The 56,565-nt window shown below is 53.9% G+C and carries 62 protein-coding genes and 3 pseudogenes (2 of these 65 running past the window's edge); 55 read left to right on the top strand and 10 right to left on the bottom strand.

From position 1 onward, the window contains the following. The 7 genes from KI367_RS09710 to KI367_RS09680 all read left to right on the top strand — a co-directional run. A protein-coding gene (locus KI367_RS09710; protein WP_212949244.1) for a hypothetical protein crosses the window boundary here: on the top strand, positions 1-198 show its 3' portion. The gene continues 12 nt to the left of window position 1, outside the view; 198 of the gene's 210 nt are visible here — the last part of the coding sequence; its start codon lies beyond the left edge, outside the window; it ends in the stop codon at positions 196-198. A gap of 2 nt (positions 199-200) precedes the next feature. Beyond that, positions 201-473 (top strand): PolC-type DNA polymerase III domain-containing protein, encoded by a 273-nt coding sequence (locus KI367_RS09705; protein WP_036714129.1) that lies wholly within the window; start codon positions 201-203, stop codon positions 471-473. 119 nt (positions 474-592) lie between these two features. After that, positions 593-1,171, top strand: coding sequence for a YdcF family protein (locus KI367_RS09700; RefSeq protein ID WP_212949243.1), 579 nt, complete (start codon positions 593-595; stop codon positions 1,169-1,171). Between the two features lie 21 nt (positions 1,172-1,192). Next, positions 1,193-1,633, top strand: coding sequence for a hypothetical protein (locus KI367_RS09695; protein ID WP_052147301.1), 441 nt, complete (start codon positions 1,193-1,195; stop codon positions 1,631-1,633). A gap of 246 nt (positions 1,634-1,879) precedes the next feature. Continuing rightward, the gene (locus KI367_RS09690; RefSeq protein WP_212949241.1) at positions 1,880-2,140 is read left to right on the top strand and encodes a hypothetical protein; all 261 of its coding nucleotides are present in this window, start codon (positions 1,880-1,882) and stop codon (positions 2,138-2,140) included. Positions 2,141-2,236: 96 nt separating this feature from the next. Further along, on the top strand, positions 2,237-2,410 hold the full coding sequence (locus KI367_RS09685; protein ID WP_212949239.1) for a hypothetical protein: 174 nt from the start codon (positions 2,237-2,239) through the stop codon (positions 2,408-2,410). 50 nt (positions 2,411-2,460) lie between these two features. Further along, a complete protein-coding gene (locus KI367_RS09680) occupies positions 2,461-2,814 on the top strand; it encodes a DUF3139 domain-containing protein (protein WP_212949237.1) in 354 nt (117 codons plus the stop codon). Between the two features lie 290 nt (positions 2,815-3,104). On the opposite strand, the gene KI367_RS09675 is transcribed toward KI367_RS09680, so the two are convergent. The 3 genes from KI367_RS09675 to KI367_RS09665 are packed head-to-tail and all read right to left on the bottom strand — an operon-like array spanning position 3,105 to position 5,944. Then, positions 3,105-3,833, bottom strand: coding sequence for a hypothetical protein (locus KI367_RS09675; protein ID WP_212949235.1), 729 nt, complete (start codon positions 3,831-3,833; stop codon positions 3,105-3,107). A gap of 27 nt (positions 3,834-3,860) precedes the next feature. Next, positions 3,861-4,622 carry a hypothetical protein gene (locus KI367_RS09670; protein WP_212949233.1) on the bottom strand — a complete coding sequence of 254 codons (762 nt, stop codon included), beginning with the start codon at positions 4,620-4,622 and terminating at the stop codon, positions 3,861-3,863. Between the two features lie 17 nt (positions 4,623-4,639). Further along, positions 4,640-5,944: an SPFH domain-containing protein gene (locus KI367_RS09665; protein ID WP_212949231.1), complete on the bottom strand. Its 1,305-nt coding sequence runs from the start codon at positions 5,942-5,944 to the stop codon at positions 4,640-4,642. Positions 5,945-6,112: 168 nt separating this feature from the next. On the opposite strand from KI367_RS09665, the gene KI367_RS09660 reads away from it, so the two are divergent. Together KI367_RS09660 and KI367_RS27570 are read left to right on the top strand one after the other, a co-directional pair. Further along, the gene (locus tag KI367_RS09660) at positions 6,113-6,661 is read left to right on the top strand and encodes a GrpB family protein (protein ID WP_212949229.1); all 549 of its coding nucleotides are present in this window, start codon (positions 6,113-6,115) and stop codon (positions 6,659-6,661) included. A gap of 50 nt (positions 6,662-6,711) precedes the next feature. Next, positions 6,712-6,933 (top strand): annotated as a pseudogene (locus tag KI367_RS27570) (aminoglycoside 6-adenylyltransferase); the annotation flags it as partial. Between the two features lie 51 nt (positions 6,934-6,984). Here KI367_RS27570 and KI367_RS09650 read toward each other — a convergent pair. Continuing rightward, a complete protein-coding gene (locus KI367_RS09650) occupies positions 6,985-7,200 on the bottom strand; it encodes an excalibur calcium-binding domain-containing protein (RefSeq protein WP_246536814.1) in 216 nt (71 codons plus the stop codon). A gap of 145 nt (positions 7,201-7,345) precedes the next feature. Here KI367_RS09650 and KI367_RS09645 point away from each other — a divergent pair, with 145 nt between their 5' ends. The 6 genes from KI367_RS09645 to KI367_RS09620 all read left to right on the top strand — a co-directional run bounded on the left by KI367_RS09645 (position 7,346) and on the right by KI367_RS09620 (position 13,253). Further along, positions 7,346-7,990 carry a zinc dependent phospholipase C family protein gene (locus tag KI367_RS09645; protein ID WP_212949227.1) on the top strand — a complete coding sequence of 215 codons (645 nt, stop codon included), beginning with the start codon at positions 7,346-7,348 and terminating at the stop codon, positions 7,988-7,990. A gap of 6 nt (positions 7,991-7,996) precedes the next feature. After that, positions 7,997-8,503: a GNAT family N-acetyltransferase gene (locus tag KI367_RS09640; protein ID WP_306433228.1), complete on the top strand. Its 507-nt coding sequence runs from the start codon at positions 7,997-7,999 to the stop codon at positions 8,501-8,503. 4 nt (positions 8,504-8,507) lie between these two features. Next, positions 8,508-9,245 carry a DUF4184 family protein gene (locus KI367_RS09635; RefSeq protein WP_212949225.1) on the top strand — a complete coding sequence of 246 codons (738 nt, stop codon included), beginning with the start codon at positions 8,508-8,510 and terminating at the stop codon, positions 9,243-9,245. A 485-nt stretch (positions 9,246-9,730) separates the two neighbouring features. Then, on the top strand, positions 9,731-10,663 hold the full coding sequence (locus KI367_RS09630; RefSeq protein WP_052147303.1) for an ABC transporter permease: 933 nt from the start codon (positions 9,731-9,733) through the stop codon (positions 10,661-10,663). Positions 10,664-10,679: 16 nt separating this feature from the next. After that, complete coding sequence (locus KI367_RS09625; protein ID WP_036714159.1) at positions 10,680-11,588, top strand: carbohydrate ABC transporter permease; 909 nt, start codon at positions 10,680-10,682, stop codon at positions 11,586-11,588. A 54-nt stretch (positions 11,589-11,642) separates the two neighbouring features. Then, positions 11,643-13,253 (top strand): type 2 periplasmic-binding domain-containing protein, encoded by a 1,611-nt coding sequence (locus tag KI367_RS09620; protein ID WP_212949223.1) that lies wholly within the window; start codon positions 11,643-11,645, stop codon positions 13,251-13,253. Between the two features lie 69 nt (positions 13,254-13,322). Here KI367_RS09620 and KI367_RS09615 read toward each other — a convergent pair whose 3' ends face one another. Continuing rightward, entirely contained in the window at positions 13,323-15,620 is a 2,298-nt protein-coding gene (locus KI367_RS09615; RefSeq protein WP_212949221.1) for a helix-turn-helix domain-containing protein, read from the bottom strand. A 281-nt stretch (positions 15,621-15,901) separates the two neighbouring features. Between KI367_RS09615 and KI367_RS09610 the strand changes: the two genes are divergently transcribed. The 19 genes and pseudogenes from KI367_RS09610 to KI367_RS09520 all read left to right on the top strand — a co-directional run bounded on the left by KI367_RS09610 (position 15,902) and on the right by KI367_RS09520 (position 37,595). Continuing rightward, complete coding sequence (locus tag KI367_RS09610) at positions 15,902-17,290, top strand: alpha-L-fucosidase (protein WP_212949219.1); 1,389 nt, start codon at positions 15,902-15,904, stop codon at positions 17,288-17,290. Between the two features lie 92 nt (positions 17,291-17,382). Next, complete coding sequence (locus KI367_RS09605; protein ID WP_212949217.1) at positions 17,383-18,669, top strand: alpha-L-fucosidase; 1,287 nt, start codon at positions 17,383-17,385, stop codon at positions 18,667-18,669. A 106-nt stretch (positions 18,670-18,775) separates the two neighbouring features. After that, positions 18,776-20,092 (top strand): glycoside hydrolase family 125 protein, encoded by a 1,317-nt coding sequence (locus KI367_RS09600; RefSeq protein WP_212949215.1) that lies wholly within the window; start codon positions 18,776-18,778, stop codon positions 20,090-20,092. Beyond that, positions 20,089-23,220, top strand: coding sequence for a beta-galactosidase (locus KI367_RS09595; RefSeq protein WP_212949213.1), 3,132 nt, complete (start codon positions 20,089-20,091; stop codon positions 23,218-23,220). Before KI367_RS09600 ends, KI367_RS09595 begins: the two co-directional genes overlap by 4 nt. 19 nt (positions 23,221-23,239) lie before the next feature. Continuing rightward, positions 23,240-24,271: a carbohydrate-binding family 9-like protein gene (locus tag KI367_RS09590; protein WP_212949211.1), complete on the top strand. Its 1,032-nt coding sequence runs from the start codon at positions 23,240-23,242 to the stop codon at positions 24,269-24,271. Further along, the gene (locus KI367_RS09585; RefSeq protein WP_212949209.1) at positions 24,268-26,880 is read left to right on the top strand and encodes a transglutaminase domain-containing protein; all 2,613 of its coding nucleotides are present in this window, start codon (positions 24,268-24,270) and stop codon (positions 26,878-26,880) included. The genes KI367_RS09590 and KI367_RS09585 overlap by 4 nt, the downstream gene beginning before the upstream one ends. 23 nt (positions 26,881-26,903) lie before the next feature. After that, the gene (locus KI367_RS09580; RefSeq protein ID WP_212949207.1) at positions 26,904-27,938 is read left to right on the top strand and encodes a glycoside hydrolase family 18 protein; all 1,035 of its coding nucleotides are present in this window, start codon (positions 26,904-26,906) and stop codon (positions 27,936-27,938) included. A 255-nt stretch (positions 27,939-28,193) separates the two neighbouring features. Next, on the top strand, positions 28,194-28,352 hold the full coding sequence (locus KI367_RS09575; protein ID WP_156124707.1) for a hypothetical protein: 159 nt from the start codon (positions 28,194-28,196) through the stop codon (positions 28,350-28,352). A gap of 50 nt (positions 28,353-28,402) precedes the next feature. Beyond that, positions 28,403-28,927 (top strand): GNAT family N-acetyltransferase, encoded by a 525-nt coding sequence (locus KI367_RS09570; RefSeq protein ID WP_212949205.1) that lies wholly within the window; start codon positions 28,403-28,405, stop codon positions 28,925-28,927. 343 nt (positions 28,928-29,270) lie between these two features. Then, the gene (locus KI367_RS09565; protein WP_212949203.1) at positions 29,271-29,774 is read left to right on the top strand and encodes a GNAT family N-acetyltransferase; all 504 of its coding nucleotides are present in this window, start codon (positions 29,271-29,273) and stop codon (positions 29,772-29,774) included. Between the two features lie 200 nt (positions 29,775-29,974). Beyond that, positions 29,975-30,571, top strand: a complete 597-nt coding sequence (locus tag KI367_RS09560) for an ATP-binding protein (protein ID WP_212949201.1) — start codon at positions 29,975-29,977, stop codon at positions 30,569-30,571. A 20-nt stretch (positions 30,572-30,591) separates the two neighbouring features. Next, positions 30,592-31,834 (top strand): annotated as a pseudogene (locus tag KI367_RS09555) (aminopeptidase). A gap of 55 nt (positions 31,835-31,889) precedes the next feature. Further along, positions 31,890-32,645, top strand: a complete 756-nt coding sequence (locus KI367_RS09550; protein ID WP_246536812.1) for a GNAT family N-acetyltransferase — start codon at positions 31,890-31,892, stop codon at positions 32,643-32,645. Positions 32,646-32,660: 15 nt separating this feature from the next. Continuing rightward, entirely contained in the window at positions 32,661-33,221 is a 561-nt protein-coding gene (locus tag KI367_RS09545; protein ID WP_212949198.1) for a DEAD/DEAH box helicase family protein, read from the top strand. A 117-nt stretch (positions 33,222-33,338) separates the two neighbouring features. Next, complete coding sequence (locus KI367_RS09540; RefSeq protein ID WP_212949196.1) at positions 33,339-33,521, top strand: hypothetical protein; 183 nt, start codon at positions 33,339-33,341, stop codon at positions 33,519-33,521. A 16-nt stretch (positions 33,522-33,537) separates the two neighbouring features. Beyond that, positions 33,538-34,350 (top strand): class I SAM-dependent methyltransferase, encoded by an 813-nt coding sequence (locus tag KI367_RS09535; protein ID WP_036714188.1) that lies wholly within the window; start codon positions 33,538-33,540, stop codon positions 34,348-34,350. 122 nt (positions 34,351-34,472) lie between these two features. Further along, on the top strand, positions 34,473-35,054 hold the full coding sequence (locus tag KI367_RS09530) for a DJ-1/PfpI family protein (protein ID WP_212949332.1): 582 nt from the start codon (positions 34,473-34,475) through the stop codon (positions 35,052-35,054). Between the two features lie 168 nt (positions 35,055-35,222). Then, positions 35,223-36,770: a methyl-accepting chemotaxis protein gene (locus KI367_RS09525; RefSeq protein WP_212949194.1), complete on the top strand. Its 1,548-nt coding sequence runs from the start codon at positions 35,223-35,225 to the stop codon at positions 36,768-36,770. A gap of 162 nt (positions 36,771-36,932) precedes the next feature. Further along, complete coding sequence (locus tag KI367_RS09520; RefSeq protein ID WP_246536810.1) at positions 36,933-37,595, top strand: HAD family hydrolase; 663 nt, start codon at positions 36,933-36,935, stop codon at positions 37,593-37,595. A 508-nt stretch (positions 37,596-38,103) separates the two neighbouring features. Here KI367_RS09520 and KI367_RS09510 read toward each other — a convergent pair. Further along, complete coding sequence (locus KI367_RS09510) at positions 38,104-38,517, bottom strand: hypothetical protein (RefSeq protein ID WP_156124537.1); 414 nt, start codon at positions 38,515-38,517, stop codon at positions 38,104-38,106. 155 nt (positions 38,518-38,672) lie between these two features. Beyond that, positions 38,673-38,996, bottom strand: a complete 324-nt coding sequence (locus tag KI367_RS09505) for a hypothetical protein (RefSeq protein ID WP_036708355.1) — start codon at positions 38,994-38,996, stop codon at positions 38,673-38,675. Positions 38,997-39,054: 58 nt separating this feature from the next. Between KI367_RS09505 and KI367_RS09500 the strand changes: the two genes are divergently transcribed. The 16 genes from KI367_RS09500 (at position 39,055) to KI367_RS09425 (ending at position 47,845) form a co-directional block, all read left to right on the top strand. After that, on the top strand, positions 39,055-39,351 hold the full coding sequence (locus KI367_RS09500; RefSeq protein ID WP_212949192.1) for a hypothetical protein: 297 nt from the start codon (positions 39,055-39,057) through the stop codon (positions 39,349-39,351). Between the two features lie 134 nt (positions 39,352-39,485). Further along, entirely contained in the window at positions 39,486-39,875 is a 390-nt protein-coding gene (locus KI367_RS09495; RefSeq protein WP_246536808.1) for a hypothetical protein, read from the top strand. Beyond that, positions 39,872-40,174: a hypothetical protein gene (locus KI367_RS09490; protein WP_036708358.1), complete on the top strand. Its 303-nt coding sequence runs from the start codon at positions 39,872-39,874 to the stop codon at positions 40,172-40,174. Before KI367_RS09495 ends, KI367_RS09490 begins: the two co-directional genes overlap by 4 nt. Before the next feature lie 12 nt (positions 40,175-40,186). Then, a complete protein-coding gene (locus tag KI367_RS09485) occupies positions 40,187-40,657 on the top strand; it encodes a GNAT family N-acetyltransferase (protein WP_081992205.1) in 471 nt (156 codons plus the stop codon). 46 nt (positions 40,658-40,703) lie between these two features. After that, positions 40,704-41,042: an HIT family protein gene (locus KI367_RS09480; RefSeq protein ID WP_212949190.1), complete on the top strand. Its 339-nt coding sequence runs from the start codon at positions 40,704-40,706 to the stop codon at positions 41,040-41,042. Between the two features lie 21 nt (positions 41,043-41,063). Beyond that, positions 41,064-41,537 (top strand): NUDIX hydrolase, encoded by a 474-nt coding sequence (locus KI367_RS09475; protein ID WP_212949188.1) that lies wholly within the window; start codon positions 41,064-41,066, stop codon positions 41,535-41,537. A gap of 36 nt (positions 41,538-41,573) precedes the next feature. Then, the gene (locus KI367_RS09470; RefSeq protein WP_052146885.1) at positions 41,574-41,993 is read left to right on the top strand and encodes a GNAT family N-acetyltransferase; all 420 of its coding nucleotides are present in this window, start codon (positions 41,574-41,576) and stop codon (positions 41,991-41,993) included. A gap of 69 nt (positions 41,994-42,062) precedes the next feature. Continuing rightward, positions 42,063-42,719 (top strand): HD domain-containing protein, encoded by a 657-nt coding sequence (locus tag KI367_RS09465; RefSeq protein WP_212949186.1) that lies wholly within the window; start codon positions 42,063-42,065, stop codon positions 42,717-42,719. Between the two features lie 113 nt (positions 42,720-42,832). Next, entirely contained in the window at positions 42,833-43,327 is a 495-nt protein-coding gene (gene pgsA / locus KI367_RS09460) for a CDP-diacylglycerol--glycerol-3-phosphate 3-phosphatidyltransferase (RefSeq protein WP_246536806.1), read from the top strand. Positions 43,328-43,370: 43 nt separating this feature from the next. Continuing rightward, positions 43,371-43,805 (top strand): VOC family protein, encoded by a 435-nt coding sequence (locus KI367_RS09455; RefSeq protein WP_036708370.1) that lies wholly within the window; start codon positions 43,371-43,373, stop codon positions 43,803-43,805. Continuing rightward, positions 43,777-44,136 (top strand): hypothetical protein, encoded by a 360-nt coding sequence (locus KI367_RS09450; RefSeq protein WP_212949184.1) that lies wholly within the window; start codon positions 43,777-43,779, stop codon positions 44,134-44,136. Before KI367_RS09455 ends, KI367_RS09450 begins: the two co-directional genes overlap by 29 nt. A gap of 20 nt (positions 44,137-44,156) precedes the next feature. Further along, the gene (locus KI367_RS09445; protein WP_212949182.1) at positions 44,157-45,044 is read left to right on the top strand and encodes a TIGR01777 family oxidoreductase; all 888 of its coding nucleotides are present in this window, start codon (positions 44,157-44,159) and stop codon (positions 45,042-45,044) included. A gap of 99 nt (positions 45,045-45,143) precedes the next feature. Further along, on the top strand, positions 45,144-45,896 hold the full coding sequence (locus tag KI367_RS09440) for an enhanced serine sensitivity protein SseB C-terminal domain-containing protein (protein WP_036708379.1): 753 nt from the start codon (positions 45,144-45,146) through the stop codon (positions 45,894-45,896). A 105-nt stretch (positions 45,897-46,001) separates the two neighbouring features. Then, positions 46,002-46,196, top strand: a complete 195-nt coding sequence (locus tag KI367_RS09435; RefSeq protein WP_036708384.1) for a DUF4177 domain-containing protein — start codon at positions 46,002-46,004, stop codon at positions 46,194-46,196. A 197-nt stretch (positions 46,197-46,393) separates the two neighbouring features. Then, complete coding sequence (locus KI367_RS09430) at positions 46,394-47,107, top strand: YjjG family noncanonical pyrimidine nucleotidase (RefSeq protein WP_036708389.1); 714 nt, start codon at positions 46,394-46,396, stop codon at positions 47,105-47,107. Positions 47,108-47,320: 213 nt separating this feature from the next. Beyond that, complete coding sequence (locus KI367_RS09425; RefSeq protein WP_212949180.1) at positions 47,321-47,845, top strand: hypothetical protein; 525 nt, start codon at positions 47,321-47,323, stop codon at positions 47,843-47,845. A 78-nt stretch (positions 47,846-47,923) separates the two neighbouring features. Here KI367_RS09425 and KI367_RS09420 read toward each other — a convergent pair. The 3 genes and pseudogenes from KI367_RS09420 to KI367_RS09410 form a co-directional block, all read right to left on the bottom strand. Further along, positions 47,924-48,025, bottom strand: a pseudogene (locus KI367_RS09420) (short-chain dehydrogenase); the annotation flags it as partial. A 95-nt stretch (positions 48,026-48,120) separates the two neighbouring features. Further along, positions 48,121-49,044, bottom strand: a complete 924-nt coding sequence (gene cysK / locus KI367_RS09415; protein ID WP_212949179.1) for a cysteine synthase A — start codon at positions 49,042-49,044, stop codon at positions 48,121-48,123. Positions 49,045-49,270: 226 nt separating this feature from the next. After that, on the bottom strand, positions 49,271-49,999 hold the full coding sequence (locus tag KI367_RS09410; RefSeq protein WP_212949177.1) for a YwaF family protein: 729 nt from the start codon (positions 49,997-49,999) through the stop codon (positions 49,271-49,273). A 216-nt stretch (positions 50,000-50,215) separates the two neighbouring features. Here KI367_RS09410 and araA point away from each other — a divergent pair, with 216 nt between their 5' ends. The 5 genes from araA to KI367_RS09385 form a co-directional block, all read left to right on the top strand. After that, positions 50,216-51,703, top strand: coding sequence for an L-arabinose isomerase (gene araA, locus KI367_RS09405; protein ID WP_212949176.1), 1,488 nt, complete (start codon positions 50,216-50,218; stop codon positions 51,701-51,703). Between the two features lie 131 nt (positions 51,704-51,834). Further along, the gene (locus KI367_RS09400) at positions 51,835-52,923 is read left to right on the top strand and encodes a GntR family transcriptional regulator (protein ID WP_212949174.1); all 1,089 of its coding nucleotides are present in this window, start codon (positions 51,835-51,837) and stop codon (positions 52,921-52,923) included. Positions 52,924-53,010: 87 nt separating this feature from the next. Then, positions 53,011-53,706, top strand: a complete 696-nt coding sequence (gene araD / locus KI367_RS09395; RefSeq protein ID WP_212949172.1) for an L-ribulose-5-phosphate 4-epimerase — start codon at positions 53,011-53,013, stop codon at positions 53,704-53,706. Between the two features lie 181 nt (positions 53,707-53,887). Continuing rightward, positions 53,888-55,558: a ribulokinase gene (locus tag KI367_RS09390; protein ID WP_036708401.1), complete on the top strand. Its 1,671-nt coding sequence runs from the start codon at positions 53,888-53,890 to the stop codon at positions 55,556-55,558. A gap of 126 nt (positions 55,559-55,684) precedes the next feature. Continuing rightward, on the top strand, positions 55,685-56,565 hold the 5' portion of the coding sequence (locus KI367_RS09385; RefSeq protein ID WP_212949170.1) for a sn-glycerol-1-phosphate dehydrogenase. Its footprint extends 244 nt past the window's final position; the window shows 881 of its 1,125 coding nt (coding positions 1-881); it begins with the start codon at positions 55,685-55,687; the stop codon falls past the right edge of the window.

The following is a 56,565-nucleotide window of genomic DNA, read 5'->3' as shown; positions in this document are numbered from 1 at the left end:
TTGATTTCCGATGAGGCATATGCCTTATCCGGAATTCGCGTGGAACATATAGCCGGCCGGAAGTTTTGCGTCTTCGACGTTGAGGCGACGGGACCCGACGAGAAAGAGGACTGCATCACTCAAATCGGTGCGGTGCTGCTTGATCCCTTATCGAAGAATGGCCCCTGCTCTACCATGAATGCCGAAGAAATGGGCTGAACATGCTTTCCAATCCGATTTTGGACACGAAAGCGTTATTTTCATATCTGTTTCCCGAAATAGATGAAATCATATCAACCGATTTTCTGCTTTCATTTTTCAGCATCGATGCCTCCGACCTGAAGCGCCACACAGCACTTGACGACAGCTTCCTCATCAAAAGAATTTTCGACGAACTTTTAAAAGAGCTGGAACAAAGGAATATTGACGACATCATCATCGACCAGCCGATCACGATCAAACGGGTAAAACTTCCAAAGCTTGCTTCGCCGTAAGCATAAATGGATAGATTCCTGTGATGGACCCTTTGGACGCCCCTTACATATGCTATATTGGAAGGCAGTCACAGCTAGATTGATAGAATATCCGAAGGAAACGGCAGGAGGTGATGGATATGAAATATCCTTTTGATTGTCTGACGGATCTGGTTTTTGTCGAAGAAGAAAAACAAATCTTTCCGGCGGATGTCATCCTTGTTCCCGGGGGAAGCCACACGGAACCGATGAGCATGGCTGCAAGATTGTTCCGTGCCGGGATCGCGCCTTATATTTTGCCGTCGGGCGGATACAACCGAAAGCTTGGGACAACCGAGTGGGAACATTTTAAGGAAATTGGCCTGTCGCTGGGCGTTCCCGAGTCCCGAATTTTGAAAGAAGATCAGGCCAGACATACATTCGATAACGCCAGAAATTCCTGGAAAGTTCTGCAGGAGCAGCATATAGAAGTGAAACGTGCCATTCTTGTGTGCAAGTCTTATTTTTCGAGAAGAGCGCTTATGACCTATCAGACGGTTTTTCCGCCGAGCGTTGCCTTTCAAGTTCTTCAGGATGATCGCCGGATCAGCCGGCAAAACTGGTTTTTGGACGAGGAAGGCATTCGATGGGTTCTGACGGAAGCCCAGAAAATATCGACTTATTTTGCCGAGCATATCCCGAACTGGGTGAAACAAAGCCAAAATGACGCCAAGGATTAAAGAGTTCATAAAGGAGAACGTATGATTCAAATATTGGAGGAGCCGATCGGCGTAACCTATGCTTCGCTAATCTCGCTCGCGTTTGACGTTTGCGATGAATTTATTTTAGTCAAAAGGGATCAGATTGGGCTGCACCCGAACGCGGAAGCGCTGCTCGACCGGCTTCAGCCTTACGTCAAAGAAATGAAACGGCAGGATGAATGGCCGGGAACGAGGTTGTTGGGTCATTATGCCGACGTTTATTATTTTGGTTGTACCGAAGAGTTAAAAGCATTGCTGCTGCATATTTCAAATCGATTGTATCAATGGATGCAGCCTGAAATGCCGGAAGACTTGTGTTTCTTGAAAAACGGAAAAGCGTGGTTGATCAATTCGGCTCATGAACGCATGAGTATGATCGATACGACAGATCGAAGCGAAATTTTAAAAATTCGAGAGATCGAGGGAATCATGATTTATTAGGGGGCGGGCGCCCAAACCTCTCTGTATCGGGAATCGGCTCCATAAACCTCCTTTTTGATCCGAATCGTCATGCAAGCCCGTGAGCTTAACAAGGGTTCTGCCCCCTTATTCTTTCCAACGGATTCGTTCTGCTCCCAAAGATGGCTTTGTTCCGCACGCATCGATCCAGTTACGACGTGAATAGAATTCATCAAACCATTTATTCTTGATATTTGCATAAGGAATCAATGATTTCCGGGGGGACTTATGTATAAACAAACGGTACGGAATGTGGTTGTTTTTGCATTGGTCGTTATATTCAGCGGCTGGATCGGCGTGTCGGTGGATTCCGTGCTGACGGATCAGCCGGAGTGGAACTCGATTGGGATGGGCGTCTGGCTGGTGCTGCCGATGCTGGCGGCGTTGTGCCTTTGTTTTACGAAATCGGGCTTCAGGGAAGTCGGGTTTCGGCCGAACATCAAAGGAAACATCAAGTGGTACCTGGCGGCGATATCGTTTCGTTTGTAACGATGGTTTGCTGGTCCGTTATGTTTATCGAGCTTTACCGGGTAACCCAATCGATTTGACCTTGCGTCATTTTACATATGATCAGCGGATTCGCTCGTGAATCCGCTGATCATTTCAGGATTTATCCATATTGCCGCCGGGAAGGAAATCGTTATTTCCCCGATCAGCGGGATCGTCGCGACATTGCTGTATTTGGCAGGGGGATGCGGAATCCGGGCCTACCGGAAGTTCAAGGAGACGATAATCCATCGGCCAACGTTCAAATACTAAGGTGAAGGGTTTGGTCAAGAAACCGAGGTGATCAGGTGAAAAAAGTAGGGATGGTTGCGACGATTGCAATAGCTGCATTCATTGGATTTGGCGCTGGGAGGTTGTACACGGACTATATCAAAGTGAATGCGGCGGTAAAAGAATCGTTGGAACGGCGAACGGTCGAATACTTGAAGCAAAAAGGATATACTCCGGACCAGTATACGATGACAACGATAAAAGCTGTAAAATTCGACGGAATGAACGACTACTCCGTTGATGTTCAATTTAAGGATGAAGCGTCGCGACATTACTACTACAGTGAGGATCCTGAAGGGAATATTCAGCAATATGGTTTTAACGGAACAAAACATATTGAGAACGAAAGCCGTGCCAAAGGGGAAAAGGACAACGTCGATGATTGAGGTTTTGGATAAGAGTGGAGCATGACGCTCAAAAAGAAACTCAGGATTATGCCAAAGCGATTTTGGAGCTTAGCAAACCGCTGTATTCCGTTTCGGTTGAAGAAATGTTAGGAAGAGCGGAAAAAGCAGAGATATAAAGCCAGAGGTGAAAAGAACAGCGAGATGTTGCAGGAATTTATGGATGAAAATTTAAAGTAAGATTCCCAGAGAAATATTTAGCCTGCCTTGCTCGACGCCAAACGTTAGCAGGGCAGGCCGATTTGTATCCATAGGGGCTCAGGGTCCAACCATTACGCGCAGATGATGACGTTGCCGCAATATTCGCATTCCTTCTGCTCGTGTGGAGCGACAACGACCCTGACGCCGCAGCCCGGGCATTCCAACGCTCGCGGGCCTTGCATATCAGGATTTTCATGGTTACCTATGTCGGGTTGCGGATGAGCTTCTTCGCTAGCCTCGGCTTGCTGCTCAAACGGATAACTTCCAGGCATAAATTTAAGCATGCCATTTTCGATGACGCCCAGCGGCAGCATCCGATGATTGATCATAAAATTGAGGTCCCTTTCCGCAGGGATCGGGGATTGTCTGGTTTCCAACGCTATTTGCCGAACGCTGGTGATCCCCCTTTCCATGACCAACCAGTGGTATTGCGAAAGCAGCCGATTGAAATTTCGATCCGATGGACCGATCAATGAGAAAAATATGAAAGCAGGCAGCAGGAGGAACGCCCCATAGACGACCGCATTGGCAATCGATTCCGCGGCTTCCGCAGGCCCGAATTCATCATATGTGATAAGAAAGATAAACATCGTAACAAGATAGGTGAGAGTAAACGCCCAACCTAACAACCTGTGATTTCTTCCTTTGCAACTGCGGTGAAAGTGAGTAGAAAACACACGAATAAGAGCGATGACCAAGCCGAGGGGAAATATCACGTAGCCGGCAGGAAAGATCAGCACCGTAGTGCAAAGAATGACCCGGTCAAAAGCCGTTAGTTGGGATTTATATTTAAAGTCCATTGCTGCAGCATACCTCCCGAATATCTTCTATACCGAATTGGACTTGAATGGGGAAGCAAGATTGTTCCGCTCAAGAATAAGTTCGCGTATTTTCCGGACGAGCAAGACCGTTTCGGCCGTTAACGCTTCTTTTTTGGAACCGTCGACTGCCTGAATCAGTTGAATCTGGTCCTCCAGAAGCGAAAGATGCTGTTCGAACACGCCGGTCAGACCGGCCCGGGCGGCAATGACCCCCGGATCGCCATAAGCGATGGTTTCTTCGAATCGGGCAAGTTCCTCCATTAAATCGCTTTGGCCCGGCGTGTCCGGCATGCCCCGTACGCGGGCGCGCATGGATGTCAATCGTTTGAGCAAATCGTTTCTGATATTCCGTTGATCGCGCTGCTTTTGATCCTGAGCCCCGGCAAATTTGCCGCTAAATCTCAGAAGGGCAGCAACGACTGCATACCCGGCCAAAAGAATAAGATGAACCGTAAAATACGCGGCGGCTGAGACGTCGAACACATAACCGAGCAGCAGGACGCATGCCAACACGGCGATCAAATAGGCTCCGTCAAGAAATCCTAAAGCGATGCGAAAAGGAGCAGGCGCCGCTTCATGTCCTTGGCCTCTGCCGCCGGACCGCAGCCAACCGATAAGCAGGGCGGCCTCGGCACAGGCGACGGCGACCCCCGAAATCCAGGCATGCGCCCGAATCCATCCGCCGCTTAGTCCAAACAACAATAGGGTAATCAAAGGCAGCAGGAAGATCAGGGATCTGATCCAGCCTCTGCGAACGATTCCGGTCATCAATGTGATCCCCCGCTTTATGTTAATTTAGCGCCGCACTCCATGCAGAATTTCTGTCCGGGCAATATTTCGTGATTGCAGCTGCCGCATTTCAGGGCGCAACTCGCGCCGCAGCTCGGGCAGAACTTCGCTTTGGCATCCACCCATTCGCCGCACTCCCTGCAGACCTTCGGAAGCGATGTTCCGCATTTCGGGCAGGAGGACATGCCTATGGCGAAATCATACCCGCAAGACGGGCAAGGATTGTAGGGATCTCCGCAATTCTCGCAAAACTTGGCGTTGGGAAGAAGCGGATTCCCGCAATCGCTGCAAGTTCGCTGCTGCTGCCGGTTCGCCGCAGGGGCCGTCAAAGCTTGACCGCAATCGGAACAAAACCGGGCCATTTCCGAATTGAGGCTTCCGCAGTTTAAGCAGCTTCTCTGTTTGGTGCTTGCGACGGCAGCAGCTTGCATGGTCAGATTTCCGGCCATTTGATGGGCGGCTTCGTACATCGGTGCGGCCATGCCGAACCCTAAACCAAGTCCCGAACCGATGACGGCGGCGCTGCTGCCGGGGTTTTTGGCGGCATCTTCCATCGTGTCGAAAGAACGTTCTTCCTGGTATGTATACCCGATGATGTCCATTTCGGCTTTTTTGGCCAAGGCCGCTTTGATCCGCTGGGCGGCTGGATCGTCCGTCGGCGTGTTGATCGAATCGACATAGAAGTTCAGCAAAGAAATCCCCATTTCCTCGAATGCCGGCGCGATGGCCTCCTCGATATGTTTGGAAATTTCAGCGGCATACGCGTTGATTTCGACCACGCTGATCTTTTTATGGACGATATAGGAGGATATGATTTCGTTAATGTTTGACATAAGCACGCCGCGATAATATTTAATGAGCGTATCCTGATCAAAGGTTGGAAGCGTTCCTACAAGTTTTAGCAGAAACTTGCGGGCATCGACGATTTGAATGCCGAATTGGCCGTAAGCCCTTACAGATACGATAATATTGAACTTTGGGTCCTGCAGCTCGAGAGGAGAGCTGGTGCCCCATTTGACGTCCAACGAACTGAGCTTGTTAACGAACCAGACCTCGGCCGTAAAAGGGGACTCCCCTCCAAATGGCAGGTTTACGAAGTTGGACAAAATTGGTATATTAGCGGTACTTAGCGTATAACGTCCCGCAGAAAAGGAATCCAGCGCTTGACCTTCTTTGAACAAAATCGCTTCCTGCGTTTCATGAACGATCAGTTGGGACCATGTGCTTAATTCCTGGTTGGGATGGCGCCATGCATAAACATCTGGCGGACCTTCAAATTTGACGACATCAATGATTGCCATTCGTTGCACTCCTTTAACACCATTCGTTTCATTCATATGGAAAAAGGTACTTATCTACTATTGTATACGATTTAAGGCCTATGCGGATGCGAATATTTGGAAAAATTCGAAAGATTCTGCGGGAAGGGAAGTTTCTAAGGACAACAACCAAGAACCAAGGAGAATATGATGACGGACCATACCTTTTACCTCGTCCCATACGACCCGGACTGGAAAAGAGAGTTCGCGGAGCTTGGAGCACGCATCAAACATGCGTTGGGAGATACGGCCCTGCGGGTCGACCATATCGGTTCGACCTCCGTGGCGGGGCTTGCGGCGAAGCCGATCATCGACGTTCAGGTTTCGGTGGCCTCCCTAGAACCGGTTGAGCTGTACAAACCGCAAATGGAAGCCATCGGCTTCATCCATCGGGCGGACAACGAGGAGTTGACCAAACGGTATTTCAGGGAGTCGCCCGGCGAAAAAAGGGTGCATATCCATATCCGGGAGAAGGGGAGCTTCGGCGAACAGTTTGCGTTATTGTTCAGGGACTATTTGAGAGAACACCCGGATGAAGGCCAAATATACGCCGCCGAAAAACAAAGACTCATGCTTTTGTATCCGAACGAGCGGCAAAAGTACGTGGAGGAAAAAGAACCGGTCATCTGGGAGATCATGCGCAGGGCAAGCCGATGGAGCCAGCGGGTCGGATGGAAGCCGGGGCCTGCGGATTATTGAGCTGGAGGATAAGATGAGAGGTTATCATGGTGGATTGGGACCCGGCATGATTGCCGGGTTTCTGGCAGGCAAGACGGGGAAATATTTCAAGCGAATATCTCCCCGGGCCTTACTGGGATATGTATAAAGCAACTTTTTCGGACGGCAGCTATGAAAACATGCGGGACGCCGTTTTTGCGGCGTGCCGGTTGTTCCGAAAGTTAGCCTGCGAAATGGCACAAGAGCTCTCCTATACATACCCGCTGCAGGACGATGCCAACATGACCCAATACCTTAAGCATGTCCGGCTGCTGCCTGCCGATGCGAAAGCGATTTTGCCGGGATTATTTTTCGCAGGCGATCCGGTCTTTGTCGCGATCCAGCTTTTTGTTGGCATCGTACAGGGCTTTGGATACAAACGGCGCGTATTTCGTTTTTCCGCCTTTGTTTTTGACTCCCGGAGCTTGGGCGACGCCGCCCTTGTAAACGCGGTTGAGCTCGGAGCAGTTTCTGAATTTTTTCGCCTGGGACGCGGCGCTGGCATCCGATGCGGAAAACATCACGCCTCCGAGCAGAACGATGCTCATACTCCATAGGAAAGTTTTTCGGAACATATGCATTCTCCTTTACAATGATGATGCCATTATCGTAAACGATGATTATTTTTTAGACAATACCAAAGGAATCCCGAAGGAGGTTTACGCCATGCCGTGGCCGATGGTCCATTTTGCGGTTGCCCAAAAACTGTCTTTGCCCCATCCCATGCCCGCTTTTTTGCTCGGCAGCATCTCGCCGGACGCCATCCATGCCAGAGAACATGTTACCCGAAGCGAAAAGGGCGCCACTCACCTCGTTCAGGAGGGACGTTTTCCGAGCATCGCTACACTGCAGGCAGCCTGCAATTCCTATCTGGAACAAGACCGGAATTCGGAATGGCTGGCCTTCGTGTTAGGCTATTTTGCGCACATTTATACGGATATCCGGTGGACGGAGACGGTTTATGCGGATTTTGAGCGAGCATACGACGGAGACCCGGGCGGGATCAGGGAGACGTATAACAGGGAAGTCAGCCAATTGGAATTCCATTTGTTAAGACAGGAGCCGTGGGCGCAGGATGCGCTCGAACAATTGCGGCGGGCGCGGGCGTTTGCGGTCGAACCGTTCCTCACGCAAGACGAAGTCGGGCGGTACAGGGACATGAAGCTGGCCTGGCTGGAAGATGAACGTCACGAGCCGGGAGTTCAAAATAAGTATTTCCATGCGCAAAACGTGAGCGATTTTACCGAAAATACGGCACGCGAATTAATCGAGTTATTCCAAGCGTGGAAGATCCCCCAGAGAGGAGTTTAACGAATCATGCACATTCAAAACCTACGACGGGAACAAGCGGAGCAATTCTGGAAGCTGCGGCTTGAGGCGCTGAAAACGCAGCCCGAGGCTTTTGGTTCCTCCTACGAGGAACAGGTCCATACCCCAATGAACGAAGTCGAATCAAGGATTAACGATGAACCGGACAATTATATACTGGGCGCGTTTACGGAGGAAGGCGAACTCATCGGGATGGCCGGGTTCCGGAGGGAGCAGGGACGAAAGATGAGGCATAAAGGCATGGTATGGGGAGTGTACGTCACTTCGGCGCATCGCGGGAAAGGGATCGCCAAGGCCCTTATGCAGGAAATTCTGCGCCGGGGACAAGCCATCGAAGGTTTGCGGCAGATCCAGCTGGCGGTGGTTACGGCCAATACGGCTGCAGCCTCATTGTATAAGGGACTGGGGTTCGTAAGTTACGGTTTGGAAAAAGAAGCTTTGATGGTAGACGGACGCCTGTATGACGAAGAGTTTATGGCGTATTTTTTAGGATAGCGATATGCCGTTCACCTTCGCGCATCCATTATACATTGCTCCTGCCAAGTGGATCCGCCCCGGTTACATGAGCCTGGCAGGGCTTGTCCTTGGCAGCATGGCCCCGGATTTCGAGTATTTTTTGGCGATGGAGCCTTACCAGTGGATCGGGCATACACACGCAGGATTGCTGCAAGCCTTCGTGCTGTGCACCCTCCTTTTGTTTTTGCTTCAGGTCGTCCTGAAGCCGCTGGCCCTGCATTTGCCTTCTGTTTTCGATTTGGATCTGCGGGTCTCCGCGCTGATTCGACCCTTCGATTTCCGCCGCATGCGAAGCTGGGTCGTGTTTATCGTCTCGGTTGCGATCGGATTTTACAGCCATATTTTGATCGATGGGTTGACGCACGCCTCCGGCTTTTTTGTGATGAGGTATCCCGCTTTGCGCAGCGTCGTTGTTGCCGATTTGCCTGTTTATAAGCTGCTGCAGCATGCCTTGTCCATTTTCGGTTTGACGCTGGAATTGGCGATCCTGCTCTACGTATTGGCCAACGTCCCATATTCGGCCGTAAGCGCGGCCAGGGTCGCGGGAAAACGAAAGCGGAGGTATTGGATCACGGTGGCGATCATGATGATCGTTGTCGTTTGTGCCAAGCTTCTATTTACTTCCAGTTCGAACCTATTGGGAATTCTCGTCGTGTCGCCGATATCCGGATGTTTTGCAGGGCTCGTTGCGGCGGGAGCGTTGTTTGGAAAAGCGCGTTAGACTTGATGGGAAGATGACATTTTAAGCATCAAGACCATTCGGTTGTGCCGTTTATAGTTTGCCATATATCCATGTGTAGGCCCGGGGGAGAGAGTCCCTTGGGTCTGTTTTCGTATGTCCATTTTTTCGCAAACGCTATCATGCGAACTGAAAATTCTGCGGGAGAAATGCCAAAGGCATATGAAAAGGTTGTCATTTGGTGTCGATTGGTCATATTTGATGTCGTTCTGAAAGCCTTTTCCGGCAAGCAAAAACGACATATTGTCAGCATGTCAGCCGCGATTGTCAGCGTCCAAAAACCTTGATGCCGCGCGGGTTTCCGGCGCACCTAAAATGACATATTTACGACGTTTGCCAGGTTGTCTATCGTTAAACATGTAAGCGCTAGCAACCCTGCATAACTTCGAGAGAAAACAAACAGAAAGAAATCATATGAAAGGGGTGATCCTATGCAGGATACAAAAGCTGCTGTTCCGGGCAATGCAATGTTGAAACCGGGAAAGGCCGGCACCGGCAAGGGCGTCTGGAAGAGAATCGTCACGAACTGGGAATTGTACATCTTTATTGCGCCAGCGTTTCTGTACTTTCTCATTTTCTCTTACGGACCGATGTATGGCATTCAGATCGCGTTCAAAAACTTTATTCCGACAAAAGGGATTAGCGGAAGCCCGTGGGTCGGCTTCGACCACTTCGAGCGCTTCTTCCATTCCTATTACTTTTGGGATTTGTTATGGAACACGCTGAGCATCAGCTTGTACGAACTCGCCATCGGATTTCCGATTCCGATCATTCTGGCACTGGCGTTTAATGAGGTTAGAAACGGATTCTTCAAGAAGCTGGCCCAGACCGTGACGTATGCGCCTCACTTTATTTCCGTCGTCGTGATGGCCGGGATGATCATTTCCTTCCTGTCCCCGTCGACCGGGATCGTGACGCACATCATTGAAGGTCTTGGATTCCAGGCGCCGGACTTTTTGACGGATCCGAGATGGTTTAAAACGATGTATGTATTGTCTGGCGTGTGGCAAAGCGCAGGCTGGGGCACCATCATTTACTTGGCAGCGCTTTCCGGGGTGGATCCGGGACTTCACGAAGCGGCGATCATCGACGGGGCCTCGCGGTTCCAGCGCATTCGCCACATTAACATCCCGACGCTGATCCCTACGATGACCATCCTGCTCATCCTGAACATGGGTAGCTTGCTGGGAGTAGGCTTTGAAAAGATTCTCCTGCTGCAAAACCCGCTGAACATGGGATCTTCGGACGTCATTTCGACGTTCGTGTACCGCTCCGGGCTCGTGGATGCCCAGTACAGTTTCTCGACAGCGATCGGCTTGTTTAACTCCGTGATCAACTGCGTGATGCTGATCGTCGTGAACCAGATTGTGCGCCGGACGAGCGAGAATAGTTTGTGGTAGAAAAGGAGGGGCACGGATGTTAACAGGCGTAAAAGAAACCAAACGCGACAAGATCTTTGTAATTTGCAACTACATTTACGTGCTTCTGGCTTTCCTGATCGTATTTTATCCGCTCATCTATATGATCAGCGCATCGATCAGCAATCCGAAGTTCGTAGGCTCCGGGGAAATGTGGCTGTGGCCGAAAGGCATTACCTTCGACGGCTACAAGCGCGTGTTCGAAAATTCAAGCATTTGGATCGGCTACGGCAATACGATTTTGTACACGGTCGTGGGAACCGCGATCAACCTGATCGTAACGCTGCCTGCAGCGTATGCGCTGAGCCGCAAGGACTTCGTCGGACGCAACTTTTTTATGGGGATGTTCATGGTGACCATGTTCTTTGGCGGCGGTCTGGTACCGACTTACCTGCTCGTCAAGCAGCTTGGCATGATCAACTCGATGTGGGCGATCGTGATTCCGTCCGCCGCATCGATCTGGAACATTATCGTCTCCCGCACGTTTTTCCAAAGCTCGATTCCGAAGGAGCTGCAGGAAGCGGCCCAAATCGACGGTTGTACCAATATGCGGCTGTTCGTCAAAATCATTCTGCCGCTGTCGATGCCGATTATCGCGGTCATGGCCTTGTTTTACGGGGTCGGCAACTGGAACAGCTACTTCTCGGCGCTCATTTATTTGAATGATTCCGCCAAATATCCGCTGCAGCTCGTCTTGCGCCAAATTCTCGTCTTGCAGGAGATGGCGGCCCAGGGCGGAGGGGCGATTGATGCCTCGACGGCCGCGGCGATGAACAGCAAAGCCGAAATTGCGGCACTGGTCAAATATGCGGTCATCATCGTCGCAACACTTCCAGTTATTGTGATTTATCCTTTCTTACAGCGTTATTTCGTGCAAGGTGTTATGATTGGTTCCGTAAAGGGCTGATCTTGCTAAATGGGGATTTTGCCATCCCGAATACAACAAAGGGGAGTTATACAGATGAAAAACATTCGCAAGGCTTCATCCATTTTACTTTGCCTTACCCTTTCCGCGTCCTTGCTTGCAGCATGCGGCTCGTCGAAAGGCGGCGAAGGAGCTTCTTCTTCGGCGCAAACCGAAGCTGCGGGCGTGAAAAAAGACGGCTTTCCGATCGTGGACAAGCAGCTGACGCTGACCATGATGTCGCAGGACGCCGGCGTGGCGGACTGGAACCAAATGCCCGTGCTTAAAGAAATGGAAAAACTGACGAACATTAAATTCAACTACCAGCTTTCGCCGATCGACAGCTTCGCCACGAAGAAAAACCTGGTGTTCGCGAGCGGCGACTTGCCGGACGTATTCTACGGCGCGGACCTCAAGCCTGCCGAGCAGGTCACTTACGGAACGCAAGGCGTGCTGATTCCTCTGGAGAAATACATCGACGGAGGTTACGCGCCGAACATCAAAAAAATCTTCGACGAGCATCCGGATATCCGCAAATCGTTTACGACGCCGGACGGACATATCTATGCGCTGCCGAACGTCGACCTGTCCGCCGTATGGTACCGGAGCCCGATGTGGTATAACGGCAAATTCCTGAAAGCGCTCAACGTAAAGGAACTGCCTAAAACGACGGAAGAATTGTACGCGTATTTGAAACGCGTGAAGGAAGAAGATCCGAACGGCAACGGCAAGAAGGACGAAATTCCGCTGACTTCCGTGAAGCTGGACGATTTGCGCATGTATTTCCTCGGCTTCTTCGGCATCTATGACGAAGTGATTTACGCGGATAAAGACGGCAAAGTGCATTACACGCCGCAAGAGGAAGGCTACAAAGGTTACCTGACGTTCATGAACCGTTTGTGGAAGGAAGACCTTCTCGACCACGAAACGTTCTCGCAAACGCCTGAACAGAAAAAGGCGAAGGGGCAAAACAACCAGCTTGGCGTATTTAACGACTACTTCCCTTACTTTACGCTCGGCGGCGACCCAAGCAGCGACAACCCGCTTATGACGCCGGTGAAGAGCGAAATCCCGGATTCTCCGGTATACGGCAAACACCCGGGCATCTCGGCCAACGGCACGTTCGCAATTACGAGCAAAAACCCTGCTCCGGAAGCGACGATGCGCTGGATCGACTACCAATACGGCTATGACGGCGCAACGTTGTTCGCCCAAGGCCCTGAAAACCTGCTGTGGAAATACAAAAACAAAGAAACGCATGAAAAAGAATGGCTTCCGGTTCCGGGAGGAAAAGATCGCGAGGAATTCCGCGGCACGATGACGCCGAACTACGGCATCCTGACGCCGGGCATGAACTCCGCCGAACTGACCAAAGGTCTGAAGAGCGACTTCGACAAGTGGATCGACAAGGAAAATGCAGAGAAGCTTGTACCGATCAGCAAAACGCCGTTCCCTAACGTGTACTTGACGAATGAAGAGCAAAGCGAAGCAACGGCACTGCTCTCCGACCTCAATACGTACGTTCAGCAAATGGAAGCGAAGTTCGTGACCGGACAAGAGCCGCTTTCCAATTGGGACAAATACGTGGCTCAGCTGAAAAAGATGGGCGCAGACCGTATCGTAGAGCTTTACCAAGGCGCGTACGACCGCTGGAATTCCGGGAAATAATCGATTAGCAGCACAAAAAAATGAAGCCAACATGTCCCGGTCTTGACGACCGGATGTTGGCTTTCATCATTATTCGCCGTCCAAATCGGACTCGGATGCGGCTTGGCCGTCCGGCGAAAACATTTTGCGGTATTGGCCCGGCGTATAACCGGTTTCCTTTTTGAACTTGCGGATAAAATTCGGCGTGTCCAGATAACCGACCCGAAGGATGATGTCCTTCAGCGGATCGCTTGTCGTTTTCAGCTGATGCATGACCTCTTCCATTCTTTTTTGCCAGATATACTGGATGAAGTTCAGCCCCATCTTTTCCTTGAACGAGCGGCTGACATGGGATGGCGAGATGCTGAACTCGAAAGCGACGGTCTCCAGGCTGAGCGTATTGTCCGCGTAATGCTCGTCGATGTAAGCAACGATCTGATCGATGATCGACTGTTCTTCCTGCTGCGTATTCTGCTCGACCTGCGCGCATATTTGCGCACACAGCTTCAGCAGGCTGCGTTCCAGCTCGTCCAGGGAGTTGCCGTAAATCATGTTCGGCGCGACTTCCTGAAGCATGCCGTGATGGCCGAGCTCCGACGCGGTTTTCAAAATGCTGTTCAGCAGGTCGAAGCAAACGCAGCGGATCAGCAGCGCGGAATGTTCGGACGTATGCAGGTTCTGGATGGCCGAATGAACGATCTGGGCTGCCACATCGTAGCTTCCCTGCTTCAAACTTTGCGAAAGCTTGAGCAGCGTATTGTTCGGGATCCAAAATTCCTGGTCATGCGTTTGGGACAGCTTTTCGAAATAGGTGACCGAGCCGTAATCGTTGGATACGCGGAGCTCAAACGCCGAGCATGCCTCGATAAACGATTGGTTCAGCTGATCCGGGCTCGGGTAGCACGTACCGACGCCGATCATCGGAATCGTATCGAAGGTTTCGAGCATGTTGCTGCGCACCGCTTCGACGATTTGCCGGATATGGGAAAATTCGTCCTGTCCGCCGAGATTGAAGCTGATGATCAGGCCAAACTGGTTCAGCTGGGACAGCTCCACGCCGTATCCATGGGCATTCAGCTCCGGAATTTCGATCTGGGCGAGCAGCTCGATCATGTCCTGGCGCTCCTGCTTTTCGGTTTCGCTCATGTTCTCTTCGTCCCAGCCGATGACCATCACGAAATGATGGGTGCGGTCGAACCGGAGATCGAATGCTTCCTGAAGTTCGGGCGTCAGGCTCTGGGCGCTGCCGTACTTGAGCAGCATGGACAGAAAATGGTTGCGGGCGAAAGGCTCCTGCAAATCGACGCGCGAGCTGTATTCCTGCAGCGCCGTCCGGATTCGGTCCAGCTCGTTGCCCGAGGCGGAAGCATCATCCGGGCGCTTGGCGCCGGCTTTGGAAGCGGCGAACTCGACAAGCATGGATATCGGCTGGTATTGCATGCGGGCCAGCACGACGGCGATGGCCGCGCCGACCAGCACCACGATGATAAACAGCATGATGATAAAGCTGCGAACATGCAAAACGCTGCTGAAAAATTGGGCGCTCGGCATGATCGTCACGTAGCTCCAGCCGTTGTTTTCCGACTTGACGGAGACGATCGAATGAGCTTGTCCGTTGATGTTCCGGTCCTGGATGCCGGGCGACAAATCATCGAAAAGCGCCTGCGCGTCTTTTTCGGTCAAGGCTTCCCCCTGGCGGTTGTCGACCATGATATGTCCCTCGTTATCGAGGATGTACGTTTGGCCTTGGTAGCTTCCGAGAATCGAGTCGATGAGGCTGCTGAGTTCGGACTCCTTGATCAAATACATGACCGTCCCGTGGGGGGAGGAGCTTCCCGGCGTGATCGGAATCAAATAGGCAAGCATCGTTTCCTGGACGCCGGAAGGGTTCGTGACAATGTCCGCCGGCCGCATGATCGGATACGTAGCTTCGTTCAAGTCCCGGTAAAGCGTATCTTTGCTCCAGTTTTTGAAGCGAATGTTTTTCGCGAAGACGTCAAAATTGTTGAGGCCTTTGCTGGAGTAAATTTTATCGTCTTGATGGAAATACAGGTACATTTCGCCGATGATCGAGCTGGTGGCCTTATACTGGTCCAGCGCTTGAATCGACTCCCAGCTGGAGACCGGATCATGGACCTGGTAGCGTGCCAGCCGTTTGTCGTAGGAGATGCGGGTCGCGATTTCGCTGAGCTCCTTCATCCTTCCGTCGATGATGACCTTCGCTTGCGTCAATTGGGCAAGGCGGGACTGTTCGATTTCGGAACGGAGATTCGTGACGGCGTTTTCATAAATGAAAATCGTCATGCAGACGAGAGGAATCAGCAGGATAAACAAATAGGACCAAATATATTTCAAAAACAGCCTGGATTTAAAGTAGTTTCGTTTCAACAATTCTGCCTCCTGTGTCAGCTGATAATCTTCAGGTACCTATCCATGATACCAACAAATCGGCGGTTTGGACATAGAGGGCCGGAAAGTTTCGAAATGCGTCCTCGGAAGAAAAAGCGGGCAAATCAAGATTTTCGGGTTGGCGAATGAAGGAATCGGCGCCGCTTCGAAGAAGTTATCTCTCAAAGATAGCGTTTTCATAAATCCGGCGGCAAGGCCGGAAACCGCGTGACACCCGTTTTTGCAAGGAAACCAAACCAATCGTGATATGGAGGATAACCATGAGTGAAAAGGAGCATTTGATCGAGGAAGAAGAATCCGTCGTCGTGCAAGGGGTGCACAACTACAGCAGCGAGGAGCAGTGGGTCAAACCCGAAGATCCGCTTCTTCTGGAGCGGCTCGAATGGTTCAAGGACCAGAAGCTCGGGCTGATGATGCACTGGGGGCCGTATTCCCAGCTGGGCCTGGTCGAGTCCTGGGCGCTCAGCGACGTGGACGAAGAATGGTCGCGCAACGAAATCGACTGGGATATCGACGCGGAGGAACTGAAGCGGCAGTATTTCGATCTGAACAAAACGTTTAACCCGCTTCGTTTTCAGCCGGACCTTTGGGCGGACCTTGCGGCGGACAACGGTTTTAAATATTTAAACTTTACGACCAAGCACCATGACGGATTTTGCATGTGGGATACCCGTACCACCGATTACCGCATTACCGGTCCGGATTGCCCTTTCCATACGCATAAATACGCCGACATCACGAAGCAGCTTTTTAATGCGTTCCGGGCGAGAGGCCTCGGCATTTCCGCCTATTTCTCCAAAGCCGATTGGCATTCGCCGTATTATTGGGCGCCGGGCATGCGGCCGGGAACGACGACGTCGCGCGGTCCGACCTATGATCCGAAGGAATATCCATGGCTGTGGGAGCAATTCGTGCAATTCACCCACGAGCAGATCATGGAGCTGATGACGAACTACGGCCGGATCGACGTGCTGTGGCTGGATGCCGGATGGGTCAACGATTACCGCGATCAGAACATTCGCCTCGGCGAAGTGGTCGAAAAGGCTCGCAAAATCCAGCCGTGGCTTCTGTCGGCGGACCGCACGGTCGGCGGGCCTTACGAAAACCTGATCACGCCGGAGCAAACGCTGCCCGAGCGCGCGCTTCACGTGCCTTGGGAGAGCTGCATCACGATGGGATCGGCTTTCTCGTTCCGCTACGAGGATAACTATAAGTCGGTGCGCCAGCTGATTCATCTGCTCGTCGAAATCGTGGCGAAAGGCGGCAACCTGGCGCTGAACGTCGGTCCGCAGCCGGACGGAAGAATTTCGAAGACGGCGATTTCCCGGATCCAGGGCATGGGAGCTTGGCTGAAGGTCCATGGCGAAGGCATCTACGGAACGAGAGTGTGCGAGCCGTATTCGGTAGGCAACGTGCAGTTTACGCAAAAAGACGGGAAAATCTATGCGTTCTACCTGTACAAGGACGAAAACGAAACCGTTCCGGAAGAGATTCATTTGCCGCTGCAGAAAGAGTTCAGCCGCATCGACCTGATCGGCGGGCCGGAAGGGCTCGAGTACCGCAAGACGGACACCGGCATCGCCGTGCGCCTTCCGGCGAAAGAGCGCGAAGCCAAAGCGCCGATCGCGCATGCGTTCCGGATCCAATAACGCAATATATCGCAAGGCTGACATATTTACATGATGTATTGGGCTTAGCATGAATAGAGCCGACCATTTGATCTGAAAGGTGCTGAACATATATGCAACAATGGTTTGAAGACGCGAAGCTGGGCATTTTTATTCACTACGGGATTTATGCGGTGGACGGCGTCGCCGAATCCTGGTCTTTTTACAACGGGAGAATATCTTACGAGCAATACATGAAGCAGTTGGACGGCTTCACCGCCTCCAAATTCGACGCGGACAAATGGGCGGACCTGATCGAAAAATCCGGCGCCAAGTACGCGGTGCTGACGACCAAACACCATGACGGCGTAGCGTTGTTCGACACGCAGTACAGCGATCTGAGCGTCATGAAGAAAACCCCTGCCAAGCGGGATATCATCAAGGAGTATGCCGAAGCGGTTACGAAAAGGGGAATCCGGCTCGGCATGTACTACTCGCTTATCGATTGGTCGCATCCGGATTATCCGAGCGTCTACGAAGGCGGCAAAGTGCCGGACGATTTGAGCACGGTCAACCGGTTTTCGAGCCCGCCGGACGGGGTGCAGAACGAAGAAAGATGGCAGAAGTTTTTGCAGTTCAACAACGACCAGCTGAAAGAAGTTTTGACGAATTACGGCAAGGTCGACCTGCTGTGGTTCGACGGGGACTGGGAACGGAGCGCCGAACAGTGGAATTTGCCGGAGTTCAAACATTACCTGAAATCCTTCAACCCGGACCTGATCATCAATTCGAGGCTTCAAGGGCACGGAGACTACAAAACGCCGGAGCAGGGCTTGCCGATCACGAGACCTGAAGGGCCGTGGGAATTCTGCACGACGATCAACTCGTCGTGGGGGTACGTGCCGACGGACAACCATTATAAATCGCTGAACCAGATCATCCGCATGTTCTGCGACTGCATTTCGATGGGCGGCAACATGCTGCTTGACATCGGGCCGCGCGAAGACGGAACGATCGACGAACGCCAGGAAGAGATCCTGCTCGGACTGGGCGACTGGATTCGCACGCATGCCGAGGCGGTGTACGGCACGCAGGAAGGCATCATGACGCGTTATTACCTTGGCGGCAGCACGCTGTCCAAAGACAAAAAGACGTTGTATCTCTTCGTCTACGACGATCCGAAAGAAAGCATATGCCTGAAGGGGTTGTGCAACCCGATCAAAAAGATCACCGTGCTGCACTCCGGAAAAGAGCTGACGCACGAAATCCACGGCGGCGTGCCTTGGTTCAACATTCCGGGAACGACCTGGATTCCTTTGACGGCCGAAGACACGCATGAGCACGTAACTGTGCTGAAGCTGGAATTCGACGAGGAAGTGGAAATGTACGGCGGTTCCGGAGCGGTCGTTACGCATAACTAGGGAGCCTGGCTTGGGGCCGGCAGCCGGATGAAAGGCTTTCGAAAAGGTCCGGGTGCCGCTCCCCTGCATTTTTGATCACATCATCCATTATTTAAAGGAGATTCCAATGGAGCAATTCAGATTACCGAAAATCCAAATGACCAGCTTACTTCCGAAGGCCGTGCAGGACGTCCTGAGCGAAGCGGAGGAAAAGCTGGCGCATCGCCCGAAGCTGCTGAAGCTGTTCAAAAACTGCTTTCCGAACACGCTGGAGACGACGACCAAGCTGATGGACGACGGCACGACCTTCGTCATTACGGGAGATATTCCGGCCATGTGGCTGCGCGATTCGGTGGAGCAGGTCATGCATTACGTGCCGCTGGCGAAAGACGACGAGGATCTGCAGCGCATGTTGTCCGGCTTGATCAAGCGCCATATCCGGTATATTCTGATTGATCCTTACGCGAACGCGTTTAACGAGTCGGCGAACGATTGGCACTGGAACACGGCCGATCAGACCGAAATGTCCCCATGGGTGTGGGAACGCAAGTTTGAGATCGATTCGCTTTGCTTCTCCATGCGCCTTGCTTATGCTTACTGGAAGGAAACCGGGCTCACCGATATTTTCGACGCCGGCTTCAAATCGGCGATGCGCGTGATTTATGACTTGTTTAAGACGGAGCAGCGCCATGTCGAGCAATCTCCGTACCGCTTCATGAGAAATAACGGCATCCGCCAGGATACGCTGGCCAACGACGGGCTCGGCATGCCGGTCAATTATACGGGCATGGTTTGGTCCGGCTTCCGTTCCAGCGACGACGCCTGCGATTTCCATTACAACATTCCGGGCAACATGTTTGCCGTCGTCGCCCTTCGCCAGATGCAGGAGTTTGCGGAATGGGTGTTCCGTGACACGGATTTTCTGAAGGAGCTGAAAAAGCTCGAGCAGGACATCGACCATGGCATTCAATTGTACGGCATTTACAGACACCCGGAATTCGGGCCGATCTATGCGTACGAAACGGACGGATACGGCAATTACTGCCTGATGGACGACGCGGGCACGCCTGGCCTTCTTTCCATTCCGTATCTCGGATACGTGTCGGCGGACGACCCGGTGTATCAAAACACGAGACGTTTCGCGCTGTCGAAGGCAAATCCGTTCTATTTTGAAGGCAAGGCGGCCAAGGGCATCGGCAGCCCGCACACGCCGGACGGGTTCGTATGGCATATGGCCTTGTCGATGCAGGGCATAACGGCTACGACGAAAGAAGAGAAGCTGGCGATGATCGAGATGCTGGAGGCGACCGATGCGGACACGGGCTACATGCACGAAGGTTTCCATGCGGACGATCCGGCGAACTTCACGAGAAAGTGGTTTGCATGGTCCAACAGCCTGTTCTCCAAACTCGTGCATCAAGCGATGAAAGAAGGGATTCTATGAGCCGGAACGTCATCGTATTTCACGACTCGGCATTTCCGGGCAGTCCCGGGCTTGACGATCAGGCCGTCAAAGCCTTGCGGCAGATCGGCACGGTCGTCGGCGCGGCGGATTTGGCCGGAGCTCTCGGCTCCAGCCGGGACGGCTGCTTCGTCAATCTGCACGCGCCGTATTTTCCAAAAGCGGCCTGGCCGGAGATTCATGCCTTCCTGCGGCGCGGCGGGGGGCTTATCAGCATTGGCGGAGCGCCTTTCAAAGTCCCGGTTCGCTGCGAAGAAGGAGGCTGGACGCCTGAAGCCGAACAAACCGCATACCATCGCGAGCTGTTCATCCACGAAACGCTGCCCGTGAACGCAGGGCCCGTGCAGTCTTTTGCTGCGTCCGGTCAGATTCCGCTGTTGGCCGGCCGGGAGGCGCTTTTCGAGATTCGGGATACGTGGAATCTGGTGCCCCATACGACCCGAAACAGCGATTTTCCGCATGAAATGGGTTCGGCCGGAACGATGAGCACGCAGGTCTACCCGCTCCTGAAAGGGATCAGCGGCGAAGGACGGGAAGTGGCGGCTCCCGTCGTCTTATGGGAACATTCCCGCGGCGACTTTGCGGGTTCCAGATGGCTATTCGTCAACCTGCCTCCGTCCGCTTCGTTCTGGGACCAAGGCGGGATCAAGGCGTTAGCCGAATGGAGCGCCTTCTGCGCGAAACCGGTGACGGAGCTTGCGATCAAAACCAACTATGCCGCTTACGAGCCGGGCGAACATGCGGTGCTGACGCTGCAGATGCAGCGGATCGCGAAATCGAATGAGGCGGAGGTTTCGGATCAGCGCTGGACGTTCGAAATCACCGTGGAGCAGGACGAAGGCGACCAGTTTTGGGTGCAGCGTTTCGGCGCCGAAGTGACGAAATCGCTGGATTTCGTCCGCATTCCGGTGCCGCTGGACATCCAAAGCGGGCTTTACCGCGTCGTATGCCGGGCGACCTCCGAAGACGGGGAGACGCGCGTGCTCCGTCACGGCTTCTGGGGGAACGACCCGGAGCTCCTTGCGAAGGGAAGCCCGGTCAGCTGCGGCCGCGACTATTTCGTGAAGGACGGACGGCCGCTGCCGATCGTCGGCATGACTTACATGGCCTCCGACGTGGCCCGCAAATTTCTGTTCCTGCCGAACGCGGATGTTTGGGACCGGGATATGGCGCAGATGGCCCAAGCCGGGATCAACTGGATCCGGACGGGGCTTTGGACCGCTTACCGCAACGTGATGCAGGCGGACGGGCATGCTTCGGAAGAAGTGCTTCGCGCGATCGACGCGTTTATTCTCACCGCCAAAAAACATGATCTGCAGTTGACGTTCACTTTCTTCTCTTTTACGCCGGAAACTTGGGAAGGCACGAACCCTTATCTCGACCCGCAAAGCGTGGAAGCGCAAAAGCGGTTCATCCGTTCCATCGTGCATCGCCACCGGGCGACGAGCAACGTCGATTGGGATTTGATCAACGAACCTTCGATGTTCGATCCGAAACGGATTTTCGCTTCGGGACCGAGATCCTGCGGCGACCGGTTCGAGCGGGCGGCTTTCTCGGCCTGGCTCGAGGAACGCCACGGGCGGATCGAGCTTCTGCAGGAGCGCTGGAACATGACGCCGGAGCAGCTGCCGAGCTTTCAGGCGGCGGCGATTCCCGGGCCGCAGGAGATCAACTTCGACGTGCAGGACATGATCCTGGAGAAAAAAGGCACGCGGTGGCTCGACTACTGCTTGTTCTCCATGGACATGCACAATCGGTGGGCAAAGCAGTTATACGAAGAGATCAAAAATTTGAGTCCGGATCAGCTCGTCACGGTCGGGCAGGATGAAGCGTTAGGCGCGCAGCGTCCTTCGCCGTTTTTCTACCAGGAGGCGGTCGACTATACGACGGTCCATTCGTGGTGGCTCAACGACGACCTGGTCTGGGACGGCGTTTTCGCGAAAACGGCGGACAAGCCGAACGTCATTCAGGAAACCGGCATCATGTACGTCGAAACGCCGGAAGGACGGGCCAAACGAACCGAGGAGGAGCTGCGGAGCATCCTGGAGCGCAAATACGCTTATGCCTTCGCGACCGGAGGAGCCGGGGCGATCCATTGGATCTGGAATACGAATTTTTACATGGACAATGCCAACGAGTCGCATATCGGCGCGCTCCGGGCGGACGGGACGGAAAAGCCGGAAACCGACGTCTCGTACGGGTTCGGCAAGTTTATGGGCGAAATCCGGGACCTGTTCCAGGAACGCGAACTGGAGGAAGTGGCCGTTATTTTTCCTTACTCGAACGATTTCTCCAACCGCAAGCTGGCGTACGAGGCGACGACGCGCCTGACGCGCGTGTTCTCCTACCAACTGAACATGCCGATTCGCGGCGTATCGGAATATGACCTCGAGCCGCTGGAGAAGGATCCGGCGAAGCTGATCGTGCTGCCTAGCGCCCATAATTTCGACGATGCCGCTTGGGATCGCCTGCTCGGCATCGTCGAGCGCACGGGAGCCACCTTGCTTGTGACGGGGCCGATCAGCATCGACGCCTACTGGCGTAAAACGGAGCGGCTGACCGATGTGCTTGGGGAAGGACGGCTTTGCAATGTCCGCCGCGAAGAGCTGCTGAACGTGGACGGGCATGAAATTCCGTTATCTTACGGCAAACGCCGGATTGCGGAAGTAAGCAAGGAGGCCCGGAGCGGCGGAACGGTTGAAGCGGCAGATGCCCCGGCCGCGGGCGACGCGGTCCGGAATATCCGGTTAGGCAACGGGCGGTTGATCTGGTGCCCGCTTCCGATCGAATTAAACGACAGAACGGATTCGATGGCGGCGCTGTACCGGTACGCCCTTGACGAAGCAGGCTGCCAAAGCGGCCTTGAATGGATCCGGGGCGATGTACCTGGCGTATACGGCCGCAAGCTGAAATTCAGGGACGGATATTTATACGTTTTCGTATCGGAATATGCCTGGGATACGAACATTGAAGTGAAGGATGCCGACACGGGCGTGGCCTACGCATTCGGACTGGAACGGGAACGATCCGTCCTGTTCGCGGCGGACGGAGAAGGGCGGATCATTTCGGTGTATCGCCCGCACGAGGTTGAAATCCACATCAAATCATGAATTGCCGGAGGGAAGCGACATGAACTTAAGCGGAGTGCCTGAACCGAAGATCGAATACGCTCCGAAGCATTATATTTGCCGCCGGGCGGCCGGGCCGCTCGAACTGGACGGAAGGCTCGACAAGCCGTTTTGGGAAACAGCGGCCTGGACGGAGGAATTCGTCGACATCGAAGGCGACCTGCGTCCGAAGCCGGCGAAAGCGACCCGAGTCAAAATGCTCTGGGACGACGAATATTTTTATTTCGGGGCGGAGCTGATCGAGGATCAGATTTGGGCGACGCTCACGGAACGCGAATCGGTCATTTTTTATGACAACGATTTTGAAATTTTCATCGATCCCGACGGGGATACGCACCAATATTACGAGTTCGAGATCAACGCGCTGAATACGGTATGGGATCTGATGCTCGTGCAGCCTTACCGCGACGGCGGACCTCCGGTGAACGGCTGGGATATCAGGGGTTTAAAAACGGCCGTGCATATCGACGGGGAACTGAACAATCCCGAAGCGGACAACCGGAAGTGGAGCGTCGAAGTAGCGATTCCGTGGAACATCTTGAAGGAATGCGCGCCCGCAGGCCGTGCGCCGGTCAAAGGCGAATTTTGGCGCGTCAATTTCTCCCGCGTCGAGTGGCAGGCCGAGGTTCGGAACGGAAAATACGAAAAGGTGATCAACCCCGGGACGGGCAAGCCTTATCCGGAAGACAACTGGGTATGGTCGCCGATGGGCATCATCAACATGCATTACCCGGAGCTTTGGGGATATGTGGTGTTTGCCGATGCCGACGGGCCGGATACGTTCGAGCTGCCGCGGGATGAACGCATCAAGTGGGAGCTGCGCAAGCTGTATTACCGCCAGCGCAATCATTTCGAGGCACGCGGCGAATTCGCGAAAGAGATGGAGCATCTGAAGGGCGATGATGCCTGGAGCATCGAACCGGTCATCGAGACGACGCGGAGCCTGTTCCAGATCACGGCCCCTTCGGCGGACGGAACGGCGGTATATTGCATCCGGCAGGACGGAAAGTTGTGGAAGGAGGAAAGGAAATGACGATGCAGACCTCTGCTTTTTCGCTGGATCAGGCGGCGATCGAGCTGATTGAACGCAAGTTCGGCGAGAAACGCCGGATGGCCGCGGCAAGGGAACAGGAATTGTTTGGCATTTTTCAGGAAGAACTGACGGAAGAGGAGACTTGGGCGCTTAAGTACTTGTACGCGTATATGCCGGTCAACGACATGGCCGACTACGACGGTGCGCTGTTTTTGAACCATGTGCGTACGACGCTTGCGATCCGCAAGGAAATGCCCTGGGGGGAGCGCGTGCCGGATCATCTGTTCCTGCATTTTGTCCTGCCGTACCGGGTCAATACCGAAAATATCGAGGATTCCCGCGGCATCCTGCACGAAGCTTTGGCGGAACGCACGAAATCCTTGTCCATGGCGGATGCCATCCTGGAAACGAACTACTGGTGCCATGAAAAGGCGACTTACATCGGCAGCGATCTCCGGACGATTTCGCCGCTGACGATGATCCGCAACGCCCGCGGCCGCTGCGGCGAGGAATCGACGCTGGCGGTTGCCGCGCTGCGCAGCATCGGCATCCCGGCCCGTCAAGTATACACGCCGCGCTGGGCGCATTGCGACGACAACCATGCTTGGGTCGAGGCTTGGGCCGACGGAAAATGGTATTATTTCGGCGCCTGCGAACCGGAAGCCCGCCTGAACCAGGGCTGGTTCAGTCCGCCGGCCCGGCGCGCGATGCTGATCAACACGCGGATTTACGCGGATTATCCGGGTCCGGAAGACATCACGCTTGCCGACGAATGGTTTACGGAAATCAACCTGCTGGAAAACTATGCGCCGACGCGGACGATCACGGTCGCCGTCAAGGATCGCCAGGGGAAGGCGGTCAGCGGGGCACAGGTGCACTTCGAGCTGTACAATATGGCCGAGTTTTATCCGATCGCCACGATTCCGACGAATGAACTTGGAGAGGCTTCGTTCAAGACGGGCTACGGCGATCTGCTCATTCGCGCCGTCCGGGACGGCGTGTGGGGCGAACGCAAAGTGACCGTGGCCGAAAGCGACCGGATCGAACTGGTTTTGGATCAGGCGGAGCAGCCTTCCGGAACGTTGGATCTCGACATGGTTCCGCCGCCGGAGCGCGAAGGAGACGAAGCGGAAGCTTTATCCGAAGAGAGCATCCAAAGGCATAACCGCCGTCTGGAAGAAGGCACGAAGATCCGGACCAATTACGAAGCCACGTTCCTGACCGAAGCGGATGCGACGGAACTCGCCGCGGAATTCGGGCTGCCGGCAGACCGGGTGTGGGACGTGCTGCGCAAGGCTCGCGGCAACGACCGCGAAATCGCCGCTTTTCTCCGCGAGCGTTCGGGGGAATACGGCGAATGGCCGCTGCGGCTGCTGGAAAGCTTGAACGAAAAGGATCTGGTGGACACCTTCCGCCCTTCGCTTGACGATCATCTGATCGGCGGGCTGGCGCAGCGCGGGGAACTGGACGAAACGACGTTCGTATCGTACGTGCTTTGTCCGCGCGTGTTGTACGAAATGATCGTGCCGTATAAGCGCTTTTTCCAAGAGACGTTTGCGGCCGATGCCGCGGCGATCCAAGCCGATCCTTCGGTGCTTGTCCGCAAGCTGGAAGACGGATACGCTGTGCGGGAAGACCTTCAAAACCTGAAGGGCAAAGGCAATCCGGTCGGCACGTTCAAGCTGATGCACGGGGATGACGTATCGCTCGACATTTTGTTCGTCGCCGCATGCCGGAGCCTGGGCATCCCGGCCCGCCTGCATCCAAGCGAGCTGAAGCCGCAATATCTCGAAGGCGGCACATGGAAAGACGCCATGTTTGCCGCGCATGCGCCGCAGGAAGAGGAAACGAAGGCATGGGGGTCGCTGCGCCTGCTGCGCGATCCGGAGGCTGCGCCGGAAACGGCCGAAGCTTCGTATTACGAAAATTTCACGTTTGCCCGTCTGGAGAACGGCAGGTACAAGACGCTGGTCTATCCGTACGGCAAAAAAGACGTATACGACGAGCCGTTCGAGGTGGAGCCGGGCTTTTACCGGCTGACTTCGGGCGTACGCCTGAAGGACGGCACGGTGCAAGCGCGTTTCGCCTATTTCAAGGTCACGGCAGGGGAAACGACCGACGTTGTCCTGACGTACCGCCAAGCGAAGCATGACATTCCGGTGCTCGGAAAGATCGACCGCACCAGCGCGTTGACAACGCTGGAGGGAACCGATGCAACGCTTGGCGAGCTGATCGGCGGCTCGGGGGCCATCGTCGCCTGGATCGAGCCGGAGCGCGAGCCGACGAAACATCTGTTCCGCGAAATCGGCGAACTGGCGGAGCCGTATGCGAAGCTTGGCGCACCGATCGTGCTAATTATCGGCAATGCCGAGTGGACCGCTTCGTTTGATCCGGCGGCTTACCCGAACCTGCCGTCCGGCACCGTGTTCGTCCGGGATGCCTCTTACGCGGCGCTGCCGGATTTCATTGCCCAGTCCCCCGCCCGGGATGCAGGCTACCCGCATCTGTTCGTGCTGGATGCACAGGATCAAATTCGCTATACGGCATCGGGTTATAAAATCGGAACCGGCAAGGAAGCGCTGCAGGTTTTGTCCGTCGTATGGCAGTAAACTACGAATCGGAGTGAAATCGAATGACCGAGAAAAAATATATCGTCGCGGGTTACGCCGTCGACGCCAAGCTTCCTGACATGACGCGGGAAGACCTCATGAAATTGACCCATCTCAACGTGGCTTTCGGCCATGTCGTGGACGGCCGGATTTCGACGGCCCATCTGAAAAACGCGGCCGTGTTGCGGAAGATCAAGGACGAGCATCCGGAGCTGAACATCGTTTTGTCCGTCGGCGGCTGGAGCGCCGGAGGTTTCTCCGAAGCGGCTTCGACCGAAGCGGGAAGACAAAGCATGGCGGAGTCGGCGGTTCAAGCCATCGTGGACCATCCGTTCGACGGCATCGACCTGGATTGGGAATATCCGTGTTACGGGGAAGCCGAAATCGCGTCCAGCCCGGACGACAAAAGGAATTTCACGCTGCTGCTCCAGACGATCCGCGAGGCGCTGGACCGCAAAGGCGCGGAAGACGGGCGCCATTACCTGCTGACCATCGCGGCGGGCGCGGACCAGTATTACGTGGACGGCACCGAAATGGACGAGGTGCAGAAATATCTCGATTTCGTCCAGTTGATGACCTATGATATGCGCGGCGGATTCCAGGTGCTGACCGGCCACCATACGAACCTGTACACGCCGACGGGAGATTTGTTCCGCATCAGCACGGACGCCTCCGTGAAGATGTTTATGCGCGCAGGCGTGCCGAAGGAAAAAATCGTCATCGGGGCCGCTTTTTACTCCCGCGTCTGGCATCAAGTGCCGGACCGCAACAACGGGCTGCACCAAATGGCCGGCACGACCGGCGGGTACGGACCGGATTTCGGGACGCTCACGAGAGAATATATCAACAAAAACGGCTACACCCGTTATTGGGACGAAGAGGCGCGCGCGCCGTACCTGTTCAACGGTTCGAGCCTCATTTCCTATGACGACGAGGAGTCGATCGGGCATAAATGCGGCTATGTCAAAGACAACGGCCTGGCAGGCATCATGTTCTGGGAATACGGCTGCGACGACACCCATCAATTGCTTGACGCGATGCATCGCGGACTGAAGTAACTGATGTTTTGAGACCTGCTGTCATTTGATCCATATCATCAAGTTAAAAAGGCTGAAGGCTTGCGGCATCGTCGGGTGCGCGGCCCTCGGCCTTTTTTATCATGGCAGTGCTTCTGAAAGAGGTTGGCCGATCCTCCATCTCCAGTTCACCGGGCCATATCTTTCATGATGCAATTTTAAAGGGATTTTTGGCGGCATATGGAAGTGATTAAGGCGGTTCACAGCATATACATGATGGCGAAGGAGGGAAACGGCATGCAAAAAGCATTTATCCTCTACTTTTGGACGGAAAAACGGAATAACCTCGACGAGCTGAACCGGCTGCTGTCCGAAGGGTGGAAGGTACACAGCCAAAAGCCGATGGGCACGGGCCAGACTACCGGAGCGTATTCGCTTGTCATTTTGGAAAAATAAACGGCCAACCATGGGACTGCCCGCATGCAAAGCCGATATGAGGTGATCGAATGAGTGACGTTATTACCATAAAGCCGTTAACCGATCCGTCGGAGGCGGCGATGCTGAATCAGGAATTCACCCGCTACGGCTGGTACCGGCAGGGGGATTATTTCGAGCGCTGCCTGCAGGAGAACCGGGAAGGGAAGCGGGTCACGCTGATGGCTTTTTGCGGAGAGGAATTGGCCGGATGCTGCCATCTCATTTATCAGTCCAAATATCCGTATTTTCAGGAACGGCGCATTCCGGAGATCAACGACCTGAACGTATTCCCGGAATTCCGGCGCAAAGGCATCGCCAGCCGTATGTTTGACGAGTTCGAGCGCATCGCGGCAAGGGAGCATTCCCGAATCGGCCTCGGCGTCGGCTTGTACGAGGATTACGGAAACGCACAGCGGATGTATACGAAACGCGGGTACGCATTGGACGGACAGGGTTTGACCTATAAAAACGTAAAGGTGAAGCCGGGCGAAAGCGTCATGGTCGATGACGACCTGGTTTTATATTTGATCAAAGAGCTTGATGGAGCGCCATAAAGAAAACGTGAGGATCATGCGGCAGGGGATCTTTGGAGAAGCCATCGAATAAATGGCCAACGCGAAAAAGCGACGGCACACCGCCCGGCAAAACGTTCGAACCCTAACGTAACAGGGAACGGGCGTTTTTTTGTTCGCCAGCCTTTATATTTTATATGTGCAAGGGCCGTTTAGGGCAGCCATGCGGCTATCAAAGAATCGCGGGACGGCTGTCGCTCAGGTTTTCACTTTATGAGGAAGGCGTTTTCTGCTTCGTTTACGGCTATTTTTATCCCAAGGCATTTGTTATGATCGTCTCAGGCCTCGAAAAAGGAAAAACAAGACAAAAAAAGGAGGGGCGGCGATGAATTACACGATCAGACCTATTGCGGAGCGGGATGTCCCTTTCATGTGGGATATGCTGTATGAATCGCTTTATGTCCCGGAAGGCGGAAAACCGTTCGGAAGGGAGATTCTGCAGGAGCCGGCCATCGCCAAATACGCGGAGCATTGGGGCCGTCCGGGCGACATCGGGTGGATTGCCGTCACGGATGATGGTCAGCCGATGGGCACGATCACGGCGCGTTTGTTTGACGAAAGCAACCGGGGATATGGGTATGTCGGTCCGGACGTGCCGGAGCTCGGCATGGCGATTTCGCCGTCTTATCGGGGGCAGGGCATCGGGACGGCGCTCATGAAGGCGCTTTTCGATGAACTCAAGAAGAGAGGGATTTCCCGGGTATCGTTAAGCGTTGACCCCAATAACGAGGCCGCGGTTAAGCTGTACCGGCGTTTCGGTTTTGAAGACGCTGGCGTCGTGGGCACATCAGTCACCATGGTGGCGGATGTGGAGAGTGCGGTTTATTAAATGGGTGCAGCCAAGGGAGCGAATCACGTGAAAATATATCGTTTCGGCAGCGAAAAGGGCAAAGCCATCGGGGCGCACGGCGGCCGGAATCTTACCATAACGCGCATGGGACGCAAACGGAGCAGGGGCTGACCGCCATCGTCATTGAAGGGGAATCGTTGAAGTTATATTTGGAATAGCGAGGGATGAGGTGAACAAGATTGATCATTTGGGTAAACGGCGCGTTCGGCGCGGGAAAGACGCAAACGGCGCATGAGCTTCACCGGCGGATTCCGAATTCGTATATCTATGATCCGGAGAACGCGGGTTATTTTATACGCAAAAACGTCCCCGCATCCATGGCCAAAAGCGATTTCCAGGACCACAAGGCGTGGCGCGACACGAACTATGGCATGATCAAGTACATCCACGAGGAATACGACGGAACGCTGATCATTCCGATGACGATCGTGAATCCGGAATATTTTGACGACATTGTCGGCAGATTGAGGCGGGACGGGATCGCCGTTCATCATTTTGCGCTTTGCGCCGCCAGGGAGACGCTGCTGAAAAGGCTGCGGAGCCGCGGAGAAAACGGCCGTTCCTGGGCCGCCCGGCAGATCGACCGCTGCATCGAAGGGCTTTCCCTTCCCGCATTCGAACGGCAGCTGCAGACGGACGACATGACGATTTCCGAAGTGGCGGAGACCATTGCGGCAGCGGTCAACATTCCGTTGCTGCCCGATCCGCGCGGCAGCTTGCGCAAGAAATACGACAGGATCATGACGCAAATCAAGCATATCCGCTTTTTGAATTAAACCAAGGAAGAGGGATGGATTTGAAAACATTCGAACAAAAACTTGAGGACTACGCCAGGCTGCTGATTCAGGTAGGCGTGAACCTGCGGGCCGGGCAGGTCCTGTACATCGAATCGCCGATCGAAACGATCGAATTCACGCGCCTCGTCGTTAAGCAAGCCTACCGGGCAGGAGCCAGGTATGTCCAGGTTGCATGGCAGGACGAGGTATCAACGCGGCTGCGTTTTGATGAAGCGGAGGAGGCTACCTTCGACTATTATCCGACATGGGTCGCTTCCTCGATGGAACAGCTTGCCGAATCCGGCGGTGCCGTTCTTCTGCTGGATGGAGAGGATCCGAATCTGTACGACGGGGTGGATCCGGCAAAGCTTTCCGCTTCCCGCAGAGCTGCCGCCGCAGCCCGGCAAACCTATCTGGGGTATGTGCGGAGCAACTATTTGAACTGGTGCATCGTCAATGTGCCGACCCGGGCCTGGGCAGATGCGGCGTATCCGGAATTGCCGGGCGAAAGCCGGGTGTCGGCATTATGGGAAGCGATCTTTTCCATGAGCCGCATTGGAGCGGTCGATCCGGTCGAAGCCTGGCGGGAGCATATCGAGGCCCTTAAACGGAGGGCGGATCTCCTGAACGCCAAACGTTACCGCAAACTTCATTACCAAGCCCCCGGGACGGACCTGACGGTGGAACTTCATCCGGACCATATTTGGGCAGGCGGCGGACAGCTCACGCAAGCGGGTTTTCCGTTTGTGGCGAACATGCCGACGGAAGAAGTGTACACCATGCCGCTGCGGACCGGAACAAACGGCGTGGTGGCCGGCACCAAACCGTTTTTGCTGAACGGACAGATCGTGGATCGCTTCAGCTTGACCTTCAAGGAAGGCCGGGTCACGGATTTCGCCGCCGAAGTCGGCCATGAAACGCTGAAACGTTTCCTGGAATCAGATGAAGGGGCCCGGTATCTCGGCGAAGTGGCGCTGGTACGATTCCCCGATCTCGAATACCGGCAGGCTGTTCTACAACATCGGCATCGACGAAAATGCCTCTTGCCATTTTGCCTTAGGCAACGCGTATCCGACCAATATGACCAACGGTACGGGTTACTCGAAAGAAGAACTGCTCCTCAGCGGCGCAAACGTCAGCCCGTTTCACGAGGATTTTATGATCGGGTCGCCTGAACTCCGGATCGACGCCGAACTGGAGGACGGGACGATGGAGGCGCTGTTCCGGAACGGAAACTGGGCGGCGGACGTTGACCCAAAATAATGCTTGAGCAGGTTTGCCATCCTGTTGTATGATGCTACCAATTCCTTTGAAAGGGGTGGCCCCATTGCAACTGCAGATCGAAGAATACTCGCTTAATGCCTGGCCCGCGCTGCAAACGCTGGTCTATGACGGATGGCTGCTCCGCTTTGCCGACGGGTATACGAAACGGTCCAATTCCGTGAACGCGCTGTACAACCGGGACGAAGAACGCCTTGAACGGAAAATCGCCAAATGCGAGGAGTTGTACGCCAAGGCGGGGCTGCCGACCGTGTTTAAAGTCACGTCGTTTGGTCCTCCTTCATTGGACCGGGGGCTTGAATCCAGAGGATATACGCTTGTCGATCCGTCCTGCAACATGTTTTTGGAGGATCTGGACGGATCGGCAAAACCGCTTCTCACGGACGCCGAAGTGTTCGCAGCGCCGACTTCCGCATGGCTGGAGACCTTGGCAAGACTGAATCCCAAGCTGTCGGAGCATGATCTTGCCGTCACCGCGAAAATGCTGTCCGGTACGGTTCTGCAAACCGGATGTTTTACGCTGTATGAAGGGGCCGTTCCCGTGGCCTGCGGCATTGGCGTCATCGAGGACCACATGGTCGGTTTGTTTGATATCGTCACGTCCGAGCAGCACCGGAACCGGGGATACGGCGAGCAGCTGATCCGGAACATTCTGAGATGGGCAAAAGAAAACGGGGCGACCCAAAGTTATCTTCAGGTTCTTCAGCATAATCCGCCCGCCCACAGGCTGTACGAAAAGCTCGGTTACCGCCAAATCTATTCCTATTGGTACCGGGTAAAAAGATTGAAGTAAAAGGGGGGCGAACGCATGAAGTTGGTCATTATATTCGGGCCGCAGGCCGTCGGAAAAATGACGGTGGGGCAGGAGCTCGCCAAAATCACGGATTTAAAGCTGTTCCACAACCATATGACGATTGACCTCGTTTCCAACTTTTTCAGCTACGGATCGGCTCCCGGGAAACGGCTGGTCGGGCTGTTCCGCCAGGAGATTTTCGAGGAAGTGGCCAAAAGCGATTTGGCCGGGCTGATTTTTACGTTTGTATGGGCATTTGATGCGCCGAGCGATTGGGATTACATCAAGCACATCAGCGGTATTTTCGAAGAGCAGGGCGGTACGGTCTATTACGTCGAGCTGGAAGCGGATGTAAACGAGCGGCTTGCCCGGAACAAAAGCCCTCACCGATTGGCCCACAAACCGACCAAACGCGATCTGGAATTCTCCGAGCGGGACCTGCTGGAAACGATGGAGAATTATCGGCTGAACTCCATGGAAGGGGAAATCACGCACCCCCATTATCTGCGGATCAACAATACCCGTCTCGGTCCGGAAACCGTCGCTCGGATGATCAAGGAGAAATTCGGTTGGTAACGGGAGCGGAAGGAAGAAGTCATCGCGATGCCGCTCTACATTCAGGCCGACTCTTCCATCGCCAGGGTTGTGGCAAGGATGAAATAAATAACTTTTTTTCCAGGGGAGTGGCTGGAGATGAAAAAACGTTTTTTCTACGATGAGCGCAAGGCCGAAACCCATATGGGGGGATATTTGAAATTGTGGGCGTACCGGCTGCTCGTGAAGATCAAACCGGATCGGCCGCAATACCGGCGCAAGCTGGAGGACATCCAAAAACGGATTCAAGAATCGAGGCATTTGCGGGTGAACGGGACGTAAAAAAGGAGGCAGCCGCATGAATAACGTGATCGCATATTACGATCGTTTCGACGAATGGGGACGGCTTGACCGCGAGCCGATCGAATTTATCATCAACCTTCATCATATCCAAAGCATGTTGCCGCCGCAGGGGCATATTTTGGATAACGGAGCCGGGCCGGGAAAATATGCGGTCGAGCTGGCGAAGCTCGGGTACCGGATGACGCTGACGGATTTGACGCCGAGTTCGGTGGACGCCGCCAAAAGGAAAGCCGCGGAATTCGGGGTCCTGGATCAGTTTGAAGGTTTTTATGCCGCCGACGCCAGGGATTTAAGCATGCTGCCGGATGAACATGTCGACGCCGCGCTGATGCTTGGGCCGCTGTATCATCTGCAGACGGAAGAGGGCAGAGTTAGCGCCGTGAAGGAGCTGCATCGAGTAACGAAGCCGGGCGGACTCGTGTTTGTCGCAGTGATGTCCAAAACAAGGTTTTTCATGAATTCGCTCATGCAGCCCGAGCATTGGAAACCGAACCATACGGTTGAAGGCATCCGCCGGTTTTTGCAAACCGGTACGTTCGATCACGCGGACGAAGGACGGTTTACCGGGGCCTATTATTTTGACATCGCCGAGATCAATCCGTTTATGGAGTCCCAAGGGTTTGAATCCGTAAAATTGATCGGCTCGAGCAGCGTTGCGAGTGCCATGACGCCGGAACAGTGGGACTACTGGCGCCGGCAGGGAGATGAGGCATATCGCCAAGTTTTGGACATCGTCATCCAGGAATCCGAAAATCCCTATTTGCTGGGTACAGCTTCGCATCTGCTTTATATCGGGAGGAAGGTTTGAATGGAGCGCATCATTTGAAAGGGAGCCTGAAAGGCTCTTTTTTTGCAAGGCACGGCATAGGCGTAACGATGATAACCATTGGATCTGAAGGCACGGGAATATATGGAGAGAGGGTTGGTTCGATGAAGATGGCCTTGGTTTTGTTCAACGGAGTGACATTCCTTGATTTTGTCGGATTTTATGACGTGATTTATCGTTTGAACCTTTTTGACAAGACGAAAGGAACGACTTGGGACATTTGCGGTGTCACCGGGGAAGTAACGGATGAACTTGGCATGCAGGTAAAGGTCAATGTCATTCAGCCCGATTTATCCGAATATGATCTTGTTTTTATTCCGGGAGGAATGGGAACACGAAAACTTAAGGATGATGCCGGATTCATCGAATGGATCAAGACAGCGGAACCGGTGAAGTACAAAGTATCGGTATGCACAGGTTCGTTGTTGTGGGGAGCGGCGGGATGTTTGAAGGACAGGAAAGCAACGACCCATCCGAATGTATATGACTTGTTGGAGCCCTATTGTTCAGAGGTGGTCCCGTCGCGGATTGTAAAGGATGGCAACGTCATCACGGCCGGGGGAGTAGCAACATCCATCGATCTAGGACTGTTTATCACGGAATTGTTTGCGGGAAAAGAAGCGGCCGATGTTGTGAAGAAACAGATTGATTATCCATATACGGCCGTCGGGATCGTGGAAGTGTAGCGGCTATTAATGATTGGGAGCAATTAAATAAAGAAGAAACGTTAGCGACCTGAGATGTTTCCGTTTCTGAATATTTTCTGAATCTCGGGGGTTTTTTCTGGAAGGAAAGGAAATGAACGGCGTCGAATACTTCCCAGCATAAAATAACATTAGGGGAGCTTTCAAACTATGATCACGCAAAAAAACCGTTTTATGCTCCAGTTGTCGGCAGCCGTTATTCTGTTATCCGTGTTCCCGCATTTGCTGAACGGCCATTGGGACGTATTTACAGGTATGAATGCCGCAACCATGGAAGGAATGGGCATGGGAGTGATGAATTACGCGGCCCGCTTCCGGGTCATTTTGAACTTGCTGCTCGTCATCCCGTTTGCGCTATGGGCAACGGGTTTGATCGTATTCAGGCACAAGGCCGATCAACGCTGGATTCCCGTCCTGAACACCTTAGCCCTTACCTTCGCGAGTATTTCCATCATCGCCGGCGGCGGCGGGCATGTCGAATTGCATTTCTCCATCTTTATGGTGATCGCCATCCTGGCCTATTATGAAAACATTTCCCTGGTCGTTCTTATGACGGTGATTTTTGCGCTGCAGCATGCGGCAGGCTACCTGGTCATTCCGGAAATCGTGTTCGGCACTTCTTCATACAGCTTTGGCATGGTATGCGTTCATGCCCTATTTCTGGTCCTTACGGCAGGCGCAACCATGCTGCAAATCAACTCGTCAGCCCGAATCCGGCGGGCATTGGAATCGGAAAAACAACATGAAAGAAAACGGGCCGTCCAAGATGTGATCAAGCGCCTTTCGTCCGCCTCGAGCCAAATTGTCGGATCTGCGGGGCAATTGTCCACCGCTGCTGCCGAAACTGCCCATTCCAATCATCGGATGGTTCAATCCATGCAGGACATTGTGGAGGGAACCCAGTCCCAGGTCATCGGTTCCGCCGAGAGTACCCGGGCCATGCGGGAGATCGCTGCCGGGATCACGCGCATTGCTTCGTTTTCAACCGAGGTGTCCCGCTCAGCACAACAATCGGCCGCGCTCGCGGAGGAGGGGAATGAATCGGCCCGCCGCGTAAGCGAGCAAATGGAGCGGATTCAGCTGGCGGTCAACCGTTCCGATCACAGGGTACAAACGTTAAATGACCGCGCCTTGGAAATCGGCAAACTGCTTGAGACGATCCGGGCAATATCCAGCCAGACCGATTTGCTTGCGCTCAATGCCGCTATCGAAGCATCCCGGGCCGGCGAGCATGGGCGGGGTTTTGCCGTCGTCGCTTCGGAGGTTCGGAAGCTGTCCGATCAATCCGGCAAGATGGCCGGGGAGATTTCCCGCCTGGTGGAGACGGTTCGGCAAGATTCCCTGGACGCCTTGCTGTCCATGGACGAGGTGCATGAAAGTGTTCGGAGCGGTATGGATATCACCTTGAGTGCCGGAAGGTCGTTTGAGAAGCTGCAGGTGTTGTCCAAGCAGGTAGCCGACCATATCCAGGACATCTCCGCAACCGTTCAGCAAATTTCCTCCGGCTCCGGGCAGGTGTCGGCATCCATCGGGGATTTATCCTCCATTGCCAGCCGGAATGAGGACATTTCGCGCAAAGTTTCCGCCGAATTCAGATCGCATGCCTCTTTCCTGGAAGAGATGCAGGGAACCGCCCGGCTGCTGCACGAGTCGTCCCGCGAGCTCGAAGCCATTATGGATCAGATGCAGAGGGAATAGGCCCTGAGGGGCTATAAAGGTACATAAGCACATAAGATGGCTCACCTAAAAAAGGGGCCATCTTATTTTTAACTTGAGAAGGCCACAAAGCCTTTTCCAGGTTTTCACGACTCGGACCACCCGCCACAGTTCCACGTTTGCAAGAGAGGAGGAAACTGCAAGTTGAACGGGATCAAAGGCATTATTTTTGACATGGATAATACGTTATTGAAATCCAAAATAGATTTTGCGGCCATGAAACTCGAGACCTTTCGATTTTTGGTTTCCAGGGGATTGCTCTCCCGGCAGCTTGATATATCGAAGCACACCACTTCCACCCTAATTGAAGAAGCTGCGAAAACCGGCGGCATGACGGAGGAACTGGTCGCCGAAATGTGGGAGATACCCAGAAGATTTGAAATGGAAGGCATGAAGGGGGCCGAATTGGAGGACGGCGTTGCTGAAACTCTGGAAGAGCTGAAGGGGAAATACCGTATGGCCGTTGTGACGAATAACTCGAACATTGCCGCGGAGGCCGCTTTAAGGGATCATGATATATTGGATTTTTTTGATGTTGTCGTCGGTAGAGAAACCATGTCCTCCCTAAAACCATCGCCTGCCGGGTTTCATTACATTTTGGATCGGTGCAGCGATATTTCAGCCGGGGAATGGATTTCGGTAGGCGACTCTTGGATCGATGGAAAAGCCTCGATGACCGCGGGGATTCGATTCATATCCTATCAAGGAGACATCGCTAAGATGAACAGAATGGGCGTACATCCGTACGCATCGATTGTGGATATAAGAGAATTGCGGGATGTTGTAGGATCTCGGGAGCAGATCTGATATATAAAAAAATATTGTAACTAAACTAAAACCAAATGGTTATATTAAATGACAGTTTGATCGATGGTTAGGGGGAGAGCGTTTTTATATTCATATGATATTGAAAATGGTCTGATTTCATCGGGATACTCGACATAAATGAAAGCATGACAAATCGTATATCAAGAAGTACTTATATAATACCAGTCAGCATGTATGCAGCTAGGGAGAAATAACTGTAGTCGTTGAGGGAGCGGATATTTTGAATTTTTCTTGGATGGCGGCGTTATATCAAATTGTATTTATATTGATCGTAATCCTGTTTTTTGCGGGATTATATAAATTCGTAAATAGACTCATCCAGCATACAAAAAACACGGAAGAAAGCTTGAGAAGATTGGAAGAGAAAATAGATCGGTTGAACCATGAAATGAATAAGACCGAATGAATTTTTCGGATGAATCCGTTGGAGCAAAAAGGACGTTCTAGGCGAACGTCCTTTTGGAGCATCTATTGGACCGATAAGATATTATGGACTCAAATCGATGTTCAGCGTCCGGTCAATTCGAACGGCATCCGTTTCCCGCATCATGCGGATTTCGTAAGTCTCCTGTTGCGGGGCCATAATGGACAGATCATAGGCATCCGTTCCTTCGGCCGGAACGAGCAGATCTTTTCTTTGATCCGCCTTTTCTCCATAATACGTGTCCCTAAGCTCCCCTTCCGGCTGGAACGTAGGTATACGAAAACGTACGCTCATGCGATCTTTCTCCGGTTGCCGCACGTGGAGCTTCAGAAAACCATCTTCATATCGCGCCTGGGCAATGGCCATTTCCTTGCCTTTAAAGCGGATCGGCTTCGGCATGTTTTCGTTCAGACTAAGGGTAAACGAATCGCTTCTGGTCCAGTCCGATACTTTGATATCGCCGATATGCAGCGACAAGCTTTTTACCGTCTCGTCAAAAAAAGGAGAGGAATTAAACGCGAGCTCGATTACGCCGGGTTGAAAGTTCTCGTTCGCAGGCTGATACTTCGTCCGGTAAGTCTTGAGGGGATATGTCTTGCCATGATCGTCCGTAAGCCGAACAGCGTCCCCGGTCAAATCAAGATCGAGCCCGTAATCGGCGCTCTGGTCCAGCCGAAGCTCGGTATGGCGTATTCCTGCGCCTCGCGGCCCGAAGCATCATGGCTGGCAAACAGCTTGAAATGAAGGGTGTCGGGATTCCCTGCCAGAAAAGCGCGAACCTCTTGCGCATTCAGCTCGATGGTATCGGAAATGCCCAAAATCGGATCCCCCGTCTCTTGATCGGCAATCACTTCCTTGCTGCCGCTTCCTTCGATCTCCTTTTGCTCAATTTCAACTCTCCTTTGAAAGTGCTTCTCTCTATTTTCCTTGAAATCGTATACAATAACAACCAACATAGATTAAAATTGGAATCATATATGCTTTCCAAAATTTATCCGCTTGGGAGGTAACGTGATGCAATGGATCTCAAAGGCGTTATGCAGATTCGGCTGTGCGTCCATGGCCAGCGTCCTGTGCCTGGTCCCCTACCTCGGATATCTTCTTTTGCGGATGGAGGTCGCCAGTGCCGTTCTTTTTTTCGTTTTCGGGCTGTACATGGCTTTTAAAGGGATGATCTCATTAACGGCGGTATCTTTCATTCTGGATGAATGGCTGTTAAACCATTCGGTCTTCATCGGAGCGGGACTGATGACTTCATTGATTTACGTTTTGATGCTGCAAAAGCTCTTGCCAATCGGCTATAACGCCTGAAGGGGGTGTAACCGATAAAAATCCGGATTATTGGTTCTTGCGGCAGCGGAAAATCCTACATCGCACGCGAATGTTCGCGAAGGCTGAACATCCCTCACTATGAAACGGACAATTTCGTATGGGAACGCGGCGAGGTGCAGCGCAGATTTCCGGCGGAAACGAGGGATGCCTTGTTAAGGCGGGCGGCCTGCAGCGAGGCTTGGGTTATTGAAGGCGTGCATCATAAATGGGGAAAAGAGAGCTTCGAGCATGCCGATGTTATTTTTATTATTACGCCCAACCGCTGGGTCCGGGATTTTAGGGTCATCCGCCGCTTTTTGCGCACCAGGCTTGGACTCGAGCGGGCGAATTACAAGCAGTCTTTGAAAAATGTGTTCGAGATGGCTTGGGTATGGAACCGGAAATTTGACAGGGTACATATGAAGGAGATTATGGAAATGACCGAACCGTTTAAGGCCAAACGGATGGTCGTACGTAGCAATAAAGAGATTTTAAAATACATACAGGCGCGTGAAGGCCAGTGAAAAAAAGAACGCTGATTTATTGCATTTTGGCCGCTATCCTGGGGGTTGCCTTGTTAATCAATGACTTCATCGAAACGCATCAATCCTATTTTGGAACCCATCAGATGTCACAGGGCTGGGGAACCCGTTACAAGGTCACGCTTCTGTTTAATATCCAAGGTTTGCAAAAGGAAAAAGACGTACGCGTTTTAGCGATCACCGGAGATCGCGTTGAGACGTTCGAAGCTTCGGGTGACGGGGAAGATCGACATTTTGAGGCTCCGGGCGCAGGGAAATATGAAATAAATACATTCAATTGAAAGGAGAAACTGATGATACTGATACCATCTACGCCAAAGCTGTTTAGCGAGGAAGTCATCATTTTGAATTCGGATCCTTTTTTTAACCGGGTGTCGAAGGAGAAGGACGTGTTCACGGAAGAAGAGATCCGGGAAGAGATTCAAGAAGGGCGAAACATGGGGGCAGAACGGTTTGTCATTCAAGACGGAGACCGGTACGTCGGCGTGCTCGAGCTGTTGATGAACAATCCCAAAGACGGTTATCCGTGGCTTGGGCTGCTGCAAATACGAAAGAGCTTTCAGGGGCAGGGGTACGGCCGCCGGGCGATGGATTTATTTTATGACATCATGAAGGAAAGAGGCGTCAAAACGTTCCGCCTGGGGGTGATCGCCGAAAATGAACCGGGACACCGGTTTTGGAAGGGTCAGGGGATGGCGCCCGTAAAATCCGTGATCAATCAAGACGGGAAAGAAATTATCGTGTATCAAAAGGATATCGTTTAGCACGGTTGAATCATGATCCGGCAGGATGCAGGAACAGGAGGGGCATATGAGCCAAGATTTTTATTGTGATGAGGTTTTGAACGGAAAAACGTCTGTCCGCAAAGTGATGGAAACGGAGCGAGTTTTGGCGTACCATCACACAAGACCGTCCTATGAACATCATGTCGTCGTCATTCCGAAAATTCACGTCGGTTCGCTCGTCTCCGATGAAGAAAGCAACGACGATCGGCTGCTGCTAGAGCTCATGGCCGTCGTCAAAAAGGTGGCTTCGGACATGACCTTAAGCACGGGCGCCGCCAGAGTGATCACCAACCTCGGAGCCTACCAGGACTCCAAGCATTTTCACTGGCATGTGGTGAGCGGCGAAAGGACCGTTTCCAAATAACGCGAAGAGAGGACGATCGGCATGGAGCATAATCCGCCCAAACACACGGTTTCGGTTTCCGCCTTGTTGATGAACGAACACGACGAGGTGCTGCTCGTCAGGACGCACTGGCGGAACGACACATGGGAGATGCCTGGAGGAAAAGTGGATGAAGGGGAGCCATTGGACCAGGCCGTGTGCAGGGAATTTCTGGAGGAGACGGGGGTCGTGATTCGGCCGGTCGGAATTACGGGCGTTTATTTCAACGCGACGAAGCACGTCCTTTCGGTTGTTTTCAAAGCCGAATATGTGAGCGGGGAGATCCGCATCCAGCCGGAAGAAATTCAGGAAGCCGGATACGTTCGAATCACCGAATCCAACATCGATGAATATATTACCCGCCCGCAGCAAAAATCCCGCACGCTCGACGCGATGAGGGCCAAGGGTATGATTCCGTATGAGACATGGGAGGTCGCCCCGTCATACCGCTTGGTAACAAGAATTGAAAATGGATAACGAAACAAAAGCGATGTTTTGAAGGAGGGTTGGTTTGTGCAGACTGTCACACGTTTCGGTGAACCCGAAGATTTTGCGAAGGCACGGGAGATGGATCCGCATTTTGATCCCGAGTTTCTGAGGTGGAAGCTGGGCCGCCGCGAAGTCGTTTTGGCCGAAAACGACGGAGAATTGCTCGGCTATATGCGCTTGGAATACATATGGTCCACGGTTCCTTACATCGGTCTTATCCTCGTGAAAGAAGGCCGCCGCGCGCAGGGGATCGGCAAAAAACTGCTGGCTTTTGCATCAGAGGATTTAAAAAAGCGCGGTCACCGCTACCTGTACAGCTCGTCGCAAGTGAACGAAGCGGAGCCGCAAAGCTGGCACAGGCATGTCGGCTTCGAGGAAGCGGGAATCGTTTCGGGCATCAACGAGGGCGGGATCGGCGAGGTTTTTTTCAAAAAAACGCTGTAGCATGGAATGTGCGGAGATGCCGCAACAGGCAAAAAACAATGCCGCAATCGCAGAAGGAGAGAGGCAAACATGAAAGTGGCAGATCATTCTTGGCTTATCCAACAGGCGGAGCGATTCGTAAAACAAGTGCATGCCGGGGAGGCCAGCGGCCATGACTGGTGGCATATCGATCGGGTACGGAATACGGCGCTCGACATCGCCGCCAAGGAAAACGCCGACCGGACCGTGTGCGAGCTGGCAGCGCTTCTGCATGACGTGGCCGACGAAAAATTGAATGCAAGCAAGGAAGCGGGGTTGGAAAAAGTGAGGGCATGGCTGACGGAACAAGCCGCTGACGAAGATTTGACCGGCAAGGTGATGGACATCATCGCGAACATGTCTTATAACGGCGGCAAAAATCCGCCGATGACCACCCTGGAAGGGCAGGTCGTGCAGGATGCGGACCGTCTGGATGCGATCGGGGCGATCGGCATTGCCAGAACGTTTGCGTATTCGGGGGCCAAAGGCCGCATCATCCATGACCCGGAGCTGAGCCTGGATGATCTTGCCCAGGAGGATTACCGGTCCGCCGGCAAGACCGCTATCTACCATTTTTACGAAAAGCTGCTGAAGCTTAAAAGTTTGATGAACACGCCGTACGCCAGGGAGCTGGCCGAACAGCGGCATGCGTTTATGGAGCAGTATTTGCAGCAGTTTTACCGCGAGTGGGGAAGCCGAAATCCATAGGGAAAATGAAAGGAGGGACGTTGCTTTGAATATGGCTAACCGGATCACTTTGGCACGGATCGCGCTCATCCCGCTGTTTATGCTCTTTTTTGCCGAGTGGCCTTCTGGCGGATGTGGCGGTATTCCGTTTTTTGGACGATTACGGATCGTACATTGCCGTAGCCATTTTTGTGCTGGCCTCCGGAACGGACAAACTGGACGGTTATGTCGCCAGAAAATACAACCAGATCACCAACTTGGGAAAACTGCTTGATCCCCTGGCGGACAAGCTGCTCATTTCCGTTGCGCTGATCATGATGGTGCAGTCCGGCATGATTGCGTCTTGGGCAGCGGTGTTGATGATCGGACGCGAATTCGTGATCACGGGCCTCCGGATGATCGCTTCCGCGCAAGGCATCGCTTTGGCCGCCGACAAGTTCGGCAAATGGAAAATGGTGGCGCAGGTCGTCGCCATCGTGGCCGTCATGCTTGAAAATGTCCCGTTCCAATGGTTTACCTCCGTTCGGGTGGACCAGGCGTTGATGCTGCTTGCCGTGTGGATGACGCTTGCTTCGGGCATGCACTATCTGATCAAAAATTTTAAAGCGCTGAAGCTGAACGAAACGTGAGCATCGCAAAACGACGAAAAATAATCTTCAGGGAGGTTTTTTCATGACGTTTTCTTTCCTGCGGATCGGTTACGTGTACGTGCCGACGACCCGCCTCGACGATTCGATTGCGTGGTATACGCAGCATCTGGACTTCAAGCTGATGGAAAAATTCGAAGACCGCGGCTCTGACTTGGCCGTCCTGCATCATCCGCACGTGAACTCGATTGCCCTGCTGCTGATCGAAACCCGGGACAAGCAGCCGCTGGAAATCCGAAGAAACGGCAAGCCTTTTCCGATCATGGCCCTGAATTGCGAAAACATCGAGCATACCTACGACAAGTTGAAAAACGCGGGCGTTCAGGTGGAAGAGCTCCGTACGCTCGGCCAAGGCGAAGCCAAATATTTTTATTTCCGGGACCCGGAAGGCCATTTGCTGGAAGCCGCCTGGTCCAAATGGGACCCGCAGGATGAGATCAAGGAACATTTTAAGGCATGACCGGGCGGAGCAGGTAGATTCGGATCGCATCGGGAAAAAGCTGGGGAAGGTGACTCGCTACTCCGACCGCGAAGGCACATACGGCGGCAACTTTTCGAACGTTTACCCGAAGGGGACGACGTACCATGAAATACTAGGGATCAGCCCCCAAAAGCAGATTGCCGTAAAAACGGGCACCGAAGCCTACGTCATGGCTGAATATCGGGGACCCTATGCCGGACCGGCAGGCAGGCCGGGAGAGGCCTGGTTAAGCATTCTCGTCATTGCGCTGCTAGCCGCAGCCGGCATTTTTTTCTACCATCGCCATAGGAAGCGCCATCGTCCTACTTGACGGAAAAGGAGAGAGCAGCGATGAAACAAAAAATCGTGATCGCCGGCGGAACCGGTTTTATCGGGACGTACCTCGAACAAGAATTCAAACGGCGCGGATGGGAGGTGTGCATTATCTCCAGACGGGCTGGCCATATCTCCTGGCAGGACCGGGAAGGAATCCGCGAGGCGCTGGAGTCTGCGGACCTGCTCGTCAATTTGGCGGGCAAATCGGTCAACTGCCGTTATCATGACAAAAACAAAGCCGAAATTTGGAACTCCCGCACCGAGATGACGACGATCCTCGGGGAGGCCGTTTTGGCCTGCGAGCAGCCGCCGGAGCTATGGATCAATTCGAGCACCGCCACCATTTACCGGCATGCCGAAGACCGTCCGATGACCGAGGAAGCAGGCGAGATCGGCTCCGGATTTTCGGTGGATGTCGCCAAGGCATGGGAGAGGTCTTTTTTCTCTTTTAAGCTTCCCCGTACCCGTCAGGCGGCCTTGCGGATCGCCATCGTGTTGGGGCGCGGCGGCGGGGTGATGGTTCCCTACCGCAATCTCGTCCGTTTCGGCCTCGGCGGCATTCAGGGGCCCGGCCATCAACGTTTCAGCTGGATTCATCTTCACGATGTTTTGGGCGTCATTTTGTTCTTGAAGGAGCATCCGGAGCTTAGCGGCGTTTTTAACGTTTCGGCCCCGAATCCGATCACGAACAAGGAGCTGATGCGGGAGCTGCGCCGGGCGATGAACATGCCTTTCGGGCTGCCGGCCCCGGCCTGGATGCTCGAAATCGGGGCGAGGATCATTCAAACCGAAACCGAATTGGTTTTAAAAAGCCGCTGGGTCGTCCCGGAGCGATTAATGCAGGCGGGGTACGACTTCAAGTACAAAACGTTGGGAGAAGCTCTCCAAGAAATCATTCCCTAAACGCCATTCGAAGGAATTAGGGCTTTAGTTCACAGCCAAAGAAAGGTACACTACTTATATTGGGCCTTATCCGATACTTTCCTGAAGGGAGCATCAACCATGTCTTTTGAGGCAACGAACACGCTGGAGGAGAAGTTGATCAAAGCGGTCAACGAGCCTTCCGCCAGACCTGATTTTTATTACGAACTCCGGAATTCCGAAATTTACGCGATTCAAGGCGGGACAAACCCTGTTCAGGAAACAACCGAGCTGACAGCAGGGCAATCCGTCCAGCTGTTAAGCGTTGAAATGAACGGGAAACGATACATCCCGATATTTTCTTCATTGACCCGCATGCAGGCCTTCATTCAAGAGCCCGTGCAATATTTGGCCATTAATGCGGTGCATTTTTTTAATTTGACGAAGGGAGCCGACCTTCTGCTTAATCCGGGCTCCGAGTTCGGCAAAGAGTTTACCGCGCAGGAAATCGAAGCGATCCTGAACGGCTCCGTGTTTAACGCCCAAGAAGCTTACGTCGTGGAAAAAAACACCCAAACGATGATCGGTCCCCCTGCGGAACCGCCGACGGAGCTGCTGAACGAGTTGAGCAAAGTTTTTGAAGGATTAAAAAACGTCATCTGCGCCTACAACGCCCAGGTGTTTAACCCGCGCACGGACCGCGCGCCGCGGACGCTTATTGCGGTCAGCTACATCGGCAAAGGCGATCAAATCATTGCCGAGGCCGGGAAAGTCGCCGAATCGGTTCAAGTGCAGTATCCTCCGGTGCAGTTTATCGAGCTGAACGGCAGCTCCGGGCTTGAAAGTTATTTTGAAAGCAAGTGCAAACCGTTTTATTTGAAGGAAACGTTCTAAGCTGTCAACGGATTGCTGGATTCCTGGTACCGCCGCTGCTCCGTCCATGGGCGACGCGGTCATCGGGGTTGAATATAATCAATATTCGAAGGGATGCGTTAGACGATGGAAAAATGGGAGTACAAAACGGTCAAGTACCAAACCGGCGGCTTTTTGGGAGGAAAGGTGGACGAAGAGGAATTCGAACAACTGCTGAACGAATGCGGCATGGAAGGCTGGGAGCTGACCTCCTGCTTCGACACCAGCGCGGGCCAAGGACATTCCAGGGATGTCATCGCCGTGTTCAAAAGAAAGGTGTAACGCTCGTCCAATAACCAGAAGCACATGGCTTGTCTTTCGGAGATCCGTCCGGCGGGCCGCGTGCTTTTTTTTGTTGACGGAAACCTGCGTGCCCGGAAGAAGTCCCGGCGAAGGTGGATAAAATGCGTTTTTTCCCTTAAACTAGTTAGGATAAAGGCTGCAAGAAGCCGATTTTACATAGAAGGAAGGCCTGCAATTTGTCTTACGAATGGATTTTATTCGATCTGGATGAAACGTTGTTTGATTTTAAAATGTCCGAGGCGCGCGCCTTGGCTTACGTCATTTCGAGCCTGAATCTCGATCCGGAGGATGCCGGCATCATCGATTGCTATAACCGGATCAACAAAGGGCTGTGGAAGGAACTTGAGCAGGGGTTCATCAATTCGACCGATTTGAAGGTGGAGCGTTTCCGCCGGTTTTGCCAGGAGCAAAAGCTGGAGGAGGATGCGCAAATCGTCAGCGACCGCTACATCCAATCCCTTTCGGAGCATTCGTACGTGTTTGAGGGGGCGCTTGAGCTGCTGCAATATTTGAAGGACAACGGCTACCGCATCGCCGCCGTCACCAACGGCATCAAGCAGGTGCAGTTCGGGCGGCTTAACCGTTCGGCGCTTAAAGACTTTTTCGAAGCGGTGATCGTTTCCGAGGATACGGGCTTCCAAAAACCGCAGCCGGGGATCTTCGAGCATGCTTTTACCCAAATCGGCAGCAACGAAAAAGAAAAAATGCTGATGGTCGGCGATTCCTTAACCTCCGATATCCAAGGCGGAAACAACATCGGCATCGATACGTGCTGGTATAATCCGGACCGCCTGCCGAACCCGACCGGCATCGTTCCGACGTATGAAATCCACAAGCTGGACGAACTCAAGTCGGTTTTGCAGCGCGGCAAAGCCAAAGCCAGAACCTGATGAAAGCGCACTCGATCATGACAACAATTTGACGTGGTTGTAACCTTATTGTGACGATTTGGCGCGGGGGATGTTTTATAGTGAAACTATAAGAAGACCACGCCCGAACGGAGCTATTCCGGAGTTTTTACGCAAAATTCCGTTTGAAAATAACTCGGCAGGGTAATGGATAATATGGAAATCAATACATGTCCATTAAAGGAGATATTTTCAATGAAAAAAATCACGCTGTTTGCTACCCTCATGATCGCGGTTCTGCTAAGCATGACGACATCGGCCAGTGCAGTCGGAACGGACAAGGAATATACGCCGGTTCCTCCGAGCGAGGACACAGTGACAGCTTTGATTTCTTCGATAAAACAGGAGAACGGGCATATCGTCGTCCAGGCCGATCCGATCGAATGGTATGAAGGCGCCGCGGCCGACCAGAAGTTCATGGAACGGGAAAAAGAAGCGGCCGAAGAATTGGGCGGCGCGCCTGACGGTTATTACATCGTCAACGACGATCCGACGCTGAAGACGTATGACATTGCGCCGGATGCCCAGGTGCTGATGCAGTTGTACGATCACGACGGAACGTACGAAGGGATGGACATCCAGTGGAATGAACCGGTATCGCTGGATAAATATTTGGCCATCATGAACAACGACAAGCTGATCGACATGAAAAGCTTCCCGTACCACCTGACGATCCGGGACGGCAAAGTGGTTAAAATCGTTCAGCAATATATTCCATAAAAAGAAAGAATCCAGCACTTTGACGTGCTGGATTTTTTATATGCGGCGTTAAAAAGCGCGATCCATGCAGGCCGGCGCTTAGAGATGCGATCCGCCGCTGGCGTCGATGAGCTGGCCGGTGATCCAGCGGCTGTCTTCCGATGCAAGGAAAGCGGCGATGCCGGCGATGTCGCCCGGCTGGCTGGTTGGCAAGGGGAATGCCAAAATTTTGCTCTCTCATTCGGAAGGGGGCCCTGGTCCTCCAGTTCTGCCTTTTCTTGCGATCACAGGTGAGCCTAAAAAATCCCCATGCTGAGGTAACGCTCCCCGGTATCCGGGGCGATGCACAGCACCCGTTTGCCCGGACCAAGCCGCTTAGCCGCTTGCAGGGCGGTCCAGACGGCGGCGCCGGAGGACGGTCCGACCAGTATTCCTTCTTCCTTGGCGAGCCGGCGGGCCGTTCCGATCGCATCCTCGTCGCTCACCTGGAAGATTTCGTCGTATACGTCCGTATTCAGGATGGGCGGAATGAAGCCGGGGCTCGTCCCTACCAGCTTATGCGGGCCCGGCTGTCCGCCGGACAGCACGGGCGAGCCTTGGGGCTCGGCGACGTACACATGGATTCCCGGGATGCTCTCCCTTAATGCCTCGCCGGTGCCGGTAATCGTTCCGCCGGTCCCTGCCGTCGCCACAAAGGCATCCAGGCGCCCCTCCATCTGCTCGAGGATTTCCAGCGCCGTCGTCCGGCGGTGAATGTCGGGGTTGGCTTTGTTTTCGAATTGCTGGGGGATGAAGCTGTCCGGGATTTCCCGGCTCAGCTCAACCGCTTTGCGGATCGCGCCCGGCATGCGTTCGGCGGCCGGAGTCAACACGACCTCCGCGCCGTAAGCCTTCAAAATGTTGATCCGCTCCTTCGTCATGTTGTCGGGCATGACCAGAATGGCGCGATATCCTTTGGCGGCGGCGTTCATCGCCAGTCCGATGCCCGTATTGCCGCTCGTCGGCTCGATGATCGTGGAGCCGGGCTTCAGCAGCCCGTCTTTTTCGGCTTGGGCGATCAAGTTGAAGGCCGCCCGGTCTTTGACGCTTCGGCTCGGATTGAAATACTCGAGTTTGACGTACACTTCGGCTTCCTGGGCGCCCGCGAGACGGTGCAGGCGGACGGCCGGGGTTTGGCCGATAAGTTCGGTTATGTTTTGTACCACTTTAGGTCGTGTCATGGCGGCAAAGCTCCTTTTCGCGTTTTTTGCACGTTGCGGACAAGCTTTTCAGACCATTATAATTCCCGGCGGGCGATTCCACAATGAAGGCGGGAGGCGTTGCGCCGCAGGGTTCAGGCATTGATCGACCGCTTTTTTGCGTACAGCATATATGTATTCTACTAGGATCGATGCAAAAGCGGCCGAAAAGGCGGCAACACCAAGCCCTGCGTTAAGGTTGGATATTTTACATGGCCGATTGGCCGCGGGATTTTCCCATTTTGGCCCTCTTTTCCGGGAGAACAAAGCAGACCAGATGCATCAGAACGAAAATAAGCAGGGCGATGCCTTCTTCAACCAGCAGATAGAAAGGATGGGGACCGAGATAATCGAGCAGGGACGGCGTGGAAGGCTTATGCATCAAAAACATGTAGTTGGCGCCGAGAAGGTAATCCAGCGTCCCGACGACCACGGCGGCGGCGTTCAGGAAAATCATCGCCAGCCCCACCGATCTCCAGGTCGGCCTGTAGATTTCGATCCAGGTCATGTACAGCGAAGCCAAAATGATCAGCATATGGGCGACAAGAAACTGGAAAAAGCGGATATGCGGATAGCCGAAGGCCAGATTGGGCGTGACCAGCGCCTGCAGCGCGCCCCCGATCCCGGTAAAAAAGAGGATGCCGTACAGCACCCGGCTGCGGGTCAGCAGCATGACGACGGATAGAAGCAAAGTGATGCTGCATAACTCCAGAGGCAGCGTATACGCTGCGCTCCAGGCGCCCTCGGCGATATTCCATGCATCAAGGACGGCTTGGGATACGGCCAGCAGCGCGGCTAAGGCATAACGGAGAAAACGTTTGAGCTTTGGCCGCGTGCGCAAGGGAAACCGGAAGGCGTAAAGCAGAATAGAGAAAACGACAAGCGTAAGAAGCATAAGCAGATGGGAAGCTGAAAACGGGACAAACGGTTCGCTCATGGCCTTGCCTCCTGGAAACGGTTGTTATTCCCATGATAACGGTCAGCGCTCCGACCGCAAAGCTAAAAAATGTTTTGCTTGCTTTTTTGGGGCGGCAGGCATATGATAAAGCCATAGATACATGTACGTACAAGTATGAATAATTCGCAAAATTTGATCATATTGGTATGTACAAGTGAATGAACCCATAAGCATCAATTTAGGAGGGCTAACAAAATGAATTTGAAACCGCACTCATTTTGGTTTGTGACAGGCAGCCAGCATTTATACGGACCCGAAACATTGGAAGAAGTAGCTTCGCACTCGCAAATTATCGCGAAAGAACTGGATCAGGACGCTTCGTTTACGTATCCGGTCGTCTTTAAGCCGATCGTGACCACGCCGGATGAAATCTACAACTTGATCATCCAAGCGAACAGCGATGAAAGCTGCGCGGGAATCATTACGTGGATGCATACCTTCTCCCCGGCCAAAATGTGGATCGCCGGCCTTTCGCAGCTGCAGAAGCCGCTGCTTCATCTGCATACGCAATTTAACCGCGATATTCCGTGGGAAACGATGGACATGGACTTCATGAACCTGAACCAGTCCGCCCACGGCGACAGAGAATACGGCCATATCGGAGCCCGTCTCGGCATCGCCCGCAAAATCGTCGTCGGACATTGGGAAGATCCTGAAGTACGGGATTCCATCGCCGGCTGGATGCGCACCGCAGCCGCATTTGCCGAAAGCCGCCGCCTGAAAGTGGCCCGTTTCGGAGACAACATGCGCGAAGTGGCCGTAACCGAAGGCGACAAGGTCGAAGCGCAGATCAAATTCGGCTGGTCGGTCAACGGCTACGGCGTAGGCGACCTGGTGCAGGTCCTGAACGAAGTCAGCGACAGCGAAGTGAAAGCGCTCCTGAACGAATATGCGGAGCAGTATACGATTACCCAGGCCGGACTCAGCGACGGACCGGTTCGGGATGCGATCGCGTACCAGGCGCGCATTGAAATCGCGATGAAACGTTTCCTCGAGGAGGGCGGCTTCGGCGCCTTCACGACGACGTTCGAAGACCTTCACGGATTGAAGCAGCTTCCGGGCCTTGCCGTGCAGCGTTTGATGGAAGCCGGATACGGCTTCGGCGGCGAAGGCGACTGGAAAACCGCCGCGCTGACGCGCGTTTTGAAAGTGCTCGCGAACAATAAGGACACGTCGTTCATGGAGGATTACACCTACCATTTCGAACCGGGCAACCATATGATCCTCGGCGCCCACATGCTGGAGGTATGCCCGACCATCGCGGCTACGCGTCCGTCCCTGGAAGTGCATCCGCTCGGCATCGGCGGCAAGGAAGATCCTGCCCGTCTCGTATTCGACGGCCGCGACGGCCAAGCGGTCAATGCGTCCCTTGTGGACCTCGGCCACCGTTTCCGCCTGCTCGTGAATGTCGTGGACGGCGTGAAAGTCGAGAAGGCGATGCCGAAATTGCCGGTTGCCCGCGTGCTCTGGAAGCCGCAGCCTTCCCTGCGCGAATCCGCCGAGGCGTGGATTTTGGCGGGAGGTGCGCATCATACCGTGCTCTCGTACGCGATTACGGCGGAGAACCTGACGGACTTTGCGGAAATGGCCGGCATCGAAGCCGTCGTCATCGACAAAAACACGTCGGTTCAGCGCTTCAAGAACGAGCTACTGTGGAGCGAAGCGGCATATCGCTTAAGATAAAAAGGGCAGTTTGTCTCTATTCGCCCAGCCTATGATACAATAACTATATATGGAAGAGCCTGCCCGGCTGCACCGAACCTGGCGCCGGGCACGGCAGGCTCTATACTCGAATTGTTTCGCTGAGGTGAATGATGAATAATAGACGGATTCCCAAGTATATTCAATTAAAGAAAGAGCTGTTGTCCTGGTTCGAATCGGGCAAGTTGCAGCGTGGACAGCAGGTCCCTTCGGAGAACGAGATCGCGGAGCAGTTCGGCATGAGCCGCCAGACGGTCCGCCAAACCTTCGGCGAGCTGGAGAAAGAAGGGTGGCTGGAGCGGATTCAAGGCAAAGGCACTTTTGCCCGCCATCCGCAGCGCCGCGAAGCCGAACAGGCGAAAACGATCGGCATTATTACGACGTATATATCGGATTACATCTTTCCGCATATCGTCCGGGGTGCCGAAGCGGAGCTCCGCAGCCAAGGGTACCGGCTGCTGTTGTCCAGCACGGACAACACCAAGGAAAAGGAAATGGAAAGCCTGCAGCTGATGACCAGCCAGCCGCTCAGCGGATTGATCATCGAACCGACGAAAAGCGCCGAAGGCAATCCGAACCTGGCCTATTTCCTGGAGCTTCAGGAAAAGGGAATCCCTTACCTGATGATCAACGAAAAATACCGGGAGCTGGAATGCGCCTGCTTGAAGGTGGACGACGAGGCCGGGGGCTACAAGGCGGTCCAGTATTTGCTCGAGATGGGGCATACCCAGATCGCCGGTTTCTTCAAGCGGGACGACCTGCAGGGCGTAAACCGCCTGAAGGGTTTTTTGGCGGCGCATAAAGCCGCTGGAATGAGCGCTTCCCCGAAAAGGGTCGTCACCTACACGACAGAGGAGAAAAACAGCCTGCCTTACCGCCAGGCTTTGCAAATGCTTGGGGAAGGGGAAAACCGTCCGACGGCATTCGTGTGTTATAACGACGAGCTGGCGGTGCTGCTGATGGAGGCGGTTGCCGAAAGCGGGCTGCAGGTGCCGGAAGACGTGTCCATCATCGGCTTCGACGATTCCAGCTTGGCCACCGCTTCGGGAACGAAGCTGACGACGCTGACGCATCCGAAGACGGAGATGGGGCAGGCGGCGGCGAGCCAGCTGATCGCGATGATCGAACAAGGAAAAACGGCACGGGATACGATTTACGAACCCGAACTCATCGTGCGGGATTCCGTAGCGAAAAGAAATTGACGCGAAGAGGGACAGGTCTGCTTAAGTGCGGGCTCTCCCCGCCTTCGCTTGTACGTACAACCATCGATAAGAAAGGATGTGTCCGACATGCTGGAAGCATTAAAACAACAGGTGCTGGAAGCGAATTTGGCTTTGCCGAAACACGGCCTTGTCACTTTTACATGGGGGAACGTAAGCGGAATCGACCGGGAAAAAGGACTGTTCGTCATTAAGCCGAGCGGCGTTCCTTACGAGGATTTGAAAGCGGAAGACCTCGTGGTCGTCGATCTGGAGGGACGGGTCGTCGAAGGCGACTTGCGGCCTTCATCCGATACGCCGACGCACATGGTGTTATACCGTTCATTCCCTGAGATCGGCGGGGTTGTACATACCCATTCGCCGTGGGGAACCAGCTGGGCCCAGGCGGGACGGCCGCTGCCGGCGTCGGGAACGACCCATGCCGATTATTTTTACGGCGAAATTCCCGTGACGCGCCCGATGACGAAGGTGGAGATCGAAGGCGCTTACGAGCTGGAAACCGGGAACGTCATCGTAGAGCGGTTTCAGGAGCTTGGCTTGGATCCGATGCAGGTGCCCGGCATCCTGGTGCATGCGCATGCGCCGTTCGTATGGGGAAAAGATGCCCTGAATGCGGTCCATAATGCGGTGGTGCTGGAGGAAGTCGCCAAAATCACGGCGCGGCAGCTCCAGTTGAATCCGGACAGCAAGCCGATGGACCAAACGCTGCTCGACCGGCATTTTCTGCGCAAACATGGAGCCAATGCTTATTACGGCCAAAAATAATCGAAAAGCAAGCAACGTTTACTGCCATCATTTTATGATTTTGCAATAGGCATTCCAGCCGCTTCCGTGTAAGATATTGTCAAGTTGATCGGTTTCGAGCTAGGCAGCGCTGGATGGGAAAGTTATTTTCGGATATAGAAATTTCTCATGATAACTCGTTATCGAGCTGGAGGGGACTCAAATGAGCAAAAAGTATACGATCGGGGTGGACTACGGAACCCAATCCGGCCGTGCCGTATTGGTCGACCTGTCCAATGGGCGCGAAGTCGCGGACCATGTCACGCCTTACCCGCATCACGTCATCGACGAAAGGCTGCCGGGGTCGGGGAAAAAGCTGGAGCATGACTGGGCGCTGCAGCATCCCGCCGATTACATCGAAGTGCTGCGCCGTTCGGTGCCGGCCGTCGTCCGCGAATCCGGCGTCGATCCGGCGGACATCATCGGGATCGGCATCGATTTTACGGCCTGCACCATGCTGCCGGTCGATGAAAAGGGCGAGCCGCTGTGCCTGAAGCCGGAACTTCAGGACGATCCGCACAGCTGGGTGAAGCTGTGGAAGCACCATGCGGCCCAGCCGGAAGCGGATGCGATCAACCGGATCGCCGCCGAGCGCGGCGAAGCGTTCCTGGCGCGTTACGGCGGCAAAATTTCTTCGGAATGGATGATCGCCAAAGTATGGCAAATTTTGAACGAAGCTCCGAAGATTTATGATCAGGCGGATCAGTTCCTGGAAGCGACGGATTGGGTCATCTCGCAAATGACCGGCAGAATCGTGCGCAACAGCTGCACCGCGGGTTACAAAGCGATTTGGCATAAACAGGACGGATATCCAAGCAAGGAATTTTTCAAAGCGCTGGATCCGCGTCTGGAGAACTTGACCGAAACGAAGCTCCGCGGCGAAGTGATTCCGCTCGGAACCAACGTCGGCGGATTGACGGAAGACATGGCGGCCATGATGGGGCTGAAGCCGGGCATCGCCGTTGCGGCCGGCAACGTGGACGCCCATGCGGCCGTGCCTGCCGTTGGCGTCGTGACGCCGGGCAAGCTGGTCATGGCGATGGGAACCTCGATCTGCCATATGCTGCTCGGCACGGAAGAAAAGCAGGTCGAAGGCATGTGCGGCGTCGTGGAAGACGGCATCATTCCGGGATTGTACGGGTATGAAGCCGGCCAATCGGCCGTCGGCGACATTTTTGAATGGTACGTGGAAGAAGCGCTGCCGGCTTACGTGAAGGAAGCGGCGGACAAAGAGGGCATCGGCGTTCATGCTTGGCTTGAAAGGGAAGCCGCGCAGTATAAGCCGGGCCAAACCGGACTCCTTGCGCTGGATTGGTGGAACGGCAACCGCTCGGTGCTCGTCGATACGGATTTGACGGGCATGATTCTCGGCATGACGCTGCTGACCAAGCCGCAGGAAATTTACCGCACGCTGCTTGAAGCGACGGCTTTCGGCACGCGCAAAATCGTCGATGCCTTCCATTCGAGCGGCGTCAACGTGGATGTGCTGTATGCATGCGGCGGTCTGCCGCAGAAAAACAAGCTGCTGATGCAGATTTACGCGGACGTGACGAACCGGGAAATTTTCGTTGCGGATTCCAAACAGACGCCGGCGCTCGGAGCGGCGATCTTCGCGGCTGTTGCGGCCGGCAAAGAAGCCGGAGGTTACGACACGGTCATCGCCGCAGCCGAAAAAATGGCGAGGGTCAAAGAAGAAACCTTCAAGCCGATTCCGGAAAACGTTGAAGTGTACGAGCGCCTCTATCAGGAATACAACCTTCTTCATGATTACTTTGGCCGCGGCGCGAACGACGTGATGAAGCGGCTCAAGAACATCAAAAAGTCGGTCGAGTAGCCGGGGGGAACCCCGCAAGGAAAACTTGCAAAAGACCGTCTGCCTTCCATGCCATGGGGGCAGACGGTTTTCCTCAAACCGGCGGTCGTTTCGTTTTGCGAGAAGATTTAAAAGGAGGGGATCAGCATGAACATTCCGGGAGAATACGTTCTGGATCGGATGGTGCTCGAGAAGGGGGCTTTAAAGCAAGCGGCCTTCTATCTTAAGGACAAAGGAAGCCGGGACGTCATATTGGCGGCCGACGCGAACACTTACGAAGCCGCAGGCAGGAAGCTGGAAGAGGAGCTTGGGGCAGCCGGGGTTACCGTTCGGTTGTGCCTCATCGAACCCGGAGCTTCCGGCGACGTCGTGGCCGACGAAACTTCGCTTTTGCAGCTGCTGATCGAAGTGAATCCGGAAACGACGGATGCCGTGATTGCCGTCGGTTCAGGGACGATCCACGATATCGTGCGTTATGTTTGCTACAAAACCGGCAAACCGTTCGTTTCGGTGCCGACGGCTCCGTCGGTGGACGGCTTTACGTCGAAGGGGGCTCCCTTGATCGTCCGCGGCGTCAAAAAGACGTTCCCGGCCATCGGGCCCGTGGCGATCTTCGCGGATGTGGACGTTCTGACGAAGGCGCCTCAGCAGCTTGTTGCCGCGGGTTTCGGAGACATGCTCGGCAAGTACACTTCGTTGTTCGATTGGAAGTTCTCGCATCTTGCCGCGCAGGAGCCATACGACAAGGAAGTCGCCGACATGACGGAAAAAGCGCTTCGCGCCTGCGTGGAGCACGTCGACGAGATCGGGAAGCGGACCGAGGAAGGCATCCGGATCTTGATGACTTCCCTGATCGAATCGGGAATTGCGATGCTGAAGTTCGGGCAATCCCATCCGGCCTCCGGCGCGGAACATCATCTGTCCCATTTCTGGGAGATGGAGTATTTGCGCCGCGGCAGCCGCGCGCTGTTGCATGGCGCGAAGGTCGGCGTCGCCTGCGCGGAAATTTCGCGCCTTTACCACGATGC

The organism is Paenibacillus cookii (assembly GCF_018333375.1).
GTDB lineage: Bacteria > Bacillota > Bacilli > Paenibacillales > Paenibacillaceae > Paenibacillus_AQ > Paenibacillus_AQ cookii.
This window is presented reverse-complemented; position numbering and strand designations above follow the sequence as displayed.

Excerpts from the sequence above, each read along its gene's own strand:
- KI367_RS09575 (WP_156124707.1), top strand. The coding sequence starts at position 28,194 with ATGCAAAAAGCATTTATCCTCTACTTTTGGACGGAAAAACGGAATAAC.
- KI367_RS09595 (WP_212949213.1), top strand. The coding sequence starts at position 20,089 with ATGAGCCGGAACGTCATCGTATTTCACGACTCGGCATTTCCGGGCAGT.
- KI367_RS09440 (WP_036708379.1), top strand. The coding sequence starts at position 45,144 with ATGTCTTTTGAGGCAACGAACACGCTGGAGGAGAAGTTGATCAAAGCG.
- KI367_RS09590 (WP_212949211.1), top strand. The coding sequence starts at position 23,240 with ATGAACTTAAGCGGAGTGCCTGAACCGAAGATCGAATACGCTCCGAAG.
- KI367_RS09650 (WP_246536814.1), bottom strand. The coding sequence starts at position 7,200 with ATGTTTTCCGCATCGGATGCCAGCGCCGCGTCCCAGGCGAAAAAATTC.
- KI367_RS09605 (WP_212949217.1), top strand. The coding sequence starts at position 17,383 with ATGCAACAATGGTTTGAAGACGCGAAGCTGGGCATTTTTATTCACTAC.
- KI367_RS09625 (WP_036714159.1), top strand. The coding sequence starts at position 10,680 with ATGTTAACAGGCGTAAAAGAAACCAAACGCGACAAGATCTTTGTAATT.
- KI367_RS09530 (WP_212949332.1), top strand. The coding sequence starts at position 34,473 with ATGAAGATGGCCTTGGTTTTGTTCAACGGAGTGACATTCCTTGATTTT.
- KI367_RS09670 (WP_212949233.1), bottom strand. The coding sequence starts at position 4,622 with ATGACCGGAATCGTTCGCAGAGGCTGGATCAGATCCCTGATCTTCCTG.
- araA (WP_212949176.1), top strand. The coding sequence starts at position 50,216 with ATGAATTTGAAACCGCACTCATTTTGGTTTGTGACAGGCAGCCAGCAT.
- KI367_RS09700 (WP_212949243.1), top strand. The coding sequence starts at position 593 with ATGAAATATCCTTTTGATTGTCTGACGGATCTGGTTTTTGTCGAAGAA.
- KI367_RS09690 (WP_212949241.1), top strand. The coding sequence starts at position 1,880 with ATGTATAAACAAACGGTACGGAATGTGGTTGTTTTTGCATTGGTCGTT.
- KI367_RS09630 (WP_052147303.1), top strand. The coding sequence starts at position 9,731 with ATGTTGAAACCGGGAAAGGCCGGCACCGGCAAGGGCGTCTGGAAGAGA.
- KI367_RS09450 (WP_212949184.1), top strand. The coding sequence starts at position 43,777 with ATGAGATCAAGGAACATTTTAAGGCATGACCGGGCGGAGCAGGTAGAT.
- KI367_RS09665 (WP_212949231.1), bottom strand. The coding sequence starts at position 5,944 with ATGGCAATCATTGATGTCGTCAAATTTGAAGGTCCGCCAGATGTTTAT.
- KI367_RS09640 (WP_306433228.1), top strand. The coding sequence starts at position 7,997 with ATGCACATTCAAAACCTACGACGGGAACAAGCGGAGCAATTCTGGAAG.
- KI367_RS09535 (WP_036714188.1), top strand. The coding sequence starts at position 33,538 with ATGAATAACGTGATCGCATATTACGATCGTTTCGACGAATGGGGACGG.
- KI367_RS09600 (WP_212949215.1), top strand. The coding sequence starts at position 18,776 with ATGGAGCAATTCAGATTACCGAAAATCCAAATGACCAGCTTACTTCCG.
- KI367_RS09425 (WP_212949180.1), top strand. The coding sequence starts at position 47,321 with ATGAAAAAAATCACGCTGTTTGCTACCCTCATGATCGCGGTTCTGCTA.
- KI367_RS09620 (WP_212949223.1), top strand. The coding sequence starts at position 11,643 with ATGAAAAACATTCGCAAGGCTTCATCCATTTTACTTTGCCTTACCCTT.
- KI367_RS09570 (WP_212949205.1), top strand. The coding sequence starts at position 28,403 with ATGAGTGACGTTATTACCATAAAGCCGTTAACCGATCCGTCGGAGGCG.
- KI367_RS09400 (WP_212949174.1), top strand. The coding sequence starts at position 51,835 with ATGAATAATAGACGGATTCCCAAGTATATTCAATTAAAGAAAGAGCTG.
- KI367_RS09565 (WP_212949203.1), top strand. The coding sequence starts at position 29,271 with ATGAATTACACGATCAGACCTATTGCGGAGCGGGATGTCCCTTTCATG.
- cysK (WP_212949179.1), bottom strand. The coding sequence starts at position 49,044 with ATGACACGACCTAAAGTGGTACAAAACATAACCGAACTTATCGGCCAA.
- KI367_RS09465 (WP_212949186.1), top strand. The coding sequence starts at position 42,063 with ATGAAAGTGGCAGATCATTCTTGGCTTATCCAACAGGCGGAGCGATTC.
- KI367_RS09585 (WP_212949209.1), top strand. The coding sequence starts at position 24,268 with ATGACGATGCAGACCTCTGCTTTTTCGCTGGATCAGGCGGCGATCGAG.
- KI367_RS09695 (WP_052147301.1), top strand. The coding sequence starts at position 1,193 with ATGATTCAAATATTGGAGGAGCCGATCGGCGTAACCTATGCTTCGCTA.
- KI367_RS09445 (WP_212949182.1), top strand. The coding sequence starts at position 44,157 with ATGAAACAAAAAATCGTGATCGCCGGCGGAACCGGTTTTATCGGGACG.
- KI367_RS09410 (WP_212949177.1), bottom strand. The coding sequence starts at position 49,999 with ATGAGCGAACCGTTTGTCCCGTTTTCAGCTTCCCATCTGCTTATGCTT.
- KI367_RS09610 (WP_212949219.1), top strand. The coding sequence starts at position 15,902 with ATGAGTGAAAAGGAGCATTTGATCGAGGAAGAAGAATCCGTCGTCGTG.
- KI367_RS09660 (WP_212949229.1), top strand. The coding sequence starts at position 6,113 with ATGACGGACCATACCTTTTACCTCGTCCCATACGACCCGGACTGGAAA.
- KI367_RS09455 (WP_036708370.1), top strand. The coding sequence starts at position 43,371 with ATGACGTTTTCTTTCCTGCGGATCGGTTACGTGTACGTGCCGACGACC.
- KI367_RS09435 (WP_036708384.1), top strand. The coding sequence starts at position 46,002 with ATGGAAAAATGGGAGTACAAAACGGTCAAGTACCAAACCGGCGGCTTT.
- KI367_RS09645 (WP_212949227.1), top strand. The coding sequence starts at position 7,346 with ATGCCGTGGCCGATGGTCCATTTTGCGGTTGCCCAAAAACTGTCTTTG.
- KI367_RS09705 (WP_036714129.1), top strand. The coding sequence starts at position 201 with ATGCTTTCCAATCCGATTTTGGACACGAAAGCGTTATTTTCATATCTG.
- KI367_RS09675 (WP_212949235.1), bottom strand. The coding sequence starts at position 3,833 with ATGGACTTTAAATATAAATCCCAACTAACGGCTTTTGACCGGGTCATT.
- KI367_RS09680 (WP_212949237.1), top strand. The coding sequence starts at position 2,461 with ATGGTTGCGACGATTGCAATAGCTGCATTCATTGGATTTGGCGCTGGG.
- KI367_RS09505 (WP_036708355.1), bottom strand. The coding sequence starts at position 38,996 with ATGTTGGTTGTTATTGTATACGATTTCAAGGAAAATAGAGAGAAGCAC.
- KI367_RS09580 (WP_212949207.1), top strand. The coding sequence starts at position 26,904 with ATGACCGAGAAAAAATATATCGTCGCGGGTTACGCCGTCGACGCCAAG.
- KI367_RS09540 (WP_212949196.1), top strand. The coding sequence starts at position 33,339 with ATGAAAAAACGTTTTTTCTACGATGAGCGCAAGGCCGAAACCCATATG.
- araD (WP_212949172.1), top strand. The coding sequence starts at position 53,011 with ATGCTGGAAGCATTAAAACAACAGGTGCTGGAAGCGAATTTGGCTTTG.
- KI367_RS09635 (WP_212949225.1), top strand. The coding sequence starts at position 8,508 with ATGCCGTTCACCTTCGCGCATCCATTATACATTGCTCCTGCCAAGTGG.
- KI367_RS09500 (WP_212949192.1), top strand. The coding sequence starts at position 39,055 with ATGCAATGGATCTCAAAGGCGTTATGCAGATTCGGCTGTGCGTCCATG.
- KI367_RS09390 (WP_036708401.1), top strand. The coding sequence starts at position 53,888 with ATGAGCAAAAAGTATACGATCGGGGTGGACTACGGAACCCAATCCGGC.
- KI367_RS09485 (WP_081992205.1), top strand. The coding sequence starts at position 40,187 with ATGATACTGATACCATCTACGCCAAAGCTGTTTAGCGAGGAAGTCATC.
- KI367_RS09545 (WP_212949198.1), top strand. The coding sequence starts at position 32,661 with ATGAAGTTGGTCATTATATTCGGGCCGCAGGCCGTCGGAAAAATGACG.
- KI367_RS09525 (WP_212949194.1), top strand. The coding sequence starts at position 35,223 with ATGATCACGCAAAAAAACCGTTTTATGCTCCAGTTGTCGGCAGCCGTT.
- KI367_RS09480 (WP_212949190.1), top strand. The coding sequence starts at position 40,704 with ATGAGCCAAGATTTTTATTGTGATGAGGTTTTGAACGGAAAAACGTCT.
- KI367_RS09475 (WP_212949188.1), top strand. The coding sequence starts at position 41,064 with ATGGAGCATAATCCGCCCAAACACACGGTTTCGGTTTCCGCCTTGTTG.